We start from the raw sequence: 53,650 nt of genomic DNA, 5'->3' as shown, positions 1-53,650 counted from the left end.
TGCCCCATTCGACCGTCGCCTTGTCGCCTTTCGCCATGTTGCCCCACGGCCCCGCCCGGCACAGCAGGCCATGAAGCGGAAAATTGCCCAGCGCGGCGGCGATGTTGATGCCCCAGACCTTCTCAGGACTCACCGACACCGGGTCTTTGCTGCGCCCGGGGATGTCGAGTTCCTTGTGTACCAAGGGTTTGTTTGGGGTGGACATGGCAACGGCTCCGGTCGGGAAAGTGACGGAGTGATTGAACGGCGAAACGGCAGAATGCGCACCTGTCAGATCTGACAGGTCAAGGCTGTTTTCCGATGATCGGTAGCCTCGTTCACCGCCCGCTCAGGATTTGCGCAGCGTTTTCTGGCGCGCGATATAGACCGTCACCAGCACCGCGCTGGTCAGCATGAAGCCCCGCGCCCACGGCAGCGGCACCAGATAACACGAGAACAGAATGCTGACCCACATCAGCCCGATCGCGTAGATCTTGCCCTTGAGCGGTATGCCGTTGCCATCGAGGTAGTCGCGAATCCATGGCCCGAGTCGTGGATGTTCGACAAGCCATTTATAAAAGCGCGGAGAGCTGCGGGCGAAACATGCCGCCGCGAGCAGGAGGAAAGGGGTGGTGGGCAATACGGGCAGGAAAATCCCGATCACCCCCAATGCCACGCTGAGCCAGCCGATGGCCAGCAGCAAGTAGCGCAACATCAGGGGGCGGTTGCCTATGGGATTGTCCATAGGCTGGGTCTTAGTGATGACGTGGCTTGAGGATCGCCGGTTTTTCGTCTGGCGCCTGGCACAGCAGGTACAGCGCGGTCAGGGCTTCCGGGATCTGTACGATCATGTCGTCCATCAGGTTGGCGTCCTTGGCGATGTCTTCGAACTCTGGCTGTTCGTCGAACAGGCCCGAACCGACCATGATCGGCAGCAACATTTCGCTGACTTCTTCTTCGGCGGTTTCGAACCAGGCCGCTTCACGCAGGAACACGCCTTCCATGAAACCGATGCACCAGCCGCGTAGTTCAGAGTCGTCCGGATCGTCGCCCAGATCCAGTTCGCAAGGCAGTTCGAATTCTTCATCCGAGGCCAGTTGACGGGCGATGTGCGCCTTGAGGCCGATCAAAGTGGCTTCGATCTCTTCGCGTTGCGCTTCACCGCTGTAGTGCGGCTCTTCGGCGAACAGGGCGTCGATCCACTCACGATCCGGCACGACGTCCGAGCAGATCGACAGGGCGGTGAGGTAGCCGTGAGCGGCCACGTAATCCAGCGCCTCGTCATGCAGTTCGTCGGCGTCGAGGAAGACTTGCAGGCGGGTCAGTTGCTCAGCGAAGGACATTACGGGGCTACCTTGGGGGAATAAACAATGCGGGAATTCTAGGCCTTCTTGCGCGCTCAAGCCAGCCGCACGGCAGATTTGCCGCAATAACCGATTGCATCCAAACCCTGTGGGCGCGCTGTGAGCTGATTACAGGGTGTGTCTTATCAGCGGCACCCTGTGCAGGGGAGGGCTCGGGTATACTGCCGCGTTTTGCGCTCCCTGCGCGCATTGCGCCTGTCATGCAATGCGTTCTTACGATTCTGCGGTGCAGCTTTGCCCGTGATGAACCAGCCTTGCAGGGATGTTTTTGTGATTTCTGGAGTTTTTATGCTCGAACAGGCTCAACGCGTCCTCAAGGACATCTTCGGCTACGACAGTTTCCGTGGCCGTCAGGGTGCAATCATTGAGCGCGTGGCCAGCGGCGGTGACGCGCTGGTGCTGATGCCTACCGGTGGCGGTAAATCCCTGTGCTTCCAGGTGCCGGCACTGTTGCGCGATGGCCTGGCGGTGGTGGTGTCGCCGTTGATCGCGTTGATGGACGATCAGGTCGCTACTCTTGAAGAGTTGGGCGTTGCCGCTGCGGCCCTGAACTCGACGCTGAGCGCCGAACAGCAGCGCGACCTCGCGGCGCGGATCAAGCGTGGCGAAGTGAAGATGCTCTATCTGGCGCCCGAGCGTCTGGTGCAGCCGCGCATGCTGTCGTTTCTGCAAGGGCTGAACATCGCGTTGTTCGCCATCGACGAGGCGCACTGCGTATCGCAATGGGGCCACGACTTCCGTCCGGAATACCTGCAACTGGGCCAGTTGGCCGAGATGTTTCCCGACGTCCCGCGCATCGCCCTGACCGCCACCGCCGACAAACGTACCCGCGAAGAAATCGTCACGCGTCTGCATTTGCAGAATGCCGAGCGCTTCCTGTCGAGCTTCGACCGGCCGAACATCTTCTACCGCATCGTGCCCAAGGAACAGCCGCGCAAGCAGTTGCTGGCGTTCCTTGCCGAGCGCCGCAGCGACGCCGGCATCGTTTATTGCCTGTCGCGCAAGAAGGTCGAAGAGGTGGCCGCGTTCCTCAGCGAGCAGGGCTTTCCGGCGCTGCCGTACCATGCCGGCCTGCCCAACGAGTTGCGTGCCTTTAACCAGAAGCGCTTCCTCAACGAAGAGGGTTTGATCATGGTCGCCACCGTGGCGTTCGGCATGGGCATCGACAAGCCCAACGTACGCTTCGTCGCGCACCTTGATTTGCCGAAATCCCTGGAAGCGTATTACCAGGAAACCGGTCGCGGCGGCCGTGACGGTCTGCCGGCGGACGCGTGGATGGCCTACGGTCTGCAAGACGTGGTGATGCTCAAGCAGATGTTGCAGAACTCCGAAGGTGACGAGCGACACAAGCGTCTGGAGCAGCACAAGCTCGACGCCATGCTCTCGCTGTGCGAAGAAACCCGCTGCCGTCGCCAGACCCTGCTGGCGTATTTCGACGAAGACATGCCCGAGCCGTGCGGCCATTGCGACAACTGTGTCGATGGCGTGCAGACCTGGGACGCTACCGAGCCTGCGCGTCAGGCGTTGTCGGCGATTTTCCGCACCGGTCAACGCTATGGCGTTGGCCACCTGGTCGATGTGTTGCTGGGCAAGGACAACGAAAAAGTACGCAGCTTCGGCCATCAGCATTTGTCGGTGTATGGCGTGGGCAAAGCACTGAGCGAAAGCGAATGGCGTTCGTTGTTCCGTCAGTTGGTCGCGCGGGGCCTGGCCGATGTCGATCATGAAGGTTACGGCGGCCTGCGGTTGAACGACAGTTGCCGACCGCTGCTCAAGGGCGAAGTGAGCCTTGAGCTGCGCCGCGACCTGAAGCCGCAAGTCGCCGCCAAGACCAACAGCAAGAGCCCGGCCAGCCAATTGGTGCGCGGCGAAGAGCGCGAACAGTGGGAAGCCTTGCGCGCCTTGCGCCGCAAACTTGCCGAAGAACACGGCGTGCCGCCGTACGTCATCTTCCCCGACTCGACGCTGCTGGAGATGCTGCGCAGTCAACCGACCTCGCTGGCGGAAATGGCCACGGTCAGTGGCGTCGGTGCACGCAAGCTCGAGCGCTACGGCGAGGCGTTCCTCGAAGTGCTCGGCGGCGAAGTCGAGGCACCGAAAGCGGTGGCCGATGTGCGCCACGAGCTGATCACACTGGCCCGCGCCGGCATGACGCCGTTGCAGATCGCCGGTCAGTTGCAGTGCTCGGAAAAGAACGTGTATACGATGCTCGCCGAAGCCATCGGCAAGCAACAGTTGTCGCTGGAGCAGGCGCTGGACTTGCCGGAAGAGCTGATGGGTGAAGTGCAGGACGCGTTCCTCGATGGCGAAGGTGAGTTGCCGTCGGTCGCCGAAATCGCCGAGTTGTTTGCAGGTCGTGTTCCAGAAGGCGTGCTGTATTGCGTGCGGGCTGCGCTGCAGTCGGAATTCGAGATGTAATTTGGCGTACCCCTTACCCCTCACCCCAGCCCTCTCCCAGAGGGAGAGGGGGCCGATCGAGGTGTCTTGCGCCATACATCGACCTGAAACCCCGAGTCGATTATGGATTCAACGCTGATCTGACACGTCGGCGTAAATCCCAAATATCCCCCCATTCAGTCCCCTCTCCCTTTGGGAGAGGGTTAGGGTGAGGGTCTTCCAATACTCGATTCAGCTAAGCCCACTCAGGTCGGCGTAATTCCCCAATATCCCCCATTCAGTCCCCTCTCCCTTTGGGAGAGGGTTAGGGTTAGGGTGAGGGTCTTCCAATTGTGGATTCAGCTAAGCCCACTCAGGTCGGCGTAATTCCCAAATATCCCCCATTCAGTCCCCTCTCCCTCCGGGAGAGGGCTAGGGTGAGGGGCTTTCAAGATGTAACGATTCAGTACAGACCGCCACTTGCCTATAACTGCAGCTCATGCTTAGCTGGCTAATAATTAGAAATTCTTTATTTTTCAGTCTAACCGTGAGTGTTTTATGCCGTTAACCGATCAACACCGCTTTGGCATGCAACTGGCCCAGATGTCCCGTGGCTGGCGTGCCGAACTGGACCGCCGGCTGGCCGGCCTGGGACTGTCCCAGGCGCGCTGGCTGGTGCTGCTGCATCTGGCGCGCTTCGAAGAGGCGCCGACCCAACGTGAGCTGGCGCAAAGCGTCGGTGTCGAAGGTCCGACCCTCGCACGCTTGCTCGATAGTCTGGAAAGCCAGGGACTGGTGCAACGCCAGTCCGTGATGGAAGACCGTCGGGCGAAAAAGATCGTTCTCTGCTCGCCGGCCCTGCCGTTGATCGAACAAATCGAAACCATTGCCACGCAACTGCGCCACGAATTGTTCGAGGGCGTCGACGAGGCGGATTTGAAGGTGTGCATGCGCGTTCACGGGCACATTCTGGGCAACCTGGAAAAATCTTGAGGCATAACCGCGCAGCGGTTTTTTGAGGGATCGCGCTGAGCAGACTATAAGAACTACTGGGCAATATCGTGTTCGTACCGGATGTGCGAACGCATAGAAGTCGGTTTTGCTTATTTAAGGGATGCTCATGCTCGCAAGTCGGCACGTGGTACTGCGCGGTGGCGCCAAATGGCTACTGATCGCTGGCGTATTCAGTTACTCGACCGGGTCGATGGCCTTGGGGCTGGGTGACATCACTGTTCATTCGGCCCTCAATCAACCGCTCAAGGCCGACATCGCTCTAGTGGATGTCGGCGCGCTCACGCAGAACGAACTCTCGGTCAGCCTGGCGACGGCAGATGAGTTCGGCCAGGCCGGCGTCGAGCGGGTGTTCTTCCTCAACGACCTCAAGTTCACACCGATCGTGCATGGCAATCGCCAGATGATCCGGGTGACCTCCAATAAACCGGTCAATGAGCCGTTTCTGAACTTCCTCGTACAGCTCAATCAGCCCAATGGCCGGTTGCTGCGCGAGTACACCGTGCTGATCGATCCGCCGGGTTCGCCCGGGATCGTGCCCGCCACCGATGAGCCGGATCCACGTCCGCAATCCTCTGCATTCCCCACGGTCGAACCTGTCACCGCGGCACCGCAGGCCGCCCAAGGCAAACGCGATACCGCTCCTGTCCCCGCACCTGCACCGGCAACAAGCGCCGCCGCTGATGCCGTGGCCGAGCAATTGGCCGCCAGCGTATTGCTGAATCAGCAATTGCAAAAAACCGTCGATGATCTGAACAGCAAATTGCAATCACAGGATGTGCAGATAGCCGACGGAAAAAAGCAGGTCAGTGATTTGCAAACGCGCTTGGCAGAGCTGCAAAAGCCTGCGCCGCCGCCCGTAGTGGCGCCAACAGCGACCCCGGTCGCTGCACCGGTAGAGCCTGCGGAGGATGGTTTGAACTGGCCGCTGCTCGGCGTTCTGTTGCTCGTACTGGGCGCATTGGGCGGGCTGTTCATTTACCGTCGACGACAACAACAGACACCGAGTGACGAACCGTTGCCGCTGATGCCACTGCGCAATGATCCCGATGTCGATGCGCTCGAAAACAGCGAGCCCGTGAGGGCTCACGCCTCAGCCGAGCATCGTGAGGAGCCGGCGGCGGGCGACGTGCTGGAAGCCGTGGGCATCTATCTGGCTTACGGACGCCTTGGCGAGGCTGTCGGGTTGCTGCGCGATGCCTTGCACAAGGAGCCGCAGCGCGTCGACCTGGGCGTGCAATTGCTGGAGGTGCTGGGGCGTCAGGGCGATAACGCCGCATACGATCAACAGGAAAGCCATTTGCGCGAACTGGGCGTCGATGCCCAGACGTTGCGCGATGTCCGCGCCCGACATCCGAAACTGTCGGGTCTCGCTGCGTTGGCCGCGGTGGCGCCGATCATTGCAGCGGCTCCTGTTGTCGCTGCACAAACGGCGCCTGAAGATGATTTCGAGCTGAACCTGGGCGAGTTGTCGATGGATTCCAGTTGGGATCTGGAAGACAGTCGTTCGGCTCCGGCTGAGCCGCCAGCAGAGACTTCCACCCTCGGTTCCGGTTTACAGGTCTTGCCGCAGGACTTTGATTTGCCGGAAGCGGTCAGCGACGACGCCGAACTTGAGTGGATCCCTGACGCGCAAGCAGCGCCGCTGGATGAAGATTTCCTCAATGAGTTTGCTGATCCCGAGCCGTCACTGGCGTTGCAACCGCTGGACCTGCAGGAGCCGGAGCCGCTGCACGACGCCAATTCCGGCAAACTCGAGCAGGCGCAAACGTGCATTGATGACGGCGATATCGACAGTGCGATTGCATTGCTCAATGAGTTGCTCAAAGAAGGGGATGAGCCTTTGAAGCAAACGGCGCGGACGTTGTTGGCGGGGATTCGCTGAACCCGATGGTTTGTCAGGCAAGCTGATCAGAACGTCTGCCCGAGGTTCAAATACACCGCCTGCTCATTCGCATCATTCAACCCGTAACTGAAATTCAACGGCCCCATCGGTGTATCGAAACCGATGAATACACTGGCGGCGTTGATGTAGCCGCTGTCGAACTCATTGTCATTGTTCCACGCCCGTCCACGCTCCAGCGAAGCACCGGCATACAGCGGGAAGTCCAGCGGCAGGTAAGAGCGCGGTGTCAGTCGGCGGTAATACACCGCACGCATCAGGCTGACGTTTTGCCCGGAAATGGCGTCTTCACGGAAACCCGACAACTGCCGCGCACCGCCCAGCAGAAAGCTTGAGGTGACCACGTTGGCATCGTCGAGGGTGCGTCCATAGCGACCACCGAGGATCAACGTGTCCGGGCCACGGCTCATGGCTTTGTCGAGTTTGAATTCCCACTGTCGGTAGCGCGTGTCCGATCCCAGGCTCGGTTCGAATTGCATGAATGTCAGGCTGATGTCTTTGCCTTCGTGAGGGAAGTAGACGTTATCCAGTGAGTCGTACGAATACTTCAATGCATAAAAGCCTTCGTTGAAGTTTTCACTCGGCAGATCCTGATCGCCGATGCGCACATCGGCCTTGCCCCACGCCTCACCCACACCGAAACGTACTTCGCCGTTGTTGCCGATCTGTCGACCGACGTTGAGGCCAAAACCGTAGCGCTCGACGCGATACTGCGCGATCGGATCGTTGTCGAGCACCGAATCGACGTTCTGCGCTTCGAACGATGCGTAGGGCGCGACGAAGTAGCGCGAACCGACGTCCAGCGGTTGATAGAACTCGCTGTACAGCTCCTGCTTGTCACCAATCTGCGCCCGAGTCAGCCATTCTGCGCCGAGGCGGTTGATGCCGTTGACGCGATAACTGGCGCCGAGGTTGAAAGCACTGTCGCCGCGCATGTCATCGGACAGGTTCAAGCCAACCCGCAGGTAATCGGTGCCGCTGCGTTTACCGCGGGCGCTGATCACCAACGTGTGATTCTCGCCCTTGTGCACCACGCGGTATTGCACCTGCTCGAAGTAATCGAGGCCGTACAAAGTGCCCATGTCCGAGTGCAGTCGCGCCAGGTCCAGCGGCTCGCCGATGTGCTGGCGAATGTAATAGCGGATCACATCGTCATCGACTTTCGAATCATTCTCGACACGGATCGCGGTGATGATCGGCGTGCGCTGGCCCGGTGAGCGCGCGGCATTGAGTTCGGCGTCCTGGGATTCTTTGGGTTTGAGCACGGCGAGGCGCGCATCGAGGATTCGCGTGGCGCGGTAGCCGGCGTCGATCATGTCCTGGGCCTTGCCGAAATCGGTGACGCCGAACGCCGCGAGTGCTGGCTGAATCAGCACATCAGTGGGTTTCAGTGCCGCCAGTTGTTCTTCGGAATTACTGCGCGTCATCAGGGTGATCGACTGGTTCAGCACATCGACTACGGTGGTCAGTTGCTTGCGGTTGCGCAGGGGTGTGCCGATGTCGACGACGATGGCCACGTCGACGCCCATTTCCCGCGCGACATCGAGCGGAATATTGTCGGTCATGCCACCGTCCACCAGCAGTCGACCGTCGAGCTCGACCGGGGCGAACACCGCCGGGATCGACATGCTGGCGCGAATCACCTGAGGCAAATGACCTTTGCGGAACACCACTTTTTCGCCATTGGCGATGTCGGTCGCGACGGCACGGAAGGGGATCGGCAACTTGTCGAAATCCCGTGTATCGCTGGTGTGCGCCAGCAGGCTTTCCAGTAACAGCGCGAGGTTCTGCCCCTGAATCACGCCCAGTGGCAGGCCGAGGCTGCCGTCGTCGCGAAAGCTGAGTTTCTGTTTCACCAGAAAGTCACGGTCATCCTGCTTGCGTCGAAACGGCACGTCTTCACGCGGTGGCGCATCGGACAGTGCGGCTTGCCAGTCGATCTTCAGCGCAAGCTTTTCCAGTTCATCGATCTTGTAACCCGAGGCGTACAGGCCGCCGACCACCGCGCCCATGCTGGTGCCGGCGATCGCATCGATCTTGATGCCTTGCTCTTCGAGCGCCTTGAGCACGCCGATGTGCGCCAGCCCACGCGCAGCACCGCCGGACAGCACCAGACCGACTTTCGGTCGTGTCGCCTCACTGGCGTGAACAAACAGAGGAAGAAAACCAAGCAGCAGGCAGAACAGCAGACGGCGCATTGTGAGTCTCGGGGCAAGCGATAAAGCCGGCTATTATAGCGGCGCCCTCTGTCTCAGGAGTTTCAGCGAACATGACTGTCGCAAAAGCAGAAGTTGTCATCACTTATTGCACCCAATGCCAGTGGCTGCTGCGCGCGGCGTGGCTGGCGCAGGAACTGCTCAGCACCTTCGGCGACGACCTCGGCAAAGTGTCTTTGGTCCCGGGCACCGGTGGGGTGTTTCACATCACCTGTGCCGGTGCGCAGATCTGGGAACGCAAGGCCGACGGTGGTTTTCCGGAGGCCAAGGTGCTCAAACAGCGGGTTCGCGATCAGATCGATCCAGACCGCGACCTCGGACACAACGACCGCACTCAGTGAGACGCGACTTCGGCGGCAACGGTTTTCTTGTCGGCGCTGCCCGACATCCGCGCGGACACGACGATGGCGATGATGATCAGTGCGCCGCCCATCAACATCCGTAGCGTCGGGTTTTCGTTGAACAGCAGCCAGGCGATGGTGATGCCGTAAACCGGCTCCATGGCAAACACCACTGCCGCCGTGCGTGCCTTGATCACCGCCAGACTGGCGACGAACAGACTATGGGCCACGCCGGTGCAGAACACGCCGAGCAAGCCGATCCACAGCCAGTCCAATGCGCGGACCTCGCTGAGCTGCGGCGCCGCAACCGGCAGCAGACACAACGCCACCACCACGTTTTGACACAGCGCTGCCTGCACTGCCGGAATCCGCCCGGAGCTGGCGCGATTGGTCAGCGACAGCAGGGAAAACAGCAGGCCCGACAACACCGCCCAGAGCAGGCCGGTGGTTGCGCCGCTGGCCAGATCGAATGCCGGTGTCACCAGCACCAGACCGACCGTGACCAACACGACGAGGATGATCTCGTTGGCACGGATGCGCTCGCGGAAGATCAACCCTTCAAGGATCACCGTAAACGCCGGGAAACTGGCAAAGCCCAACGTTGCGATCGCCACGCCGGCAATCTTCACTGAAACGAAGAAACTCACCCAGTGCCCGGCCAGTAACACACCGCTGAGGGCGAGGCGGCGCCAATCCACGGCTTGAAGTTTTTGCCAGCCATGCTGGCTCGCAAAGCGCGCAAAAAACGCCAGGGCGAGCACGGCAAAAGCCGCGCGACCGAAAACAATCACGGCGGGGGATGCGGCGGCGAGTTTGCCGAACACCCCGGTCAGGCCGAACATCAAAGCGCCGATATGCAGAGCGCCGAGGGCAGTACGCGGAGTCATTGCAGTCCTTTTTCCAGGTTCAATTTCACCGCTCCATTGAACCGCGTATCGGCCCGCAAGTCTGTCGGCAAACTATCGTCTTTTGTTGTAGGAATCGCGCCGAAGCTGGCCGGGTGATGCCCCGAACTCACGTAGGACTGCGGCTGAAAAAGCACTCTGTGAGCTGTAACCGACGCGGCTGGCCACTTCGCCGATCGGCAGACCTGTGTCGCGCAGCAGTTGCACCGCCAGATGCAGCCGCCGGCTACGGATGTAATCCATCGGTGTCTGCCCGCACTCGGCCATGAACCGTGCATGCAGGCGCGCGCTGGATAAACCGGCGACTCGTGCCAGATCGGCGACTTGCAAAGGGTAAGCGGCGTATTGCTCGATGTGCGCATCCAGCGCGGCATAAGGCAGGCGCCGCGCGGCGAGTTCGGCCGGTTGCGCAAGATTGAGGCTGGCCAGCAGCAACACCGCGCCTTGCTGAGCGATCAACGGATCGCTGACCGGACTGTTCGCCAGCCAATTGACCAGCTGGCTTTGCCCAGAGTCCAGCGAAAGGCGTGCGGGCTGATCAAGCAAGCGGCGACTGGCTTCGGCGTGCTCGCCGAGAGACTCGGTCACCCATTGCCCTTCAGGAATATCGAGCACCAGACAGCGGCTACCGTCGGGACTGCCGCAGGCATGATGCGCGCCGGACGGAATCACCACGAAACTCTGCTGGCGCACCTGACTGCCACAGCCTTCGACCTCGAAATCCAGCGCACCGGACAAGCCGAACACCAGTTGCGCGTGCTCATGGCTGTGCGCGATCAAGTCGCGGGTGTACTGACGCAAGGTGAGGATCGGTCGCATGGCAGGTCGTCTCCGAAGTGATCGTCAGTCTACACCGGTGCATGCCGGATGCGTTGTCACAGGACTGACTCACAGTTGTCATGGTCGATTAACCGGGCACGCGCACAGTGACGAAAACATCGCAGAGGGTTGCCCATGACCAGCGCCGAGCTCGCCAAACCCAGCCGCAAACAACGCGTGCGTACCTTGTGGATTTCCGACGTGCACCTGGGCACAAGGGATTGCCAGGCCGAGCATTTGTCGACGTTCCTCAAGGGCTATCACGCCGACAAGATTTACCTGGTCGGCGACATCATCGACGGCTGGAAACTGCGCGGCGGCATGTACTGGCCGCAGGCGCATACCAACGTGATCCGTCGTTTGCTGACCATGAGCAAGCGCGGCACCGAGGTGATTTATGTCACCGGCAACCACGATGAATTCCTGCGGCGTTATTCGAAGCTGATTCTGGGCAACATCCAGTTGGTCGACGAGGCGGTGCATGTCACGGCCGATGGCCGACATCTGCTGGTGATTCATGGCGATCAGTTTGATGTGATCACCCGTTATCACCGCTGGCTGGCGTTCCTTGGCGACTCGGCCTACGAATTCACCCTGACGCTCAATCGCTGGCTCAACCACTGGCGTGCGCGCTATGGCTACGGTTACTGGTCGCTGTCGGCGTACCTGAAGCACAAGGTGAAAACGGCGGTGAGTTTTATCAGCGATTTTGAAGAAGCCATCGCCCGTGAGTGTGTGAAGCGTGAGTTGCATGGTGTGGTGTGCGGGCATATTCACCATGCCGAGATCCGCAAGGTGGGGGAGGTGGATTACCTCAATTGCGGCGATTGGGTGGAGTCGTGCACGGCGTTGATCGAGCATTGGGATGGCACGATCGAGCTGTATCGGCTGGCGGATGCACAGGCGCGCGAGGCGGAGCTCAAGGCTGCCAAAGTCGCCGAGCTCGCCTGATTCTCGGGTGTTTTAGAGGGCCTCATCGCTGGCAAGCCAGCTCCCACATGTTTTATGAGCGCCACAGAACCCTGTGGGAGCTGGCTTGCCAGCGATGAGGCCAGAACAAACAACATCAAACCGTGCTGTGTTCTTCCATTGCTGCCTTGTAAATCGAGTTCTTCGGCTGCGCAAACAACCGCTCCATCATCGGCTCAAAGAAGCTCAATGGCAGCGTGTCATACGCCGGATCAAACGCCGCCGCATCGTACTTGGCGCAAAACTCGGCGGTTGCCTGAAACTGCGGATGCTCCTTGAACTGCTCGCGCAGGTGCCGATCCATGCCCAAGTGATGAAAGAAGTAGTAGCCCTGAAACACCCCGTGCTTCTCGACCATCCACAGATTCTCGGCGCTGACGAACGGCTTGAGAATCGCCGCGGCAATGTCCGGGTGGTTATACGAGCCGAGCGTGTCACCGATGTCGTGCAGCAACGCGCAGACCACATATTCCTCGTCGCGGCCATCGCGAAAGGCGCGGGTTGCTGTTTGCAGCGAGTGGGTCAGGCGATCCACCGGGAAACCACCGAAATCGCCTTCGAGCAATTTCAGGTGGGTCATGATCCGTGACGGCAACTGCCTGGCGTAGGCGCTGAAGTCCGCAGCGATGATCGCCCAGTCCTCCTGTGTACCGTCCTGCATGTGCGTGAAGCGGGCATTGGCATTCATTGGCTGACCCTCATTCAGAACGCCACGCGACCCAGAATCATGTCGCGGTACATGACGAAGTCGCCGAGCAGGCTGTACAGCGGATGCTGAAAGGTCGCCGGTCGGTTCTTTTCAAAGAAGAAGTGCCCGATCCAGGCGAAGCTGTAACCGGCCAGCGGCACCGCCAATAACAGCAGCCAGGCGCCCTTGGCGATGGTCATCGCGAGAATAAAAATCACCAGGGTCGTGCCGATGAAATGCAGGCGACGACAGGTACTGTTGCTGTGTTCGTTGAGGTAATACGGATAGAACTCAGCGAAGCTGTTGAAATGCTTGATGTTTTCCACGACCGCGATCTCTGTGGTTATTGTTCTGGCGACGAGTTGTTCTGCGGGTAGCTTATTTGAGTCTAGAGTGATCATTGGCGTGGGCCAGTGACAATCGGCGCCACTTTAGTATCCTTCGCAAATCAGGCCGTAGCATGCGGCCCCTCATGTAAAAGAAAAACGCCATGAGCGAACGAACGACTTCTGCAAGCTGGGCGATGGGGATTGTCAAAGCATTGGAGATGGACGGCCTGGATTGCCGGGTTCTGTTCAAGCAACTGGGGCTCGATTACACAGCCCTGGATGATCCGGATGCGCGTTTCCCGCAAGATTCCATGACCCGGCTCTGGCAACGGGCGGTCGAGTTGTCCGGCAACCCGGCGATCGGCCTGAACATGGGCAAAGTGGTGCGACCGGCGTCGTTTCATGTCGCCGGTTATGCGCTGATGTCGAGCAATACCCTGGCCGAAGGCTTTCAACGGCTGGTGCGCTATCAGCGGATCATCGCCGAAAGTGCTGACCTGAGCTTTCGTCTGCTGGAAGAAGGTTACGCGCTGATTCTGACCGTACACGGCGACCATCTGCCGCCGACCCGGCAAAGTGCCGAAGCCTCGCTGGCCTGTGCGCTGGGCCTGTGCGGCTGGTTGAGCGGGCGCACGCTGCACCCGGTCAAAGTGTTGGTGCAGGGCGCCCAACCCGCCGATCTCGAACCGTATAAGCAGGCGTTCCACGCACCGTTGGTGTTCAACGCGCCGTACGATGCGCTGATCTTCGAGCGCGCCGACATGGAAGCGCCGCTGCCCACCGCCAACGAGGCGATGGCGTTGCTGCATGACCGGTTTGCCGGGGAATATCTGGCGCGGTTTTCCGAGAGCCGCGTCACGCACAAGGCGCGACAGGTGCTGTGCCGGTTGCTGCCACAAGGCGAACCGAAGCGCGATACCGTGGCGCAGACCCTGCATCTATCGCAGCGTACCTTGCAGCGCCGCTTGCAGGAGGAGGGCACGAGTTTTCAGCAATTGCTCGACGACACCCGCCGCGAACTGGCCGAACAGTACCTGGCGCAACCGAGCATGACCTTGCTGGAAATCGCTTACCTGTTGGGGTTTGCCGACCCGAGCAACTTCTTTCGCGCGTTCCGCCGCTGGTTCGACACCACGCCCGGCGATTACCGGGCGCGGCTGTTGCAGGCGCCTAGTGCGATCAGTGACGCCAAAAGGCCGGAATACACAGCACAAACACCGTAATGATCTCCAGTCGGCCGAGCAGCATGCCGAACGACAGGATCCACTTGGCCGCATCCGGCAGGGTGGCGAAGTTGCCTGCCGGGCCGATGGTTTCGCCCAGACCCGGGCCGACCCCGGAGACGGTACTGGCGGCGCCGGTCAGCGCGGTCATCCAGTCGACGCCGAGCAGCGACAGCAGCAGGGCGATCACGCAGATGGTGATGGCGAAGAAGAACGAAAAGGTCAGAATCGAGCGCACGATTTCTTCGTCGAGGCGGTGACCGTTGTACTTCTGCTTGATCACCGCGCGCGGGTGAATCAGCTGATTAAGGTTGGCCTTGAGCAGGATATAGGCGACCTGGAAACGGAAGATCTTGATCCCGCCTGCGGTCGAACCGGAACAGCCGCCGACAAACCCCAGATAGAAAAACAGCATCAGCGAGAAGTTGCCCCACAGGCTGTAGTCGCCCAGGGCGAATCCGGTGGTGGTGACCACCGAGGTCACGTTCAGCGCCACATGGCGCAGGGCATCCAGCCAATGCAGGTTGGTCGTCCACCAGTACCAGGTGCCGAGCACCAGCCAGGTCACCAGCAACATGCCGAGCAAACCCTGCACCTGTTGATCCTTGATCAACGCCTTGCGGTTGCCGCGCAACGTCGCCACGTACAGGGTGAACGGCAGGCTGCCGAGAATCATGATGACCACCGCCACCCAGTGCACCGCCGGTTGCGTCCACTTGGCCAGTGACTGGTCGGAGGTCGAGAACCCACCGGTGGAAATCGCCGACATCGCGTGGTTGATCGCGTCGAACGGGCTCATCCCGGCCCACCAGAACGCCAGGCTGCCGAGGATGGTGATGCCGACATACGCGGCGACGATCAGCCGCGCCACCATGTGCGAGCGCGGCATGACCTTTTCCGAACGGTCCGAGGATTCGGTCTGGAACAGGCGCATGCCACCAATGCGCAGCAGCGGCAGAATCGCCACCGCCATACCGATAAAGCCGATGCCGCCGAGCCAGTGCAGCAGCGAGCGCCACATCAGGATCCCCGGTGACATAGTGTCCAGCCCGCTGAGCACGGTCGAGCCGGTCGCGGTGATGCCGGACATGCTTTCGAAAAACGAGTCGGTGTAGCTGATGTGCTGGGTCAGCAGAAACGGCAGCGCGGCAAAAATGCACACCACCAGCCAACTGCTGACGGTCAGTAGATACATGTCGCGCGGGCGCAGGTGAATGTGTTCCGGGCGGCCGGGAATCACCAGTGCGAGGCCGGCGACGAAGGTGATCATGCTTGCCCAGAGGAACGACGGCAGATCGCCGGTGCGCTCGAAAATCACCAGGGTGGCCATGGGCACGACCATGGCGACAGCCAGCGTGATCAGGAAGATGCCGATGATGAAACCAATGATCCGTAAGGTCGGCAACGCCATGAAGTCCGCTCGGGCTGATGTGGGAAGGGCGCCATTCTACCCGTGGGGCAGGGCATGTAAACCGGCATCCTGTTGGCAGATAAAGCTAGAATAGCCGCACATATTTTTCAGGAGGTGGCCGATGCAGGCTCTCGACGCGTTGCTCAACCGTGTTTCCGTTCCACGACTGGTCGAACCGGCCCCCACTGCCGAGCAGCGCGAAGCTCTGTTTGGCGCCGCGTTGCGTGCACCGGATCACGGGCATTTGCAGCCGTATCGCTTCCTGACGGTCGAAGGCGCGGCGCGCGAGCAAATGGGCGAGTTGTTGGCCGAAGCGGCGCAGCAGCAGGCAGGCGAAGTCACCGAAGCGATGATCGACAAGGCCCGCAACGGCCCGCTGCGTGCACCGCTGGTGGTCGTGGTGATCGCCAAATTGCAGGAACACGTTAAATACCCGAAGGCCGAGCAGTTGCTGGCGGCGGGGTGTGCGGCGCACGGGATTTTGCTGGCGGCGTATGCGCAGGGGATTGGTGCGGTGTGGCGTACGGGGGATCTGGCTTATTCGAAACATGTCGCCCAAGGCTTGGGGCTGGCGGAAGGTGAAGAGGTGATTGCGTTTCTCTACCTCGGCACGCCGCAGAAAGAGCCGCGTGTGGCGGAGAAGGTTGATCTGGCTGAGTTTGTCAGTGCCTGGCCCGGTAAAGCCTGAAGATCAAGTGCCCCTCACCCTAGCCCTCCCGAAACGTCGGACCGCCCGTAGGGAGAGGGGACTGATTGGGGGATGCTCAAGAGGTACGCCGACCTGAACGCTCTTCGCTGAATCCAGAATCGACGCGGATTACCGCTCTGTCGAATCCATAGTCGACTCGGATTACGGTTCTGTCGAATCCATAATCAACTCGGTGTTTCAGGTCGATGTCTGACGCAAGACACCTCGGTCGGCCCCCTCTCCCTCCGGGAGAGGGCTGGGGTGAGGGCGGCGTTCAAGGTTGCACCACCGCTCCCGGCACCAACGGCAATTCCAGACTGGCAATAAACCCACCCTGTGGATGATTGGCCAGCGTCAAACTCCCACCATGCCGCTCCGCCGCCCTTCGCGCGATCGCCAGGCCCAAACCGTGTCCCGCCGCCGTCTGCCCCGGCGCCCGATAGAACGGCTCACCTAACTGACTCAAATATTCAGCCTGCACCCCCGGCCCATGGTCACGCACGCTCACCACAATCCGCTCGCCCTGACGTGAGGCCTGCATTTCAATCGCCTGACCTTGCGGGTTGAAGCGCTGGGCATTGCGCAGCAAATTGTCGACGGCGCGCTCGATCATCGTCGGCCAGCCCTTGAGGTTCAGTTGGGGCTCGACATCAAGACGCACAACTTGCTCGGGCGATCCCAGCTTCGCATCCTTCTGCAACGTGCCGAGCAAAGTATTCAAATCCACCTCTTCGGCACTGGCGTTGTCGGCATCGACCCGCGCCAGCACGAGAATTTCGCTGATCAACGCTTCCAGTCGATCACATTCGCGGGTCAGCCGTGGCCAGAGTTTTTCGCGCTCTTCAGGGTTGGCCCGTTCCGCCAGCGCCAGAGCAATGCGCAACCGCGCCAACGGTGAGCGCAATTCGTGTGAGACATCGCGCAACAACTGACGCTGACTGCCGATCAGGCTTTGCAGGCGTGCGCCCATGCGGTTGAAATCGGTAGCCAGTACGCCGAATTCATCGCGACGATTGGCCAGTTTTGCCAGGCTGTTTTGCTGATAAGTGGTCTGCCCCAGATCATGCACCGCGCCGCGTAAACGGCTGAGCGGGCGGGTGATGGAGAAGGTCACCAGCAGACTGAACAGGGTCAGCACTACCAGCGCGATGCCCAGCGCACTCAAAGGCCAGAGCAGGCTTTCGCGGTGCCAGGCGTCGAGTTCCGGGTGCGGGATGCGGTAGATGAACAGGTAGGTGTCACCGCTTCTTTCGCTGGTGAATTCGTCGGTCAGTCGGCGCCATGGCAGACGTCGGTCATCGTTGTTCTGTCGCGCTTCGAAGGCGGCCGCGCGGCGCGGGAAAGTGCCGCGTACCACCGGGTCGCCGCTTTCGTTGAGCACTTGAACGTCGATGTGATATTGGCGTTTGCGTTGTTCGAGGATGTCCTGAGCGGCTTCTTCGCCCTGGGCTTCGTAGGATTGCGTCCACTCGCTGGCAAGGCTGTTGAGGCCCGGATGGCGGCTGAGGATCCAGGCGTCCTGGTTGAGCATGTGCCCGAGCAGAATGGACAACCCGGCTACCAGCGCGATGGCCAGCCAGAAGCTCGCGAGAATACGCCAGAACAATGAACGCACAGAAAATCCTCAAAGCAATGCAGAACCCATGTGGGAGCGAGCTTGCTCGCGAAAGCGGTGTGTCAGTCAACATTTCTGCGTCTGATACACCGTATTCGCGAGCAAGCTCGCTCCCACAGTTCAACGGGTGAAAACAGGCCCGACGGGGTGAGCCGTCAGGCCTGAAGTTAGATCATTATTGCGCCTTTTGCGCCTGCTGCGCTTTCCACGCCTTGAACTCGGCCCATTCGGCGCGACGCTCGGCCTGTTTCTTCTGGATCTCGTCGAATTTCTTCTGTTGATCCGGTTTCAACACGGCGCGGACATCGGTTTCGGCTTTCTTGTGGTTGGCCGCCATCTCGTCTTTCATGGCTTTCTGGTCAGCCGGCGAGAGTTTTTCCAGGTACTTGTCGACCACTTGCTTACGCTCGTGCATCTGCTCGCCCATGATCTTGCGGATCTGTTCACGCTGTTCGCGGGACAGGTCGAGTTGGCTGTACGGGCCTTTGCCGTGCATGCCGTGCATCTGACCGCCGTGGCGAGCGCCGTCCATCGGGCCACCCATCGGGCCGCCATCTTGCGGCATGGCCATGGCGACGGTTGGCAGAGCGGCAGCGAACATCAGAGCGATAAGAGTCTTGCGCATGGTGTATCTCCTTGTCTCGTTCCCGGTACGTTCCGGATGAGTTCAGATTACGGAGATCAAGGTCAGCGGCGGTCAGCACTGCGTAAAGCTTGGGTAAAGACGTTCGAGCGCTGACCTGACACTTTCTACAGGCTGTAGTAGTAACCACGGCTGCGCAGGGCGACGATGCGTGGGCGCCCGTCGGGGTGCGGGCCGATCTTTTTGCGCAGGTTGCTGACGTGCATGTCGAGGCTGCGGTCGTACAGGGTCAGCTTGCGGCCGAGGGCGATCTGCGCCAGTTCCTGTTTGTCCAGCGGCTCGCCGGGCTGCTTGAGCAGGGCTTCGAGCAGACGGCTTTCGGAAACGGTAAGCGTCAGCTCTTTCTCGTCGATGCTGACCACGCCACGCACCGGGCTGAAACTGAGGTCGCCCAGTTCCAGTTGCGTCGATACGGCGGCCGGGTGGCTGCGGCGCAACACCGCACGCAGGCGGGCGGTCAGTTCGCGCGGGTCGCACGGTTTGGCCAGGTAATCGTCGGCGCCCAATTCCAGGCCGAGGATCCGATCCAGCGGCTCGCCACGGGCCGAGAGCATCAGCACCGGCAGATCAGCGTGATCGTTGCGCAGTTGCTTGAGCAGTTCCAGACCGCTGCCGTCGGGCAGCATCACGTCCAGCACCACCGCCGCCGGGGCCGATTCAGCCAACGCCTTGCGGGCGCTCTGGCCATCGTGGCAGGCGCGCACCTGGAAGCCTTCCTGGCTCAGCCAGCTACTCAGGAGTTCGCACAACTCCTGGTCATCATCAATCAGTAACAGCTCGCTCATGACTCACTCAATTTAGCCATTGCCGACGTTTTCGGCTTGCACCACTGGCAAAGATACCGCAGAGCAGCGCCAATAGCGCTACTCCCGCCCCCGTAACGAACCACTGCTGCTGATCGGTCAACAGACGCGGCAAGGGGCTGGCCTGGGCTTCCTTGAGTTGCAGCTTGAGGCGCTGGTTCTCTTGGCGCAACCGGGCGAGCTGAGCGCTTTCGCGGGTGTTGTCGGCATTTTGCAGTTGTTTGTTCAGTTCTTCTCGCTGCTGCTCACTGACCTTGAGGCGCTGTTGCAGCTCGGTGATCTGGCTGCCGGCACTCAACGACAATGGCGTGGAGTTGCCGCCTTCGGTGGATTCCTCACCATGGGCGGGCGCCATGATCGACAACGTGACCAACATCAGACACAACGGACCCTTGCGCATCGCGACACCTGCTTCCAAATGGATATTGGGCAGGTTGTCGGCAGGCAAACGAGAATAATGAGCGATTGAGAACGCGATGAACCGACAAGGTTCATCGCGTGGGAGAGACTTGCGCAGGAAAGTTACGGCAGGACTTGCTTGAACGGCTTCACGACCACATTGGCATACACGCCAGCCGCAATGTACGGATCAGCATCAGCCCACGCTTGTGCAGCGCTCAGCGAATCGAATTCGGCGACGATCAGGCTGCCGGTGAAACCCGCTGCGCCCGGATCATTGCTGTCGACGGCCGGGTGCGGACCGGCCAATACGATGCGGCCTTCGCCCTTGAGCGCTTGCAGGCGTTCCAGATGCGCAGGGCGAGCGGCCAGGCGTGCTTGCAGCGAGTTGGCGACGTCGGTGGCAATGATTGCGTAGAGCATGTCAGTCCTCGGTTTTTGGTGTTGTTGTGGTATCGGCATCGTGCAGGTGACGCGACAGGTAAATGCCCTGTGCGACCAGGAACAGTACGGTCATGCCCAGGCTGCCGAACACCTTGAAGTCCACCCAGTAACTCTGGAAGGTGAAGGCAACGAACAGGTTGGCAGCGCCGCAGAACAGGAAAAAAGCGATCCAGGCGATGTTCAGACGGGTCCAGACCGGGTCCGGCAAGGTCAGCGCGTGGCCCATGATGCGTTTGATCAGCAGGCGGTCACCGATGAAGTGGCTACCGATGAACGCCACGGCGAACAGCCAGTTGACCACCGGCGCTTTCCATTTCAGGAAGGTCTCGCTGTGGAAGGCCAGCGTCAGGCTGCCGAACACCAGGCAGGCAATCAGGGTCAGCCATTGGCTCTTTTCCAGCTTGCGCTGTTTGATGAACAACGCGCCGTAGACCACCAGGGAACTGATGATCAGCATCGCCGTGGCGCTGTAAATACCGCCTACAGTCACTTCATGGCCAGCGATGTCGACGACCCGTGGATCAAGTTTGTAAACGATGAAAAACAGCAGAAGCGGGATGAAATCGATGAATTGTTTCACAGTGAGAGCCAGAAGCTGGATGTGGCGGCATAATAACAAACATATGGGCGCGCGATAGCGCCAGCTGATTTGAGGTTACAACTCTCCGTGAATGTAGATTTGCACTGCCATAGCACGGCCTCCGATGGCGCCCTGGCGCCTGCGGTTCTGGTTGCGCGTGCGTTCGAAAACGGCGTGCGAGTCCTGGCGTTGACCGATCACGACACCCTTGAAGGGCTGGCCGAAGCGCGCACGGCCGCCAATGAATTGGGCATGCAACTGGTCAACGGCGTCGAATTGTCCTGCACCTGGGGCGGCGCGACCATTCATGTGTTGGGCTATGGTTTCGACGTCAACGCCGCGCCGTTGGTCGAAGCCATCGCCAAATTGCACGATGGCCGCTGGCTGCGGTCGGAAGAAATAAGCCGCAAGCTCGCCCTTAAAGGCATGCCCGGTGCCCTCGACGGCGCGCGGAAAATCCAGCAGGAGCTGGGCGACAGCGGCAACGCCCCGGCCCGTCCGCATTTCGCTGACTGGATGGTGCGTGAAGGTTTTGTAAAGGATCGCGCCGAAGCCTTCCGCAAGTGGCTCGGCGCCGGCAAGCTCGGTGACGTCAAATTGCACTGGCCGACGCTGGAAGACACCGTCGCTACGCTGCGCGCCGCCAATGCCTGGGTCAGCCTGGCGCATCCGTGGCACTACGATTTCACCCGCAGCAAGCGCCGAAAGCTGATTGCCGACTATATTCAAGCAGGCGGGCATGCAATCGAGGTGGTCAATGGCCATCAGCCTGCGGAACAGGTGGGCAGCCTGGCAATCCTTGCCCGTGAGTTCGGTCTGCTGGTCAGCGCCGGCAGTGACTTCCATGGCCCTGGCGGCTGGTCCGAGATCGGCCAGTACCGGCCGGTTCCCGAGGACCTTCCACCCCTGTGGTGTCGGTTCAAACATGACACAGTTATTGCCGCCGTCTGAACAGGTAGAGAATGTGAGTCAATTTTTCCAGATTCATCCGGAAAACCCGCAAGCGCGCCTGATAAAACAGGCGGTGGAAATCATCCGCAAGGGTGGGGTGGTGGTTTATCCCACGGACTCTTCCTACGCGATCGGTTGCCAGATCGGCGACAAGAATGCGATCGAGCGCGTGCGCCGTCTGCGTCAGCTCGATGAAAAACACAACTTCGCGCTGATCTGCAGCGACCTGTCGCAACTGGGCAACTACGCCAAGATCGACACCGGCACTTTCCGTATTCTCAAGGCGCATCTGCCGGGGCCGTATACCTTTATTCTCAATGCTACCCGCGAAGTGCCGCGTCTTTTGCTGCATCCGAAAAAACGCACCATCGGCCTGCGGGTGCCGAGCCATCCGATTGCGTTGGCGCTGTTGGCCGAGCTTGGCGAACCGCTGATGAGCGTGACCCTGATCATGCCCGGCGAAGAAGACCCGCTCAGCGATCCGTACGAGATGCGCCAACTGCTCGAACACCAGGTGGACTTGATCATCGACGGCGGTTTTGGCGGCATCAAAGCCTCCACCGTGATCGACCTGACCGGCGACGACCCGGAAGTGGTCCGCGTCGGTTGCGGCGATCCGACGCCGTTCATGGTCGAGGCCTGAATGTCCGCAGTGGAAACCGTTGTCGATCCCCAGGCCGGCGCTCAGCAGGAACTGCCGTTTGCCATGGTCTATGGCCAGGCGGTCATGGAAATGCCGCTGGACCTGTACATCCCGCCGGATGCGCTGGAAGTCTTTCTTGAAGCGTTTGAAGGCCCGCTCGACCTGCTGCTGTACCTGATTCGCAAACAGAACATCAACATCCTCGACATCCCGGTGGCGGAAATCACCCGTCAGTACATGGGCTACGTCGAGTTGATGCAGTCGGTGCGCCTGGAACTCGCCGCCGAGTACCTGGTGATGGCCGCGATGCTCGCCGAGATCAAGTCGCGCATGCTCCTGCCGCGTGCGGAAACCGTCGAAGACGAAGAAGACGACCCGCGCGCCGAACTGATCCGCCGCTTGCAGGAATACGAGCGCTTCAAGGCTGCCGCCGAAGGCATCGACGGCTTGAGCCGCGTTGGCCGCGACGTCATCGTGCCCAAGCTCGATGCCCCGGAAGCCCGGGCGCGCAAGCTGTTGCCGGATGTCGCGCTGGAAGAGATTTTGATGTGCATGGCCGAAGTGCTGCGCCGTGGCGACATGTTTGAAAGCCACCAGGTCAGCCGCGAGGCATTGTCCACCCGTGAGCGCATGAGCGATGTGCTGGAACGGCTCAAGGGCGGCGGTTTTGTGCCGTTCGTCGAGCTGTTCACTGCTGAAGAGGGCAGGTTGGGTGTGGTGGTGACCTTTATGGCGATCCTTGAACTGGTCAAGGAATCCTTGGTCGAGCTGGTGCAGAATGAGCCGTTCGCCGCGATCCACGTGCGAGCCCGAGCCGAATAACGAGTCGAAACATGAACCTGACTGAACCCCGCGAGCTGGCGCCCCTGCTTGAAGCCTTTCTGTTGGCTTCGGGAAAGCCGCAATCGCTTGAACGCCTGTTCGAACTGTTTGAGGAAGGCGAACGGCCGGAGCCGGCGGTCTTCAAGAAAGCCCTGACCCTGTTGGGCAAGTCCTGCGAGGGCCGCGCCTTCGAGCTCAAGGAAGTCTCGTCGGGCTATCGCTTGCAGATCCGCGAGAAATTTTCGCCGTGGGTTGGCCGACTCTGGGAAGAACGCCCGCAACGCTATTCCCGCGCGTTGCTGGAAACCATCGCGTTGATCGCCTACCGCCAGCCGATCACCCGTGGCGAGATCGAAGACGTGCGTGGCGTCGCGGTGAACAGCAACATCGTCAAAACCTTGCTGGAACGGGAGTGGATCCGCGTCGTCGGCTACCGCGACGTGCCGGGCAAACCGGCGATGTTCGCCACCACCAAGATGTTTCTCGATCACTTCAACCTGAAGAACCTCGAAGACCTGCCGCCATTGGCCGAACTGCGCGAGATGGAGACCGACCCGGTCCTCGATTTCGACGACGCGCCGGTGCCGCAAAGCTTGCAGGAGTTGGCCGACGCCAGCGCCGAGCCCGAGGAGGAGAAAGAGGAAACCAGCTTCCACACCTTACTGTTGGAGCTGGACAGCATGGAAGAGGGGATCAAGACCGACTTCGACGATTTGCTGCGCGATGCGGCGGACGGTGACGAGCCGACGACCGAGCCTGAAACCGAAGTCGCCGAACCCACGATCGAAGTTGAACTTGAAGCAGAGCCCGAAGCCGAACCGAAAGAGGACATTCTTGGCGTCGCCGAAGCCCGCGAGAAGCTGTTGGCCGCCGTCGCCGCCCTCGAACAACCGGCGCCAGCCCCCGAGCCGGAGCTGAGCGAAGAAGAAGCCGAAGCCCGCGCCCTGGCCGAAGCCATCGAAGCCGAACGCCGCGAGTTCGAAGACTGACCGAAATCCGGAGAACAATGAGGCCCCTGTGGGAGCGAGCTTTCTCGCGAAAGCGGAGTGTCAGTCAAAGAAGATGTATCTGACATGCCGCCTTCGCGAGCAAGTCGAATCGTCGCACCGTCGCTCCCACAGGGTTTAGCGTAAGCCAGGAGATGCTGATGAGTTCCACCAAAGACCCGTGCATCAGCCTCTGCAAATTCAGCGACGACATCTGCCTCGGCTGCGGCCGCAGCAAGCGTGAAATCAAGGCCTGGAAGAAACTAGACAAGGATGACAAGCGCAGCGTACTGGCCGAAGCCGCGCTGCGCCTGATCAAACTCGGTGGCGCCGGTCGGCGGAAAAACAAATAACTGTCGATCGATCAGCTAGTCTCTGATGCGCGACGGCGCACATCCGCGTATGATTCGCGACCCCTCGCCGATCCCTTCGGCAGAGAACCCAGATTTCAATGCTTCAGGCGTCCAATTCAGAGCGCTTGAACAGACCACACCGGGAGGTGCCCAGATGAGCGACATCATTCAGAAAGACGACCAGGAAATCGGCCCAGCAGGCGAAAAGCTGCAGAAAGTCCTCGCCCGTATCGGCGTCGGCTCGCGCCGTGACGTGGAATCCTGGATCAGCCAGGGCCGGATCAAGGTCAATGGCAAAGACGCCACCCTCGGTCTGCGCGTCGACATGCACGACGCCATCACCATTGATGGCAAGGTGATCAAGCGCGAAGAAGCGGCCGAATCGGTACGCCGCGTGATCATGTACAACAAACCCGATGGCGAGATCTGCACCCGTGACGACCCGGAAGGCCGTCCGACCGTGTTCGACAAGCTGCCGCGTCCGAAAGAAGGTCGCTGGATCAACATCGGTCGTCTCGACATCAACACCACCGGTCTGCTGATGTTCACCACCGACGGTGAGCTGGCCAACCGCCTGATGCACCCGTCCTACGAGATGGACCGTGAGTACGCCGTGCGTGTACGCGGTGAAGTCGACGACGAAATGATCGAGCGTCTGAAGGCCGGCGTCGTGCTGGAAGATGGTCCGGCCAAGTTCACCGACATCAAGCAGGCACCGGGCGGCGAAGGCTTCAACCACTGGTATCACTGCGTGGTGATGGAAGGCCGTAACCGTGAGGTTCGTCGCTTGTGGGAATCCCAAGGTCTGGTGGTCAGCCGTCTGAAGCGCGTGCGTTTCGGCCCGGTGTTCCTCAACTCCGACCTGCCGATGGGCCGCTGGCGCGAAATGAGCCAGTACGAAGTCGACATCCTCAGTGCTGAAGTCGGCCTGACGCCAGTTGCCATGCCGCAACTGAACGCCAAGAGCAAAGACAAGCTTGAGCGCATGCAGCGCAAATCGTCGCGTCCGATGGGCAAGACCGAGCGCGTGCGCACCCTGCGTCCAGCCGCTGGCGCGCCGACCGGCCCACGCCCGAGCCGTGAGCCGCAGATCGAAGGCGAGCGTCCGGGTCGCAAACCAGTCGCCCGTGACGGCGAGCGCGCTCCGCGTCCGGCCAACGGTCGCACTGAGCGTGGCGAACGTGGTGCGCCTGCCGGTCGTGGCACGCCAGTGGCGGATCGTCCAGCAGACACCACCAACAAGCGCCCGGCCAAGCCAGCGCCGAAGCGTCCGGGGATCAAACTGGCCGACGACAAGCCATCGGGCAAGCGTCGCGGCGCGCCGGCCGGTTCCGGCCAGCGTCCGGGTTTCGGTCGCAAGAAACCGGAATAAGGCAGCTGTGAGCTTCTAGCGGCAAGCTTCAAGCTAAAGCAGTAACGCCAACCTCAGGGTTGGCGTTTTTTTTCGTCTGGCGCACACCGATCGTTCCAACGCTCTGCGTGGGAATGCCTCAACGGACGCTCCGCGTTCGGCTCTAAAGGGACGCGGAGCGTCCCGGGCTGCATTCCCACGCGGAGCGTTGGAACGATCAGGTGTCGGCCTTAAAATACAAAGCGCCCGTCAAACACCGGCTTGTCATCCAGCGCCAACACCCCACCCGAAAAGATCAGGTCGAGGTGATGACTGCCCTTGGCGCCACCGCCCAATCCTAGATGCAACCCACAATGCCGTTCCTCAAACCCGGCATTGCGCGCATACAGATCTTTAACGCCTTCGTTGGTGCCAATCCCCAATTCTTCAATCCGCCGGTTCGACGGATTCGCATCCAGGTACTTGTTGAAATCATGCTCCAGCCCCGGCACGTCCGTGGCGATGCGGCTGATGGTCGAGTTCTCGATCCACAATTCCAGCGGCGACTCCAGCACGCCGTACTTGCGCGCAAACGGGATGGTGCTGAGGAACGTGCCCTTGAATTTCACATGGCCATTGATGGCCTCGCTGTGGGTGGCGATTTCGCCGGGGGCCAGGTCGAAGTTGCCGACACCGTTGATGTCGGTCCACTTCTTGATGCTGCTCAGCGGCGTTTCGAACCATGAACCGTCATCGTCCTTGAAACTCAGCGTGGTCGCCTGGGACATGCGCTGGATCAGGTGACTGTTCAGGCCGGCAATGCGCTGCGGGGTGACGCTGAAGGTGTCGTAGAAATAATCGCCGTAATCCTTGAACAGTAGCGACTTCTTCCAGTTTTCCGCCATCACCGCTTGCAGCGCGCGGACGAATTCCGGGCCGTCGGGGCGTGGGTTGGGCAGGGTGGAAGAGTCGTAGAAGAAAATGTACAGATCGCTGTCGGTGATTGCCGAAGTCAGCACTGCGGTACTTTCCAGGTCCAGGCGTCGGGCGCTGAACTGGAAGCGGGGATGATCGCCGGCCTGTTCGGCGATGGCGCCGGTCAGCGCTTCGTAATCAGCCGTGTGGCCGAGCAATACCTTCGCCGAGTCGAGGCCGGCAAGGGCAGGGTGGTGTTCGAGGTAGTAAAGGAAATGCGAGATCGCGCGGGGCTTATCCATGAGTCCTCCCTGACTGACCGTGAAGAAAGCGGCAGGCACGACCGGCCGGATCGTGCCTGCCCGGGGATGTCTTACAGAGGCCACATCGCCGTGCCGAACGGAACTACCGCGTCGGCTTGCATCATTTCCACAGCCGCCTCGTGGGTCGGTGCTTCAAACCATTCGTCCAGTTGCAGTTCGGTATCCAAGTCTTTTTCCAGTGCTTGCATGGTCGATCTCCTAGATGACTTTCACGGTTGTGACTGGCCGGTCGAGGTGGCCGGCAAGACGTGAAAAACCTAGTTCAGGGGCTTTTGTAATGCAAAAAATTATTCATTTAATTTTTAAATAGACTTTTTATTCTGTTTTTTCGTTGAGTTTTTCTCATTTAAAAACAAAAAACTAAGTCGGCGTTTTGATTAGCAAGCCAGCTACCGTCAATTTGCAGACGTCCGACAGATATTTCTGAAATGGAAACTCTACGTTACGCATCGTAAAGAAATGTTTACGAAAAACACGGTAAACCCGAATGAAACCCGGTGTTGGTGAGCGCTGTAAGGAAAAGCTGCCGAAGCCTGCACCGCCGTGGGCTGCGCAAGGCTCTGGCGCGCTTGTTTCAGCGCCGTTTGCAGGGTGAGATGCGCCCCATGCCTGTCGTGCAGGTGCATAACAAGAAGGAGGCGCAATGAACGCCGTGACTGATCTCCACCTCTCTCCGTCGGACGGTTTTTTCCTCGTCCACGCCGATGGCCTGCAAAGGCCTGACTCAATTTTTGCAGCCGCTCGAGTGTCTCGAGGCGGACACACGCAATCCCGGCAACCGACACGCTGATCCAGCGTGGTCTGGCAGCAGGGGGTTAGCGGTGTACAATGCGCCGCGTTTTAACTGTGACCCTCTGCGTAATCGCGCAAATCTCAAGGCTACCCGCCTTGTTCACTCCGTGGCGCCACAAGCGTTTCGGGTTCGATTTCGTCACAGATAAAAACAAACAGGTGACGCATGACCGTTGTAAATAAGCTGAACTCCTGGTGCCTGCGCTGGGGTTTGATCGGGGCTGCTTGAAATCGCAACCTGGCAGCAACGTCTACTGAACATCATCAAACCTTGCGTGAGACCTTTTTCATGAGTGGACAACCCTCGCAATCAGGCGAGCTGAAACGCGGCCTGAAAAATCGCCACATTCAACTGATCGCCCTCGGTGGCGCGATCGGTACCGGATTGTTCCTCGGCTCGGCCGGGGTACTGAAATCCGCTGGCCCGTCGATGATCCTCGGCTACGCCATCTGCGGCTTCATCGCCTTCATGATCATGCGCCAGCTCGGCGAGATGATCGTCGAAGAGCCGGTGGCCGGTTCCTTCAGCCATTTCGCGCACAAGTACTGGGGCGGCTTTGCCGGTTTCCTGTCGGGCTGGAACTGCTGGATTCTGTACATTCTGGTGGGCATGTCGGAGCTGACTGCGGTCGGCAAATACATCCACTACTGGGCGCCGGACATCCCGACCTGGGTCTCTGCGGCAGTCTTCTTCGTGCTGATCAACGCAATCAACCTGGCCAACGTCAAAGTCTTCGGTGAAGCCGAATTCTGGTTCGCGATCATCAAGGTCGTGGCGATCGTCGGCATGATCGCGCTGGGCAGCTACCTGCTGGTCAGCGGCAATGGCGGCCCGCAAGCCTCGGTCAGCAACCTGTGGTCACACGGTGGTTTCTTCCCCAATGGCGTCAGTGGTCTGGTGATGGCCATGGCGATCATCATGTTCTCCTTCGGCGGTCTGGAAATGCTCGGTTTCACCGCCGCTGAAGCCGACAAGCCGAAAACCGTGATCCCGAAAGCAATCAACCAAGTGATCTACCGGATCCTGATTTTCTACATCGGTGCACTGGTGATCCTGCTGTCGCTGACCCCATGGGATAGCCTGCTGGAAACCCTCAACGCGTCCGGCGATTCGTACAGCGGCAGCCCGTTCGTGCAAGTGTTCTCGATGCTCGGCAGCAACACCGCCGCGCACATCCTCAATTTTGTGGTCCTGACCGCCGCGTTGTCGGTGTACAACAGCGGCACCTACTGCAACAGCCGCATGCTGCTGGGCATGGCCGAACAGGGCGATGCGCCGAAAGGTCTGGCGAAAATCGACAAGCGCGGCGTGCCGGTGCGTTCGATTCTGGCTTCGGCGGCGGTGACGCTGGTCGCTGTGCTGCTTAACTACCTGATCCCGCAGCACGCGCTGGAACTGCTGATGTCGCTGGTGGTTGCAACGCTGGTGATCAACTGGGCGATGATCAGCTTCTCGCACTTCAAGTTCCGTCAGCACATGAACAAGACGCAACAGACGCCGCTGTTCAAGGCCCTGTGGTATCCGTACGGTAACTACATCTGTCTGGCGTTCGTCGCGTTTATCCTTGGCGTGATGTTGCTGATCCCGGGCATTCAGATCTCGGTGTATGCGATTCCGGTGTGGGTCGTGTTCATGTGGGTCTGCTACGTGATCAAGAACAAGCGCGGTGCGCAGCAGGCCGTGCACGCGGCAGGTGCTGCCAAGTAAGCGCTGACGCAGAAACACAAAACCCGGCCTGAGTGCCGGGTTTTTTATGGGTGAAAATGTTCGGACGCTATTGATAGTCGGCGAGAGGATAGTCCCTGCACAAGGTTTCGACCTCTGAACGAAACTGCGCAAGAAGCAGGGGTTCCAGGGTGTAATCCTGTTCGCCGAGCGGCGCCACGGTATTCAGAATCCGCACGATCAAATCGACGATCTGGCGGCTGCCGTGGACATCGACCCGGCGTTGCGCCAGAGCGCCGGTGCCGATACGCAGCCCGCTGGTAACCAGTGCCGAACGGGGATCGTCGGGTACGCGATATTTGCTGACGATGATCCCGCAGTGCCCCAGCGCCGCCTCCGCGATGGCGCCGGTAATGCCGCCACGCAAACGAACCAGCACCGTATGGTTTTCACTGCAGCCGCCGACCACTTCATAGTCCTTGGCCTGAAACGCTTTGGCCATTTCATCCGCCGTGCTGCGGATCTGCGCCATGCAAGCGTCGAATGCTGCGGACATTGCGTAACCCAGCGCGGCAGCCTTCGCCGCAATCATATTGGCGGCGGGCGCACCCTGCATTCGCGGGTAAACGGCTTGCTCAAGCAGGCGACTGAAGGTGGTTCGCAAACCGGGAATCTTGGTGTTCGCATCAGCACCGCTGAGGATCAGCCCGCCGCGAGGACCGGCCAGTTGCTTGTGCGTGCACGTGACGGTGACGTGGGCGGCGTCGATCGGACTTGGGTGTCGTCCGGTGGCGACCAGCCCGGCGATCTGCGAAATATCGGCGAGCAGGATAGCGCCGGCTTCATCGGCAATTGCGCGAAAGCGCTTGAAGTCGACCACGCGCGAATAGGCCGTGGCGCCGCAGAGGATGACGCGTGGGCGATGGGCGAGAGCGAGCAGACGTACCTTGTCGTAATCGATGAGGCCGTCGGCTGTCGTGCCGTACTGGATCGCCTTGTAGTAGGCGCCGGAAAACGCGCTGAGGCTGCCATGCGTCAGATGCCCGCCGTGTTCCACCGCCATGCCCAGCAAGGTATCGCCGGGTTCAAGCAACGCCGTGAGCACCTGATAAACAGCGTTCGACGCAGAGTGCGGCTGCACGTTGGCGTATTGAGCAGCAAACAGCTCGCGAGCCCTGCGGATGGCCAGCGATTCGACCCGATCGACGTTCTCGCACCCGGCGCTGTGGCGCTTGCCGGGCATGCCTTCAGCCGTCACGTTGACCAGCACTGAAGCGGATGCCACCAACGTTCGAGGCTGCACTGTGCAGGACGATGAGATCAATGAAAGGGTGTGTTGTTGACGCGTGACTTCCGCCTCAAGAATTTCCGCCAGTTCGGCATCTTCTGCGCGAAGATCCGCGAGGCCACGACGCAACAAGTCAGCCTGGTGCTTGAGCGGTTCAGTAATGACTGCCATTGCTTGATTCCTTCCCTGGTTTTGCGTGATTTGCACACGTCCATGCTTGCCAGTTCTGTACAGGCGAATCCGTGTTTTGACCGCTGTGCGCGCAAAACTAAACCCTGTACAGGCCTCCCGTTTTTTCGCCCTCTCACTCTCGAGGATGGGACGCCGGATTGACGCATCATAAATTTTTCAGTGAGGAACGCCACAGAATTAATCAAAAAAATGAACATTCTTCAAAGAAAATGATTCTTTTTGTAGTCGTTGCGGGTGTAAAACAGGCACTGCCCGGTGCCAGTTTTCAGGCTCCGGGTGAAAGTCATCAGGAACTGACGAGGCAGTACAGAGGCTGAAAGGATCCTGCAAGTGGGTGGGATACAGCCCGTGAAAGCTGACTTTTTATACCGAACCCAAGGAGGGACAGTGCTATGATCTCGCGCGGCACTGACAGGGATAAAACTGCAATTTCCTACCTCACTTGTGTATGTCCGGAATGATCATTCGGGGCGTGACATTGATTGCAGTTAACAACGGACGGTAAGCATTTGATACATAGAAGAGAAAGATCGGAGAATCTGAAAAACAACATCAAATACCTGATCAAGAGTCGCGGGGAAACTCAGTTGTCCCTGTGCCACTCCAGTGGTTTGACCCGTACGACCATCTATAACATTCTTGAAGGCAAGGTGGTCAATGTACAACAGTCCACTGTGCGCAAGATTTCTGATTTCTTCGGCGTGTCTTACGAAGAAATAGAGACGATTGATTTTGAAGAAAAAGAAATCATCGAAAGCAGTATTTCGCCACAGGGGAATATGAATCCGGCCGCTGTTCCGGTGATTAAAGAAAGTATGCTGCTGCAAAGTCTGGATAAAAGAATTGGTGAGTTGGCCACTATTTTTCCATTGACTTACTACTTTGGCGCGTCCTTCAACCTGGTTGGCGTGCTTCTGGAAAACGAAATCAGCGGGATGAATGAACCTGGCGATCTGCTGATCGTGCAAAAAGGAGCATCGACCAGCGACAGGGAAAAGCTGGTGTATGACAAAATCACAGCGAAGTTATCTATAAGCCATGAAGGCAACTTTGATACGGATCGTGTATGCGTAATCGGAGATGTAATCGAGGAACGATTTAATGGACTGCAGTGTTGAGTTGGAAAACAGCAAGTACAAGTTGCTGGGATTCGAAAATGGAAAAAGCCTGGCCGTCATCATGGTCATCGCGACAGGCAAAATAATTAAAATAAAGCTAAGTGAAGTGTTGAATAGTGAGATTATGGATAATCTGAATAAAATCGAAGTGAAAAACCTCTACAAGAAGTTTTACTCCCAGGGCGGCGCACTCACCGCTTACGAAATCAATGACCGGCATGAGAGTTCCTGGATGATCTACATCATCCTGAACCTGATGCTGTTTACGCTGTATATCTTCACCAGTATTGCCGCGACAAAACCTATTTACCTGGATTATTTCGACATTGTCGTCACTCCGGGAACGTTCCTGTATCCGCTGACCTTTCTGATCGTTGACTTGTTGAACGAAACCTTCGGGCTCAGGCTTGCACGCCGAGCGATACTCTTCGCGTTTATCAGCAATGCGGCGATTATCATTCTATTGGCGATTACCACCCATCTTCCGGGGCTGCCGGGGTGGAAGCTTGATGGGCCTTACAATGACGTGATCAGTCAGCTGTCTTCCGTTCTGGTGGCATCTTCCATTTCTTTTCTGGTGTCCGAGAATATAAATTCGTATCTATTGTGCAAAATCAAGGAGCTGACCAACTCCAGATTCCTGTTCTTGCGCGTGTTCTTGAGTACATTGTTTGCGGTGATCATCGACAGCTTTCTGTTTTGCTACATTGCCTTTTACGGAACGATGGAAAACAGCGCGATCCTGAGCATGATCTATGTGCAGATCGCGATTAAAGTGGGCTTTGCTTTCTTTAATATCATGCCGGCGTATGGCGCGCGGTCACTGTTCAAGAAATACCTGACGGGGAGTCAGGCTTGATCAAATAAAAAATAACGCTCGCCTGGGTTGTCTAGGCGAGCGTTATTTTGTGCCTTAATTCAACTTGAGTTTCGTTTTCAAGCTATTGGTAACCTGCTCTTTATTTTCCAGGAACTCGTTGAGTCCTTTCGCGCGAAGATTGCAGGCATCACAGTCAGCGCATCCGCTTCCGGCGATACCGTTATAGCAAGTCAGTGTCTGATGGCGCATCAGATCCAGCTGGTTGTGATAGTCAGCCAAGGCCCAGGTTTCTGCCTTGTTCAACCACATCAGGGGTGTTTCGAGGCGTAACTTGTAATCCATGCCTAACTCAAGAGCGTTGTTCAGTGCTTTGACAAACTCGTCTCGGCAATCCGGATAACCGGAGAAATCGGTTTCGCATACGCCGGTAATGACCGTTCTGGCTTGTACTTGATAGGCATAAATGGAAGCAAGGGTCAAAAACAGAATGTTTCTTCCCGGGACAAAAGTGCTGGGCAGGCTTTCTCCGGAACTGTTGACGGTCGGCACCGGAATGTTGTCGCGTGTCAGGCTGCTGATGGCGAGTTCATTAAGCAGCGAGACATCCATGACTTTGTGCACGGTGACGCCGAGTTTTTTGCAAAGTTGCTGTGCAACTTCAATTTCGGCGTGGTGGCGTTGACCATAGTCAAAGGTGATGCAGTGGACTTCGTCATAGCGGGTCAGCGCATGAATCAGACAGGTCGTAGAGTCCTGCCCACCACTAAACACGATAACTGCCTTGTTGCTCATAAGTCTGCTTCCTGCATTGATCGGGTAAGTTAAAAGGCGGCAATGGTAACTCGAAATGACGCTCGACATAAGTGCGCAGGAAGTTGTGCCAGCGGGCAGCCGGTCACTCTGCGGCTAATCGCGGTATCCTGTGCGTTCTGATTAAGGGCGTTTTTCCATGCTGGTGATTTCCAACAACGTGCATCTGCCGGATGCCGAGATCGAGCTGACGGCCATCCGCGCGCAAGGCGCCGGTGGGCAGAACGTCAACAAGGTCTCCAGCGCCATGCACTTGCGCTTCGACATTCCGGCCTCGTCCTTGCCCGAGTTCTACAAGGAGCGGCTGCTGGCGCTGCGCGACAGTCGCATCACCAGCGATGGCGTGTTGATCCTCAAGGCCCAGCAATACCGCACGCAGGAAGCCAATCGCGCGGATGCGCTGGAGCGTCTGGTCGAACTGATCCTCAGCGCGACCAAAGTCGAAAAGAAACGCCGCCCGACCAAGCCGACCCTCGGTTCAAAGAAACGCCGGCTCGAATCGAAAACCAAGCGCGGCAGCATCAAGGCCGGGCGCGGCAAGGTGGATTTCTAGTCTTCGCGGTACTTCGCCGTGTGCTTGTAGAGATACACGCTCAGCGCCAATCCGCTTAGCGAGGCGAGGGCGGCGAAGAGGAAGATCGAGGCGAAACCGAATCCCGCTGCAATCGCCCCGGCCAATGGCCCGGTGATCCCCAGCGACAAGTCGATGAACAGTGAGTAAGCGCCAACGGCTGCGCCACGGCTTGAAGCGGGCACCAGATTCACCGCTTCCACGCCCAGCGCCGGGAATACCAGCGAGAAACCAAACCCGCTCAACGCCGCACCAGCCAACGCCCAATGCGCGTCCGGCGCCAGCCACAACAGCAGCAGGCCCAGGGTTTCCACCGACAGACAGGCAATCGCCACGCGAAAGCCACCGAGGCGGTTGATCAGGTTGCCGAACAGCAGTCGCGCACCGATGAAGCTGGCGCCGAACAGGCTCAGGCACAGTACCGCGTTGTCCCAATGCTGGGTCGCGTAATACAGGGTGATGAAGGTGGCAATGGTGCCAAAGCCGATCGAGCCCAGCGCCAGACCGCAACCGTGGGGAAACACTTTGCCGAGCACATGCATGAACGGCAGACGCTCGCCGGTGACAATCGGTGCCGGCGTTTTTGGCCAGGCGAGCAACAGGCCCAGCGCGGCCAGCAGGATGATGCTGACGCCCATGCTCCACAACCCCAACTGGCCGACCAGCCACACGCCGAACGGTGCGCCGACCGCCAGTGCGCCATAACTGGCGATGCCGTTCCAGGAAATCACCTTGGCGGTGTTGGCGGCGCCGACCCGGCCAATGCCCCAGCCAATCGAGCCGGAGCCGACCAGACTTTCTGCGCTACCGAGTACCAGACGGCCGATCAACAGACTGATCAAACTTAGCATCGGCATGCTCGGTGTCCACGCCGAAATCAGCATGAACACACCGCTCAAGCCGCACCCGGCCAGGCCAATCATCACCGCCCGTTTGCTGCCCTGGTTGTCGATGATCTTGCCGGCGTACGGACGGCTGAGCAGGGTCGCGAGGTATTGCACGCTGATCACCAGGCCCGCGATCACTGCGCCAAAGCCCAGATCGCTGTGGACATAGCCCGGCAGCACCGCGAGCGGAATGCCGATGTTCAGATAGCCGATAAAGGTGAAGAGGACGATGGAGACAACTTGCAGCGTGACCGCCAGGGGGCGCTGGGGTTCTGGCATAGACGACATGGGTAACGATCCACGGGAACGGCAGATTAGATAGGCTGCTTATGATACCGGCGCGAACGGCTCTGGGGCGGGAAAAGTAAAACTATTTGCTCGGCGGCGGCTTCAAGGTTTGTCCGGCGCAACCAACTGCGTGGTAACCAGCGCGGCGAGAGCATTTTCCTCTGTGCCGAAACGGGCGAGCAGGGCGGCTTGTTTCTCGGGCGAGAGACGGTTCCAGATCTCGATCATTTTCTCGGTCGCGCCGATCAGGACGGCAGCTTGGCTTTCGGAGAATTCGTCGGTCATGGCGGGCTCGGGGTTCAGGCAGTGTGGAAAGCGCATGTTAGCGCTTTCCACACGGTCTGTACGACGGGTCTTACTCTTCGTTGTCGGCCGGGCGGCTCTCAACGGCTTCTTTCGGCTCGGGCTGCCCCGCGCCGGCTTGTTGCGTGGTCGTCTGCTCAGGTACGTGCAGGCTTGGGAAGGGGAGATTAGGAATCTCGTGCATGGTTGCGCTCCTCGCTAAGTCTGTTGATAGATCTGGTAGATCCGCGCTTTTAGAAAGCCTGCGCAGGATACAGCAGGAAAAATGACAATCAGACTTTTAATTCAAATTAATGCGACAGATGGCCGCAGGGGAGGCCCAGACGAGAGATTGATCGTTCCAACGCTCTGCGTGGGAATGCCTCAATGGACGCTCTGCGTCCGCTGTTGGGACGCAGAGCGTCCCGGGCTGCATTCCCACGCGGAGCGTGGGAATGAGCGTGGGAGGGATTACTTGCAGACGCTGGCGATGGCTTCGGCCAGCAGCGCGAGGCGCGTTGCGTCGATGCCGGCGACGTTTGCCCGGCCCGAGCTGACCATGTACACGCTGTGATGCTCACGCAGTTGTTTTACTTGCTCCGGCGACAGCCCGGTGTAAGAGAACATCCCGCGTTGCACGCCAATGTGTGCAAAACGCTCGCGCAAGCCGTGTGGCTCCAGCGCTTCAACCAGACCGCTGCGCAGTTGCGCAATTCGCAGGCGCATGGCTTCCACTTCATCGGCCCAGCGCGCTTTCAGCTCCGGGTCGGCGAGGATGGTCGCGACCACCGCAGCACCGTGATCCGGCGGCGTCGACCACAGGTTGCGGGCGATGTTGGCCAGTTGGCTGCGGATGTCGATGAGCTTGTCAGCGCTTTTCGCGCAGACGATCAGCGCACCGGTACGGTCGCGATACAGACCGAAGTTCTTCGAGCAGGAACTGGTGATCAGCAATTCTGGCACTTGCGCCGCGAACAACCGTGTCGACCAGGCATCCTGCTCCAGTCCATCGCCAAAGCCCTGGTAGGCAAAGTCGATCAGTGGCAGCAGATTGCGCTTGCGCACCACGTCGAGCACGCGCTGCCAGTCGTCATGGCTCAAGTCAAAACCGGTCGGGTTGTGGCAGCACGCGTGCAGCAGCACCACATCACCGTTCGGCACTTCGTTGAGCACGGCGAGCATGGCTTCAACGTCGAGGCGGTTGTCACTGCCCACGTAAGGGTAGTGACTGACCTTGACCCCGGCTGCGGCGAAAATGGTTTCGTGGATCGGCCAGGTCGGGTTGCTCAACCACACGCCTTTGCCCGGCAGGCACTGAGCGATGAAGTCGGCGGCCAGACGCAGCGCACCGGTACCGCCCGGGCTCTGGGTGGCGCCGGCCCGTTGTTCGCTGATCAGCTTTGAGTCGGCGCCCAGCACCAGCTCATTGATGACTTTGCCGAACAGCGGGTTGCCGTGGCCACCGATGTAGGTCTTGGTGTCCTGGCTTTCGACCAGCCGCGCTTCGGCGATTTTCACCGCTTCCGGGATCGGCGTCAGGCCCTGGGCGTCCTTGTAGACGCCAACGCCCAGGTCGAATTTGCGCGGATTGCTGTCCTGCGCATACGCCTCCATCAAGCCGAGGATCGGGTCGCCGGGTACCCGGCCGATGGCGTCGAAGTGCATTACTTGCGTCCTTCTGCAGTCTTGGCCACTTCGTCAGTGCGCGCGGCCATGATGAAGTCGTTGCGATGCAGGCCTTTGATCGAGTGGCTCCACCAGGTCACGGTGACTTTGCCCCACTCGGTCAGCAGGCCCGGGTGATGACCTTCGGCCTCGGAGATCTCGCCGACAGCGTTGGTGAAGGCCAGCGCGTGCTTGAAGTTCTTGAACAGGAAAACTTTCTCCAGCTGCATGATGCTGTCGCGTACTTCGATGTTCCAGTCAGGGATCTGCTTGATCAGGATCGGCAGTTCTTCGTCGCTGACTTGTGGCGCATCGGCGCGGCAGGCTTCGCAGTGGGCTTGGTTCAAAGTGGACATGGTGTATTCCTGAAATCGAGTGTGTTTTTTTTATTTAAGCTTGTGAGCCATCAGTGCCGTCACGCTAAACCAAAGCGGCGGCGACTGACAGGCTCAATTGTCAGCAAAAGTCGCGGTTCACGCGGCTTTCGGTTTCGGCGGAAATTTCGGCGCGTGCAGACCTAGCTGCATGCCTTGGCGAACCATGGCCATGATGTCTTCATGAGCCACGTCGAACAGACGCTTGAGGTTCGGCAGGACAAAGTACAGCGGTTGCAGGATGTCGATGCGATACGGCGTGCGCATGGCTTCCAGCGGATCGAAGGCCTGATGCTCCGGCTCGTCCGACAGCGAGTAAACGGTTTCTTTCGGTGAAGACAGAATGCCGCCGCCGTAGATGCGTTTGCCTTGCGGGGTGTCGACCAGGCCGAACTCGATGGTCATCCAGTACAGACGCGCCAGGTACACGCGTTCTTCCTTGGTCGCCTGCAAGCCGAGCTTGCCGTAGGTGTGGGTGAATTCGGCGAAATACGGATTGGTCAGCAGCGGGCAGTGACCAAAGATCTCATGGAAAATGTCCGGCTCTTGCAGGTAATCCAGCTCTTCGCGGGTACGAATAAACGTAGCCACCGGAAATTGCTTGCTGGCCAGCAGTTCGAAAAAGGTCTGGAAGGGGATCAGTGCCGGCACGCGGGCGACCTGCCAACCGGTGGTCTCGCCGAGCACCTTGTTGATCTCGCCCAGTTGCGGGATGCGGTCGTGGGGCAGACCGAGTTTTTCGATACCGTCCAGGTACTCCTGGCAGGCACGCCCTTCGATCACTTTCAACTGGCGAGTGATCAGCGTGTTCCACACCGCATGTTCTTCGGCGGGGTAGTCGATAAAACCTTGCGCATCGGGCTCGCGGGCCACGTATTGCGTCTGCTTCATGCTGCTCTCCTGCTAGGGGGAATTCGTTCTTGTTATGTCCAGCGATGGATTCAGAATTACCCGAGAGCGATGAGGTTTGCAGCAGGTTGATCGCGATGCGTGTAGGAAATTTCTCCGTAAATCGTAAAATAATCGTTACGCTTTGACGGATATATCGCGTTTGCGGTGATTGGCGGGTTTGAAAAGGCCGGTGACTGTCACATAATCTTGACAACTATCTGCGTGCCTCGACAGAAAAATGAGCTTCGGGCGCACCGCAATACCTGTGGGAGCGAGCTTGTTCGCGAAAGCGCTGGGTCTGACACATCAATGCTGGATGTGCTGACGCCTTCGCGAGCAAGCTCGCTCCCACAGGGTCAGTATCAGCTCCCAATCTTGTCGGGTCTTATATATGCGCATCAAAGTCCACTGCCAGAACCGCATCGGCATCCTGCGCGACATCCTCAACCTGTTGGTGGCGTACGGCATCAACGTCGCGCGCGGTGAGGTCGGCGGTGAGCATGGCAACGCGATCTATCTGCATTGCCCGAACCTGATCAACATTCAGTTCCAGGCGTTGCGTCCGAAATTCGAGGCGATCGCCGGGGTATTCGGCGTCAAGCGGGTCGGGCTGATGCCCAGCGAACGCCGGCACATGGAGTTGAACGCGCTGCTTGGCGCACTGGAGTTTCCGGTGCTGTCGATCGATATGGGCGGCTCGATCGTGGCGGCCAACCGCGCGGCGGCGCAGTTGCTCGGTGTGCGGGTCGATGAGGTGCCGGGGATTCCGCTGTCGCGCTACGCCGAAGATTTCGACTTGCCGGAGCTGGTACGCGCCAACAAATCGCGAATCAACGGCATGCGGGTCAAGGTCAAGGGCGACATCTTTCTGGCTGACATCGCGCCGCTGCAATCGGAGCACGACGACAGCGAGGCCATGGCCGGTGCGGTGCTGACGCTGCATCGCGCAGACCGTGTCGGTGAGCGTATCTATAACGTGCGCAAGCAAGAGTTGCGCGGCTTCGACAGTATCTTCCAGAGCTCGAAAGTGATGGCCGCCGTCGTGCGTGAAGCACGCCGTATGGCGCCGCTGGATGCGCCGCTATTGATTGAAGGCGAAACCGGCACCGGCAAGGAATTGCTCGCGCGCGCCTGTCACCTCGCCAGTCCACGCGGGCAGTCGCCGCTGATGGCGCTCAACTGTGCCGGCCTGCCTGAGTCGATGGCCGAGACTGAGCTGTTCGGCTACGGCCCGGGTGCCTTCGAAGGTGCGCGCGCCGAAGGCAAACTCGGGCTGCTGGAATTGACCGCGGGCGGCACGCTGTTTCTTGACGGTGTCGGCGAAATGAGCCCGCGCCTTCAGGTGAAGCTGCTGCGCTTTTTACAGGACGGTTGCTTCCGTCGGGTCGGCAGTGATGAAGAGGTTTATCTGGATGTGCGGGTGATCTGCGCCACCCAGGTCGACTTGTCGGAACTGTGCGCACGCGGTGAGTTTCGCCAGGATCTGTATCACCGTTTAAATGTGCTTTCGTTGCACATTCCGCCGCTGCGCGAATGCCTCGATGGCTTGACGCCACTGGTCGAACACTTCCTCGATCAGGCCAGTCGGCAGATCGGCTGTTCGCTGCCGAAACTGGCGCCGGCGGCGATGGATCGACTCAGTCATTACCATTGGCCGGGCAACGTGCGGCAACTGGAGAACGTGTTGTTCCAGGCGGTTTCGCTGTGTGATGGCGGCACGGTGAAAGCGGAGCATATTCGTCTGCCGGATTACGGTGTGCGTCAGCCGCTTGGCGACTTCTCGCTGGAAGGTGGATTGGACGAGATTGTCGGGCGCTTCGAGAAAGCGGTGCTGGAACGGTTGTATTCCGAGCATCCGAGCAGTCGGCAGTTGGGCAAGCGGTTGGGGGTTTCACACACGACGATTGCCAACAAACTGCGTGAATATGAAGTCGGCAAAGATCCCGGCAGCAGCGAATGATCGTTCCCACGCTCTGCGTGGGAATGCAGCCCGGGACGCTCCGCGTCCCAAAGCGGACGCAGAGCGTCCATTGAGGCATTCCCACGCGGAGCGTGGGAACGATCAACCTCAGCGCCAGGCTTTGCCACCTACCGGCACAACACCGCCGGTTTTTCGACTTCGATACATTTCAAATTTCCCCTCGCCATCCCTCAAGTCCTTTGTTTACCGGACCTTTGGCCGTCAGAAAAAAGTTGGTCTGCAAATTGCTTATGGCTCAGCAGTACAGCAGTGGGCGGCAAACGTCCGGCATGCAGAGGAAAGAGTGTGGACAAGTACCTTTATGTGGCAATGACCGGCGCCAGCCAGAATGCACTGGCGCAAAAGGCGCATGCCAACAACCTGGCGAACATCTCCACCAACGGTTTTCAGCGCGACCTGGAGCAGGCGCGTTCGATGCCGGTGTTCGGTGACAGCTTTCCGGCGCGTGCGTTTGCCATGAGCGAACGGCCAGCCACCGATTTCACGCCGGGCTCGCTGGTGCAGACCGGTCGTGACCTCGACGTCGCGGTGACCGGCAACGGTTTTATTGCCGTGCAAAACCCCAACGGTGGCGAAAGCTACGTGCGCACCGGCAGCCTCAACGTCGACGCCCTCGGCGTGCTGCGGGCCGGCAACGGCATGCCGGTGATGGGCAATGGCGGTCCGATCGCCGTGCCGCCCGAGCAGCAGATCGAAGTCGGTGAAGACGGCACCATCAGTATTCGCGCGATGGGCGAAGGCCCGCGTGTCATGGCCGAAGTCGACCGCATCAAGCTGGTCAATCCGGACATCAAGAACATGAACAAGGGCCTCGACGGCTCGATCTACACCAAGGACGGCAAGCCTGCGCCGGCCGATGCCAACGTCAAACTGGTGTCGGGCTTCCTTGAATCGAGCAACGTCAACGCCGTCGAAGAGATGACCTCGGTGCTGGCGCTGGCCAAGCAATTCGAGTTGCACGTCAAGATGATGAACACCGCCAAAGACGACGACCAGGCCATGGCTCGGGTCTTGCAGATCAGCTAATTATCAGAACGTCGCGCCGTAAAACAGGCGCACGAGGAGAATCGAATGCTTCCGGCTCTATGGGTTGCCAAAACCGGTCTGTCCGCCCAGGACACCAACCTGACTACCATTTCCAACAACCTGGCGAACGTGTCGACCACGGGTTTCAAACGTGATCGCGCCGAGTTCCAGGACCTGCTGTATCAGATCAAACGCCAGCCAGGCGCCCAGTCGACCCAAGACAGCGAACTGCCGTCGGGTCTGCAAGTAGGTACCGGTGTGCGCATCGTCGGTACACAGAAAAACTTCACCGCCGGCAGCCTGCAAACCACCGAGCAGCCGCTGGACATGGCCATCGACGGTCGCGGTTTCTTCCAGATCCTGCAGCCGGACGGCACCACGTCCTACACCCGTGACGGTACATTCCACCTCGACTCCAATGGCCAGGTCGTCAACGCCAGCGGCTTCGCTCTGGAGCCGGCCATCGTCATTCCGAACGATGCCCAGACCTTCACCGTCGGCCGCGACGGCACTGTGTCGATCACCATTGCCGGCAACCCGGCGTCGCAAGTGATCGGTAACCTGCAAACCGCCGACTTCATCAACCCGGCCGGTCTGCAGGCAGTGGGCAACAACCTGTTCCTGGAAACCGCTGCTTCCGGTGCTCCGCAAGTCGGCACGCCGGGCCTGAACGGTTTCGGTACCACGCTGCAGAACACCCTGGAAACCTCGAACGTCAGCACCGTTGAAGAGATGGTCAACATGATCACCACTCAGCGCGCTTACGAGATGAACTCCAAGGTGATCTCCACCGCCGACCAGATGCTCTCGTTCGTAACGCAGAATCTGTAATCAAGTCTATGAGGCGGCCATGAGGTCGCCTGCAACACCGTGAGGTAGGGTCATGAATCGCTTCGTATCTGTTTTGGCATTGAGTGGAGTCGTCTCGCTCGCGGGCTGCGTCGCCCCGACGCCCAAGCCCAATGACCCTTACTACGCCCCGGTGTTGCCGCGCACGCCGCTGCCGGCTGCCGCCAATAATGGCTCGATCTATCAGGCCGGTTTCGAGCAGAACCTGTACAGCGACCGCAAGGCGTTCCGGGTCGGTGACATCATCACCATCACCTTGAACGAGAAAACGCAGGCGAGCAAAAACGCCAACTCGCAAGTGGCCAAGAACAGCAAGACCGGCATCGGCCTGACGTCGTTGTTCGGCGGCAGTGCCACCACCAACAACCCGTTGGGCGGCAACGACCTGAGCCTGGACGTTGGCTACAGCGGCGACCGCGCCACCAAGGGTGACAGCAAGGCCGCGCAGGGCAACACCCTGACCGGCTCGATCACCGTGACCGTCGCTGACGTCTTGCCCAACGGCATCATCGCCGTGCGCGGCGAGAAGTGGATGACGCTCAACACCGGCGACGAGCTGGTGCGCATTGCCGGTCTGGTGCGTGCCGATGACATCGCTACCGATAACACCGTGTCGTCGACCCGCGTCGCCGATGCGCGCATCACCTATTCGGGCACCGGTTCGTTCGCCGATGCGAGTCAGCCAGGCTGGTTCGACCGTTTCTTCCTCAGCCCGCTGTTCCCTTTCTAGGTGGCGACTTTGAATTTCAAGAGCCTCATGCTGGCTGCGGCGCTGATGTCCGCAGCCTTTGCTGCCCACGCCGAGCGGCTGAAAGATATCGCCAGTATTTCCGGCGTGCGCTCCAACCAGTTGATCGGTTATGGCCTGGTGGTCGGGCTTAACGGCACCGGTGACCAGACGACGCAAACCCCGTTCACCCTGCAGACCTTCAACAACATGCTCTCGCAGTTCGGCATCAAGGTGCCGCCGGGATCGGGCAACGTGCAGCTGAAGAACGTCGCGGCGGTGTCGATCAGTGCGGATCTGCCGGCGTTTGCCAAACCGGGTCAGCAGGTCGATATCACGGTGTCTTCGATTGGTAACTCCAAGAGCCTGCGTGGCGGCACCCTGTTGCTGACCCCGCTCAAGGGTATCGACGGCAACGTCTATGCCATCGCTCAGGGCAACCTGGTGGTCGGCGGTTTCGATGCTGAAGGTCGTGACGGTTCGAAGATCACCGTCAACGTTCCGTCGGCCGGTCGCATCCCTGGCGGTGCCTCGGTGGAGCGTTCGGTGCCGAGTGGTTTCAACCAGGGCAATAGCCTGACGCTGAACCTCAACCGCTCCGACTTCACCACCGCCAAGCGCATCGTCGACAAGGTCAACGACATGCTCGGCCCTGGCGTGGCGCAAGCCATCGACGGCGGTTCGGTACGTGTCACCGCGCCGCTCGATCCGAGCCAGCGCGTTGACTATCTGTCGATTTTGGAAAATCTCGAAATCGATCCGGGTCAGGCGGTGGCGAAAGTCATCATCAACTCGCGTACCGGCACCATCGTCATCGGCCAGAACGTCAAGGTTTCGCCAGCCGCCGTGACCCACGGCAGCCTGACCGTGACCATCACCGAAGACCCGATTGTCAGCCAGCCGGGACCACTGTCCAACGGCCAGACGGCAGTCGTGCCGCGCTCGCGGGTCAATGCCGAGCAGGAAGCCAAGCCGATGTTCAAATTCGGCCCGGGCACCACCCTCGACGAGATCGTGCGGGCGGTGAACCAGGTCGGCGCGGCACCGGGTGACTTGATGGCCATCCTTGAAGCCTTGAAGCAGGCCGGCGCGTTGCAAGCCGACCTGATCGTGATCTGAGGCCGACCATCATGGATATGCGCAAGAGCGGTCTGGTCAGCAGCAGCGATTCGGGTTCCTACTCTGACCTCAATCGTCTGAATCAGCTCAAGGTCGGTGACAAGGACAGCGATGCGAACATGCGCAAAGTGGCGCAGGAGTTCGAATCGCTGTTCCTCGGTGAAATGCTCAAGTCGATGCGCTCGGCCACCGAAGCGCTGGGGCAGGACAACCCGCTCAACACGCCGGCGGCCAAGCAGTACCAGGAAATGTACGACCAGCAGTTGGCCGTTTCCATGTCCCGTGAGGGTGGTGGTATTGGCCTCGCCGACGTGCTGATGCGGCAAATGTCGAAGAACAAACCGATGGCGCCGGGCGAGGCTGCGGCCGCCTCCGCCGCCAAGCAGGAAGAAGCCAAGGCCAAGGCCGCTGCCGTGGTGACGCCGGTTGCCGCCGGCACCGTCGCTACCAACGGCCCGTTGTCGCGACTCAATGGCGAGCGTCCGCTGTGGGCATCGCGTTCGGTGAATGCACCGAATACACAACTGGCCCATCGCAACGACATGGAACTGATCAATCAGCGTCGTCTGGCTCTGCCACCGAAACTGGCCGATCGTTTGCTCGCAGGTCTGGTGCCGTCGGCGACGCCGGCGGCCGCCGCCAATCAATTGCCGCAGCGCGCCACGACCGCCGCCGCCACCGGTGCCGGTCCGCTGTACAACGGCGACTGGCTGGCCCGCGCCGAGAGCGAAAAAGCTTCTGGCGGGCAGATGCAGGTTTATGGTCGTGCGATGGCGCAGATTCCTTTGGCGCCAGCGAAAAAAGCCTTCAGTTCCGCCGACGAATTCGTCAACACCATGCTGCCAATGGCCAAGGAAGCGGCCGACCGCATCGGCGTCGATCCGCGTTATCTGGTGGCACAGGCTGCGCTGGAAACCGGTTGGGGCAAATCGGTCATGCGTGCGCAGGATGGCAGCAGCAGCCACAACCTGTTCGGCATCAAGGCGAGCAGCAACTGGAAGGGCGATTCGGCCCGGGCGATCACCAGCGAGTTCCGCAATGGCGCGATGGTCAAGGAGACGGCCGAGTTCCGTTCCTATGCCTCGTACAAGGACAGCTTCCACGATCTGGTGACTTTGCTGCAGACCAATAATCGCTATCAAGATGTCGTGAAGTCTGCCGATAACCCAGAACAGTTTGTACGCGAGTTGCAAAAGGCCGGTTACGCCACCGACCCGAACTACGCGACAAAGATTTCGCAGATAGCCAAGCAGATGAACAGTTTCCAAAACTACGCTGCGGCGGGTGTATCCACCACGCCTTTATAAGGCACAAGGTATAAGGTCTGAACCATGAGTTTGCTCAATATCGGGATGTCGGGACTGTCGGCCAGCCAGTCCTCTTTGGCTACGACAGGCAACAACATTGCCAACGTCGACACCGCCGGTTATTCGCGCCAGCAAACCGTGCAGGGCACCAAATCCTCGCAGCAATTCGGTACCGTTTTCATCGGTACGGGCACCACCCTGGCTGACGTGCGCCGGGTGTACAACTCGTATCTGGAAAGCCAGCTGCACACGGCAACCTCGCTGGACAGCGAATCGGCCGCGTTTCTGGCGCAGGCCACGCCGCTGGATTCCATGCTGTCGGACACCAACACCGGCCTGACCGGCGTATTGCAGAAATTCTTCACCACGATGCAGGGCGTCTCGACGTCGGCGACCGATGACACCTCCCGTCAATCGGTGCTGACCGGTGCGCAAGCGCTGACCAGCCGCTTCAACACCATCGCCAAACAGCTCAACGATCAGAACACCACCATCAATGGCAGCCTTGGCGACATGACGTCCCAGGTGAACAAACTGGCCACCTCGATTGCCAATTTGAACCAGAAGATCGGCGAGATCTCCACCAGCGGCGGGGCGCCGAACGATCTGCTCGACAGCCGTAACGAGGCGGTACGTCAGCTCTCTGAACTGACGGGCGCACAGGTCGTCGAGCGTGGCACCAGTTTCGACGTCTACATCGGCAGCGGTCAGCCGCTGGTGATCGGCAACACCACCAACTCTCTGAGCATGGTCGCGAGCAAAGACGATCCGTCGCGCATGGCCATCCAGATGGATCGCGGTTCGAGCACCCTCGACATCACTTCGGCGATGACCGGCGGTGAAATCGGCGGCCTGCTGACTTACCGCAAAGAAGTCCTCGACCCGTCGCTCAACGAGCTGGGCCGAGTGGCACTGGTGATCGCTGATCAGGTCAACAGCCAGCAAGCCCAGGGCATCGACAAGAACGGTGACTTCGGCGCGGCAATTTTCAACAACATCAACAGTGCCGCGCTGATCAGTTCGCGCAGCATCGCGCAGTCGGGCAACAGCACCGGTTCGGGCAACCTCGATGTCACCATCAAGGACACCGGCAAGCTGACCACCAGCGATTATCAGGTGACGTTCACCAGCGCCACTGACTACACCGTCAAGCGTTCCGACGGCACTGACCTGGGCGCCTTCAGCACCACCACCAATCTGCCGCCAGTGATCGACGGCTTCACCCTTGCTCTGAAGGGTGGTGCGCTGAGCGCCGGTGACAGCTTCAAAATCACCCCGACCCGTAATGCGGCGGCGAGCATCCAGACAGTGCTCACCGATCCGAAGAAAATCGCTGCGGCCGGTCCGTTGACCGGTGTCGCCAGCGCGGCCGGTCTGGGCACTTACACTCAGCCGACACTCAGCAGCAAGATCGATATCTACAACCCGACGGCCCAGGCTGACATGCAGGCGGCGCTGAAGAACTCGACGCCGGTCAAACTGGTGTTCGGTGCGGTCAGCGGCGGCAGCCAGTCTTACTCTTTTGTGGATGCCAAGGGCGGCGTGATCAGCAGCGGCACAGTCGTTCCCGGTCAATCGAACACGCTGGACCTGAAGGTCGGCATCGTCGATGCCAGCGGCAACCCGGTGCTGGACACCAGCGTTACGCCGAACGTACAGAAAACCTTCTCCATGCAGACCACCATTGGCGGCACGCCGAAGCCAGGCGAAACCTTCACCATGAACCTGACCGGTGCGGCGTCTTCGGACAACCGCAACGCGCAATCATTGGTCGCCCTGCAAACCGCGCAATCTGTTGACACCGGTTCGGCCAGCAAAGGCATCAGCCTGACTGACGCCTACAACAAGCTGGTGACCAACGTCGGCACCAAGACCGCCCAAGGCAAGTCCGACAGCGCCGCGACCACGGCGATCCTGGATAACGCCAAAGGTGCGCGCGATTCGCTGTCCGGCGTGAACCTGGATGAAGAAACCGGCAACCTGGTCAAATATCAGCAGTACTACACAGCGTCTTCGCAGATCATCAAAGCTGCGCAGGAAACTTTCGCCACGCTGATCAACAGCCTTTAAGGAGTCGTAATTCATGCGCATTTCCACCGCCCAGTATTACGGCACGCAAGCGTCGGACTATCAGCGTAACTTCAACAAGGCAGTCGCCACCGCCAGCGAGGCGAGCAGCCTGCAACGCATCACCAATGCGTCCGATGATCCGATCGGTGCCGGGCGTTTGCTGCAACTGGGCCAGCAGGCCGCGATGCTGGATCAGTACAAGACCAACGTCGACACCACCAAAAGTGCGTTGAACGTGCAGGAGACCACGCTGGACTCCATCACCACGGCATTGGCCCGCGCCAAGGAAATTTCCCTGGCGGCCAACAACGGCACGATCACCGACAAAGACCGCCAGGCTTACGCCTCGGAACTGGGCGAGATCCAGAAACAAGTGCTGGGCCTGATGAACTCCAAGGATGCCAACGGCAACTACCTGTTCTCCGGTTCGAAAACCGACACAGCCCCGTACTCGCAAAACGGCGACGGCACTTACACTTACAACGGTGACCAGACCACCATCAATCTGGGCATCGGCGACGGCCTCACGGTTGGCACCAACACCACCGGTTGGGACGCTTTCCAGCAGACTATCAACACCGCCCGCACCAACGTCACCCGCACGGCTCCGGCGGTAGATGATGGCCGTGTGGTGCTGTCCAACGGTACGATCGGCACTGAAGCCACCTATAACGCCAAGTTCACCGCCGGGCAGCCGTACACCGTCAGTTTCGTCAGCAGCACACAGATGCAAATCACTGACGCACTGGGTAACGACGTGACCGCTGAAGCCAGCAAGAACGGCGTGATCAGCAACACCAGTGGTTCCAATCAGAGCTTCAGCTTCCGTGGCGTCGACATGCAGCTGAACATCAACCTGAAGGCCGGTGATACCAACCCGGACGCGGTCATTGCCGGGCACAGCTTTCAGTTGGCGGTCACACCGGACACGTTCACCACTGCGCGTAGCCCGGGCAACCCTTCGACGGCGGTGATCACCGGTTCCACTATCACCGACCAGGCCGCCTACACCGCAGCATTCCCGCAGGGTGGCGCGGTGCTCAAATTCACCAGCGCCACAGCGTTCGACCTGTACGCGGCGCCGGTCACGGCGGACAGCAAGCCTGTTTCTTCGGGCACCGTGGCCGGTGGTAATGCAACGGCGGCCGGCGTGACATTCGCTTTGGGCAACACCCCTGCGGCCGGCGATCAGTTTTCGATTCAGCCGAATAACCACCAGACCCAGAACGTGCTCGACACTTTGGGTCAGATGATTACGGCGCTGAACACATCCATCGATGGTGATCCGGTCGCCAAGCAGAAACTGCAGGGCGCCATGGAAGCTGGTATCGGTAACATCGACGCTGCGGCCAATCAGATTGGCACCGCAGTCACGTCGATCGGTGCCCGTGGTCAGTCACTGGATATGCAGGCTGTTACCAACGACAGCCTGAGTACCGCCAACACCACGACGCAAGGTTCGATCCGCGATTCCGATCCGGCCGAAGTCATGACTCGTCTGACCCTGCAGCAAACCATGTTGCAAGCCGCGCAACTGGCGTTCAGCAAGATCAGCCAGTTGGGTCTGTTCAACAAGATCTGACGGTAACGGGCGCGTAAGCGCCCGAAACTTCGGCTCCTGAGTTTTCAATGTCTTTTTTCGCGGTTTCAGAGGGCTCGCAATTCCGGGCGGGTTCCCGCCGCTTGCGAGTCCACCGTGAAGTCACTTCCCCTTGTCAGCCTTGTCAGCCTTGTCATTCCTGCCTTCAATCCGCGCTTTTTCGAGCGGGCATTGCGCAGCGCCGTCAGCCAGGGTTATGGCAATCTTGAAATCATTGTGTGCGATGACAGTCGCGGCGATGAAATCGAAGCCATTGTCACAGGCTTGATCGAGCAGAGCGGGGTGGCGGTGCGTTACGTGCGCAATCCGCACACCTTGGGAATGGTCGGCAACCTGCAGGCGTGCCTGGATCAGGCGCAGGGCGAATTCATCAAGTTTCTGTGCGATGACGATCAACTGTTCAGCAGTTGCATCGAGCGTCAGGCCGACGTGCTTGCTCATCGTGACGAAGTCAATCTGGTGCTGGCCCAGCGGTTGTTCTGGGACGCCGACGACATGGTGCTGCCGTCACGGCTGGAAAACACACCACTGTCACCGATCAGTGGCTTGTTCAAGGGGGAGGACCTGCTGGCGCTCTTCGAGACGTTCCCGTCGAACCTCCTCGGTGGTTTCAGTAATGCCCTGTTCCGTCGCGCCGACATTGTCGAATTACTGCCGGCGCTGACTCAGCCAGACCACTGTTTTGTCGCGAGCCTCGATTTCGCGTTGTTCGTGTGTTTGCTGCGACGCGGCAACGTAGTGATTTCCAATCATGTGTTGAGTGTCGAACGCCTGTATCCGGATCGTTTGAGCGGCCAGCAAGCCATGAAGGACGCGATGGGCGTCGAGCAGAAATGGCTGCTGCAAATGCTCGAGGCGCGCAGCGGAGAGTCGGCGCCAGCCAAGGGGTGGGCGCGTTATGTGCCAATGCCCAAAGCGGATGAGTCGCCTCGGGTCTGGACAGAGCTGCCGCTGAGCCGAACGCTCGGTACCAAACAGAGCGCCCAGATCTGGCAGGTTGGCGCTGACAGCCAGAGTTTTTCCGAACTCTACTCGCAATGGCTGGCGTGCCGCAGGCTCAGTGACGTCCAGAGCAGATTGCTGCCCGACACCCTGGCAGGCTGGCCGTCCACACCGCGTATCGTGCCGATCGTGGTGGATGAGCAGGGCAGCCCTGCGGCGCTGGAGCGCACGCTGGAAAGTCTCGCCGCGCAGGTCTATCCGCCCGAGCTGACGCTGGTGTTGTCCAGCCATTGCGCTGAACCGGTACTGGATGGGCGGGTGTTCCATTTGCCGTTACAGGACGACTACCTGCAACAGATCAATCAGTTGCTGCCGCAACTGGAAGGCGCTGACTGGTTCTATCTGCTGCGCGGCGGTGATCGTCTGGTGGCCCCGGCCTTGCTGATGATGGCCGAGCGCATCGCCTTCAACAACGCTTTGCACTGTCTGTACAGCGATGAAGGCAGTTTGCGTGCGGGCGAATCGGCGGAACCGGCATTCAAGCCTGACTTCAACCTGGATCTGATGCGCTCCTACCCCTATGTCGGCCGCGCCCTGGCGTTCCGGCGCGAGACCTTCCTGGCACTTGGCGGCTTCGATTCGACGTTTGCCGAACTCGCGCCTCACGACATCCTCTGGCGCATGGTTGAGGATCAAGGCACTCAGGTGGTGGGGCATCTGGCCGAGATTGCCATCGAGTCGTCTTTCGACCTGGCCCAGTGGTTGTCGCTGCCCGCTGTAACGGATAACAACGCGCGATTGCTGTCGGCACATCTTGATCGGCTGGGAATCGCCCACGATCTGCGTCGTGGCAGTGTCGAGTTGCTCAATCGAGTTGATTACCGGCATGCCCGTCGGCCGTTGGTCTCGATCATCATTTCTACTCGCGACCAGATTGCTGCCCTGCAACGCTGTGTCGAAAGCCTGCTGGAAAAAACCGCGTACAGCGAGTACGAGCTGTTGCTGGTCGACAATGCCAGCGAGACCGCCGAGGCCCGCGCCTGGCTGGACGGTATGGCGCAACTGGGCAGCGAGCGCGTACGCGTGCTGACTTACCCGCAGCAGGGTAACGTCGCCGCGTTGCGCAACTTTGCCGTGGCTCAGGCGAGGGGCGAGTATGTCCTGCTGCTCAACCCTTACACCGTGATCACTCAGGCTGACTGGCTCGACGAGTTGCTCAATCACGCTCAGCGCCCGGAAGTCGGCATCGTCGGTGCCAAGCTTTTCAATCCCGATGGCTATGTGTTGCATGCGGGGCTGGTGCTCGGTCTGCAGGGGCCGGCCGGCCTGCCGTTTTATGGTCAGGCGATGCAGTCATCCGGCTACATGTTCCGCTTGCAAGTGGTTCAGGATCTGAGTGCCGTCGGCGCCGATTGCCTGATGGTGCGCAAGTCAGTGTTCGATGCGGTTGACGGTCTGGATGAGCAGAGTCTGCCGCGTATGCTGCATGAAGTGGACCTGGCACTGCGCGTAGCCCAGCAGGGTTATCTCGTGGTGTGGACACCTTATGCGGTGCTGGCGCTGGGCGCGCAGCCAGTCGACGCAGTCATCAATGAAGAAGCGGTCTCGCACACTCAGCAGGAAGAAACGTTTTTCAAGCGCTGGCTGCCGGTCATTGCCCGCGACCCTGCCTACAATCCCAATCTGTCGTTGCACAAGCACACGGGTTCGAGCTTCACGCTCGAGCCGGGCCTGCGCACAGGGTGGAGTCCTTTCAGCAACAGCACGCTGCCGAAGATTCTCGGGTTGCCGCTCAACGCCTCCGCGATCGGTCACTATCGTGTCACGCAACCGCTGATCGAACTCGAAGCGGCCGGGCGGGTACAGGGGCAGATTCGCTATAGCGTGAACCTGCCGCCGATTGTTGAAATCGAGCGTATGTCGCCTGATGTCATCGTTCTGCAAGGGCGTTACACGGCGGCGTCGGTCAACGAAATGCCGGTGCTGCGCAACTACTTCAATGCTCGCAGCATCTATGAGCTTGACGACTACGTCATTGATGTTCCTCATCGCAATGCGCATATCCGCAACATGCCGGACAAGTATGAAATGGAGCGTATTGTTCGCCGTGCGATCGGCATGTGCGACCGCGTCGTGGTTTCGACTCAGCCATTGGCCAACGCCTTGTCGGACATGCATCACGACATCCGTGTCGTGCCGAACATGTTGGCGAAAGAGTTCTGGAGCAACCTGCGCGGCCAGCGCCGGACCTCGAAAAAACCGCGAGTCGGTTGGGGCGGCGGCACCAGTCACCATGGTGACCTCGCGGTGATCGCTGATGTCGTGCGCGAACTGGCGGATGAAGTCGACTGGGTATTTTTCGGCATGTGCCCGGATGATCTGCGCCCGTACATGCATGAGTTCCACGGCGTCATTGCCCTCGACGCTTACCCGGCCAAACTGGCCAGTCTCAATCTGGATCTGGCTTTGGCACCGCTGGAGTTCCATATTTTCAACGACTGCAAAAGCAACCTGCGTCTGCTGGAGTACGGTGCCTGCGGTTACCCGGTGATCTGCACCGACACCGAAGCCTACCGCGGCTATCTGCCGTGCACGCGGATCAAGACCAACACTACGGATGAATGGCTGCAGGCTATCCGCATGCACCTGGCCGATCCGGACGCCAGCTACCGCATGGGCGACGAGTTGCGTGAAGTCGTGCTGCGCGACTACGTGTTGCGCGGCGATAACCTGCGTTACTGGGAGCAGGGCTGGCTGGCGGATTGATCGATCAGCTCCGGCTACCTAAAAAACAGGCGACTTTTTCAGTCGCCTGTTTTTTTTTGCGTCGTGTATTCGTCTTTGTATCAATCCCAATACATTTTTCGCAGCGGCTCAAGTTGCGATCCTTTCCTGTCGATATCAACACATTCGTAGTTTTTTATTGTTCGCCGCGATGACGTGATCGCCACGCGAACCGGTACCGGTTCACAACAAGGCAAGGAAGAAACAATGGCTGTTATTAACGGGACAAGCGGCGCGGATACGCTGACGGGTACCAGTGGTGATGACGAGATCAACGCCTTGGGTGGCAATGATGTGATCAAGGGCAGCGGCGGTGCGGACAAGATCGATGGTGGCTCTGGTGTTGATACGGTTGATTATTCGAACTCGAACGCCGGCGTAAATGTTGAGGTTCGCTTCGGTACGGGAGCAGTTGGCAAGGGTGGGGATGCCGAAGGTGATCTTCTGACCGGCATCGAGAACGTGATCGGCTCGGCGTTCAACGACGTCCTGACTTCTGGCCCTGATCACACCGCCACGGCCATTCGCCTGGAAGGCGGGGCGGGCGATGATATCTACTACATCAACACCGG

At 59.5% G+C, this 53,650-nt stretch carries 52 protein-coding genes; 27 read left to right on the top strand and 25 right to left on the bottom strand.

The window, feature by feature from the left end; translation table 11 throughout:
• The 3 genes from WA225_RS19635 to WA225_RS19625 all read right to left on the bottom strand — a co-directional run.
• On the bottom strand, positions 1-205 hold a 205-nt coding region (locus tag WA225_RS19635; protein WP_422609222.1), incomplete at its 3' end, for a hypothetical protein.
• 123 nt (positions 206-328) lie between these two features.
• Positions 329-724 carry a YbaN family protein gene (locus WA225_RS19630; protein WP_422609221.1) on the bottom strand — a complete coding sequence of 132 codons (396 nt, stop codon included), beginning with the start codon at positions 722-724 and terminating at the stop codon, positions 329-331.
• Positions 725-734: 10 nt separating this feature from the next.
• A complete protein-coding gene (locus WA225_RS19625) occupies positions 735-1,322 on the bottom strand; it encodes a UPF0149 family protein (protein WP_422609220.1) in 588 nt (195 codons plus the stop codon).
• 309 nt (positions 1,323-1,631) lie between these two features.
• Here WA225_RS19625 and recQ point away from each other — a divergent pair, with 309 nt between their 5' ends.
• The 3 genes from recQ (at position 1,632) to WA225_RS19610 (ending at position 6,615) form a co-directional block, all read left to right on the top strand.
• Positions 1,632-3,761, top strand: a complete 2,130-nt coding sequence (recQ, locus tag WA225_RS19620; RefSeq protein ID WP_422609219.1) for a DNA helicase RecQ — start codon at positions 1,632-1,634, stop codon at positions 3,759-3,761.
• A 516-nt stretch (positions 3,762-4,277) separates the two neighbouring features.
• Positions 4,278-4,712: a MarR family transcriptional regulator gene (locus WA225_RS19615; RefSeq protein ID WP_422609218.1), complete on the top strand. Its 435-nt coding sequence runs from the start codon at positions 4,278-4,280 to the stop codon at positions 4,710-4,712.
• A 127-nt stretch (positions 4,713-4,839) separates the two neighbouring features.
• Entirely contained in the window at positions 4,840-6,615 is a 1,776-nt protein-coding gene (locus tag WA225_RS19610; protein WP_422609217.1) for a FimV/HubP family polar landmark protein, read from the top strand.
• Positions 6,616-6,641: 26 nt separating this feature from the next.
• Here WA225_RS19610 and WA225_RS19605 read toward each other — a convergent pair whose 3' ends face one another.
• Positions 6,642-8,831: a patatin-like phospholipase family protein gene (locus WA225_RS19605; RefSeq protein ID WP_422609216.1), complete on the bottom strand. Its 2,190-nt coding sequence runs from the start codon at positions 8,829-8,831 to the stop codon at positions 6,642-6,644.
• Positions 8,832-8,902: 71 nt separating this feature from the next.
• Between WA225_RS19605 and WA225_RS19600 the strand changes: the two genes are divergently transcribed.
• The gene (locus WA225_RS19600; protein ID WP_422609215.1) at positions 8,903-9,190 is read left to right on the top strand and encodes a SelT/SelW/SelH family protein; all 288 of its coding nucleotides are present in this window, start codon (positions 8,903-8,905) and stop codon (positions 9,188-9,190) included.
• Here WA225_RS19600 and WA225_RS19595 read toward each other — a convergent pair.
• Both WA225_RS19595 and WA225_RS19590 read right to left on the bottom strand, forming a co-directional pair.
• Positions 9,184-10,077, bottom strand: coding sequence for a DMT family transporter (locus tag WA225_RS19595; protein ID WP_422609214.1), 894 nt, complete (start codon positions 10,075-10,077; stop codon positions 9,184-9,186). The two genes, WA225_RS19600 and WA225_RS19595, sit on opposite strands and share 7 nt — an antisense overlap.
• A gap of 72 nt (positions 10,078-10,149) precedes the next feature.
• The gene (locus WA225_RS19590) at positions 10,150-10,914 is read right to left on the bottom strand and encodes an AraC family transcriptional regulator (protein WP_422609213.1); all 765 of its coding nucleotides are present in this window, start codon (positions 10,912-10,914) and stop codon (positions 10,150-10,152) included.
• A gap of 135 nt (positions 10,915-11,049) precedes the next feature.
• Between WA225_RS19590 and WA225_RS19585 the strand changes: the two genes are divergently transcribed.
• Entirely contained in the window at positions 11,050-11,865 is an 816-nt protein-coding gene (locus WA225_RS19585) for a UDP-2,3-diacylglucosamine diphosphatase (protein WP_422609212.1), read from the top strand.
• Positions 11,866-11,980: 115 nt separating this feature from the next.
• Here the strand turns inward: WA225_RS19585 and WA225_RS19580 are convergent, their stop codons facing one another.
• Together WA225_RS19580 and WA225_RS19575 are read right to left on the bottom strand one after the other, a co-directional pair.
• On the bottom strand, positions 11,981-12,571 hold the full coding sequence (locus tag WA225_RS19580; RefSeq protein WP_422609211.1) for an HD domain-containing protein: 591 nt from the start codon (positions 12,569-12,571) through the stop codon (positions 11,981-11,983).
• 14 nt (positions 12,572-12,585) lie between these two features.
• Positions 12,586-12,897, bottom strand: coding sequence for an Mpo1-like protein (locus WA225_RS19575; protein WP_422609210.1), 312 nt, complete (start codon positions 12,895-12,897; stop codon positions 12,586-12,588).
• A 164-nt stretch (positions 12,898-13,061) separates the two neighbouring features.
• Here WA225_RS19575 and WA225_RS19570 point away from each other — a divergent pair, with 164 nt between their 5' ends.
• Positions 13,062-14,123 (top strand): AraC family transcriptional regulator, encoded by a 1,062-nt coding sequence (locus WA225_RS19570; RefSeq protein ID WP_422609209.1) that lies wholly within the window; start codon positions 13,062-13,064, stop codon positions 14,121-14,123.
• Here the strand turns inward: WA225_RS19570 and WA225_RS19565 are convergent.
• Complete coding sequence (locus WA225_RS19565; protein ID WP_422609208.1) at positions 14,080-15,534, bottom strand: TrkH family potassium uptake protein; 1,455 nt, start codon at positions 15,532-15,534, stop codon at positions 14,080-14,082. The genes WA225_RS19570 and WA225_RS19565 overlap by 44 nt on opposite strands.
• Before the next feature lie 121 nt (positions 15,535-15,655).
• On the opposite strand from WA225_RS19565, the gene WA225_RS19560 reads away from it, so the two are divergent.
• Positions 15,656-16,222, top strand: a complete 567-nt coding sequence (locus tag WA225_RS19560) for a nitroreductase family protein (protein WP_422609207.1) — start codon at positions 15,656-15,658, stop codon at positions 16,220-16,222.
• 274 nt (positions 16,223-16,496) lie between these two features.
• Here WA225_RS19560 and WA225_RS19555 read toward each other — a convergent pair whose 3' ends face one another.
• From WA225_RS19555 to WA225_RS19530, 6 genes are all read right to left on the bottom strand, one after another.
• Positions 16,497-17,837: an ATP-binding protein gene (locus WA225_RS19555; RefSeq protein WP_422609206.1), complete on the bottom strand. Its 1,341-nt coding sequence runs from the start codon at positions 17,835-17,837 to the stop codon at positions 16,497-16,499.
• A gap of 175 nt (positions 17,838-18,012) precedes the next feature.
• Positions 18,013-18,462 (bottom strand): LTXXQ domain protein, encoded by a 450-nt coding sequence (locus tag WA225_RS19550; protein WP_242204379.1) that lies wholly within the window; start codon positions 18,460-18,462, stop codon positions 18,013-18,015.
• A gap of 125 nt (positions 18,463-18,587) precedes the next feature.
• Positions 18,588-19,265, bottom strand: coding sequence for a response regulator transcription factor (locus WA225_RS19545; protein ID WP_129390778.1), 678 nt, complete (start codon positions 19,263-19,265; stop codon positions 18,588-18,590).
• A gap of 7 nt (positions 19,266-19,272) precedes the next feature.
• Positions 19,273-19,683: a translation initiation factor 2 gene (locus WA225_RS19540; RefSeq protein WP_422609205.1), complete on the bottom strand. Its 411-nt coding sequence runs from the start codon at positions 19,681-19,683 to the stop codon at positions 19,273-19,275.
• Between the two features lie 122 nt (positions 19,684-19,805).
• Positions 19,806-20,105 carry a YciI family protein gene (locus tag WA225_RS19535; RefSeq protein ID WP_201227487.1) on the bottom strand — a complete coding sequence of 100 codons (300 nt, stop codon included), beginning with the start codon at positions 20,103-20,105 and terminating at the stop codon, positions 19,806-19,808.
• Between the two features lies 1 nt (position 20,106).
• Positions 20,107-20,706 carry a septation protein A gene (locus WA225_RS19530; RefSeq protein WP_422609204.1) on the bottom strand — a complete coding sequence of 200 codons (600 nt, stop codon included), beginning with the start codon at positions 20,704-20,706 and terminating at the stop codon, positions 20,107-20,109.
• Positions 20,707-20,793: 87 nt separating this feature from the next.
• On the opposite strand from WA225_RS19530, the gene WA225_RS19525 reads away from it, so the two are divergent.
• The 6 genes from WA225_RS19525 (at position 20,794) to rluB (ending at position 25,833) form a co-directional block, all read left to right on the top strand.
• Positions 20,794-21,657, top strand: coding sequence for a PHP domain-containing protein (locus WA225_RS19525; RefSeq protein ID WP_422609203.1), 864 nt, complete (start codon positions 20,794-20,796; stop codon positions 21,655-21,657).
• A 13-nt stretch (positions 21,658-21,670) separates the two neighbouring features.
• Entirely contained in the window at positions 21,671-22,300 is a 630-nt protein-coding gene (locus WA225_RS19520; RefSeq protein ID WP_422609202.1) for an L-threonylcarbamoyladenylate synthase, read from the top strand.
• 123 nt (positions 22,301-22,423) lie between these two features.
• Positions 22,424-23,122 carry a segregation and condensation protein A gene (locus WA225_RS19515; RefSeq protein WP_172828192.1) on the top strand — a complete coding sequence of 233 codons (699 nt, stop codon included), beginning with the start codon at positions 22,424-22,426 and terminating at the stop codon, positions 23,120-23,122.
• 11 nt (positions 23,123-23,133) lie between these two features.
• Positions 23,134-24,111, top strand: coding sequence for an SMC-Scp complex subunit ScpB (scpB, locus tag WA225_RS19510; RefSeq protein WP_422609201.1), 978 nt, complete (start codon positions 23,134-23,136; stop codon positions 24,109-24,111).
• 158 nt (positions 24,112-24,269) lie between these two features.
• On the top strand, positions 24,270-24,461 hold the full coding sequence (locus tag WA225_RS19505) for a DUF1289 domain-containing protein (protein WP_422609200.1): 192 nt from the start codon (positions 24,270-24,272) through the stop codon (positions 24,459-24,461).
• Between the two features lie 154 nt (positions 24,462-24,615).
• On the top strand, positions 24,616-25,833 hold the full coding sequence (rluB, locus tag WA225_RS19500; protein ID WP_077571613.1) for a 23S rRNA pseudouridine(2605) synthase RluB: 1,218 nt from the start codon (positions 24,616-24,618) through the stop codon (positions 25,831-25,833).
• Positions 25,834-26,042: 209 nt separating this feature from the next.
• Here the strand turns inward: rluB and WA225_RS19495 are convergent, their stop codons facing one another.
• Together WA225_RS19495 and WA225_RS19490 are read right to left on the bottom strand one after the other, a co-directional pair.
• Positions 26,043-27,008, bottom strand: a complete 966-nt coding sequence (locus tag WA225_RS19495) for a leucyl aminopeptidase (protein WP_422609199.1) — start codon at positions 27,006-27,008, stop codon at positions 26,043-26,045.
• 71 nt (positions 27,009-27,079) lie between these two features.
• Positions 27,080-27,217: a hypothetical protein gene (locus WA225_RS19490; protein WP_003222780.1), complete on the bottom strand. Its 138-nt coding sequence runs from the start codon at positions 27,215-27,217 to the stop codon at positions 27,080-27,082.
• A gap of 893 nt (positions 27,218-28,110) precedes the next feature.
• Between WA225_RS19490 and WA225_RS19485 the strand changes: the two genes are divergently transcribed.
• Complete coding sequence (locus WA225_RS19485; RefSeq protein ID WP_422609198.1) at positions 28,111-29,529, top strand: amino acid permease; 1,419 nt, start codon at positions 28,111-28,113, stop codon at positions 29,527-29,529.
• 67 nt (positions 29,530-29,596) lie between these two features.
• Here the strand turns inward: WA225_RS19485 and glyA are convergent, their stop codons facing one another.
• Positions 29,597-30,946, bottom strand: a complete 1,350-nt coding sequence (glyA, locus tag WA225_RS19480) for a serine hydroxymethyltransferase (RefSeq protein ID WP_422609197.1) — start codon at positions 30,944-30,946, stop codon at positions 29,597-29,599.
• Between the two features lie 533 nt (positions 30,947-31,479).
• Between glyA and WA225_RS19475 the strand changes: the two genes are divergently transcribed.
• On the top strand, positions 31,480-32,085 hold the full coding sequence (locus WA225_RS19475) for a helix-turn-helix transcriptional regulator (RefSeq protein WP_422609225.1): 606 nt from the start codon (positions 31,480-31,482) through the stop codon (positions 32,083-32,085).
• Complete coding sequence (locus WA225_RS19470; RefSeq protein ID WP_422609196.1) at positions 32,069-32,944, top strand: queuosine precursor transporter; 876 nt, start codon at positions 32,069-32,071, stop codon at positions 32,942-32,944. Before WA225_RS19475 ends, WA225_RS19470 begins: the two co-directional genes overlap by 17 nt.
• Before the next feature lie 54 nt (positions 32,945-32,998).
• Here the strand turns inward: WA225_RS19470 and queC are convergent, their stop codons facing one another.
• Entirely contained in the window at positions 32,999-33,697 is a 699-nt protein-coding gene (queC, locus tag WA225_RS19465) for a 7-cyano-7-deazaguanine synthase QueC (RefSeq protein ID WP_422609195.1), read from the bottom strand.
• 157 nt (positions 33,698-33,854) lie between these two features.
• Between queC and arfB the strand changes: the two genes are divergently transcribed.
• On the top strand, positions 33,855-34,268 hold the full coding sequence (gene arfB / locus WA225_RS19460; RefSeq protein ID WP_422609194.1) for an alternative ribosome rescue aminoacyl-tRNA hydrolase ArfB: 414 nt from the start codon (positions 33,855-33,857) through the stop codon (positions 34,266-34,268).
• Here arfB and WA225_RS19455 read toward each other — a convergent pair.
• From WA225_RS19455 to phhA, 6 genes are all read right to left on the bottom strand, one after another.
• The gene (locus WA225_RS19455) at positions 34,265-35,452 is read right to left on the bottom strand and encodes an MFS transporter (protein ID WP_422609224.1); all 1,188 of its coding nucleotides are present in this window, start codon (positions 35,450-35,452) and stop codon (positions 34,265-34,267) included. The two genes, arfB and WA225_RS19455, sit on opposite strands and share 4 nt — an antisense overlap.
• Positions 35,453-35,563: 111 nt before the next feature.
• Positions 35,564-35,746, bottom strand: coding sequence for a hypothetical protein (locus WA225_RS19450; protein WP_242204356.1), 183 nt, complete (start codon positions 35,744-35,746; stop codon positions 35,564-35,566).
• Positions 35,747-35,816: 70 nt separating this feature from the next.
• A complete protein-coding gene (locus tag WA225_RS19445; RefSeq protein WP_016987951.1) occupies positions 35,817-35,948 on the bottom strand; it encodes a hypothetical protein in 132 nt (43 codons plus the stop codon).
• Between the two features lie 266 nt (positions 35,949-36,214).
• Positions 36,215-37,408 (bottom strand): amino acid aminotransferase, encoded by a 1,194-nt coding sequence (locus tag WA225_RS19440; protein ID WP_422609193.1) that lies wholly within the window; start codon positions 37,406-37,408, stop codon positions 36,215-36,217.
• Entirely contained in the window at positions 37,408-37,764 is a 357-nt protein-coding gene (locus tag WA225_RS19435; protein WP_003222798.1) for a 4a-hydroxytetrahydrobiopterin dehydratase, read from the bottom strand. The genes WA225_RS19440 and WA225_RS19435 overlap by 1 nt, the downstream gene beginning before the upstream one ends.
• 117 nt (positions 37,765-37,881) lie before the next feature.
• A complete protein-coding gene (gene phhA / locus WA225_RS19430) occupies positions 37,882-38,673 on the bottom strand; it encodes a phenylalanine 4-monooxygenase (RefSeq protein ID WP_007920123.1) in 792 nt (263 codons plus the stop codon).
• Positions 38,674-39,064: 391 nt separating this feature from the next.
• On the opposite strand from phhA, the gene WA225_RS19425 reads away from it, so the two are divergent.
• From WA225_RS19425 to WA225_RS19380, 10 genes are all read left to right on the top strand, one after another.
• Positions 39,065-40,633, top strand: coding sequence for a sigma-54-dependent transcriptional regulator (locus WA225_RS19425; protein ID WP_108225913.1), 1,569 nt, complete (start codon positions 39,065-39,067; stop codon positions 40,631-40,633).
• A 306-nt stretch (positions 40,634-40,939) separates the two neighbouring features.
• Positions 40,940-41,680: a flagellar basal body rod protein FlgF gene (locus tag WA225_RS19420; protein ID WP_242204350.1), complete on the top strand. Its 741-nt coding sequence runs from the start codon at positions 40,940-40,942 to the stop codon at positions 41,678-41,680.
• Positions 41,681-41,725: 45 nt separating this feature from the next.
• Positions 41,726-42,511, top strand: a complete 786-nt coding sequence (gene flgG, locus WA225_RS19415) for a flagellar basal-body rod protein FlgG (RefSeq protein ID WP_166222483.1) — start codon at positions 41,726-41,728, stop codon at positions 42,509-42,511.
• Between the two features lie 52 nt (positions 42,512-42,563).
• The gene (gene flgH / locus WA225_RS19410; protein ID WP_103305339.1) at positions 42,564-43,259 is read left to right on the top strand and encodes a flagellar basal body L-ring protein FlgH; all 696 of its coding nucleotides are present in this window, start codon (positions 42,564-42,566) and stop codon (positions 43,257-43,259) included.
• Between the two features lie 27 nt (positions 43,260-43,286).
• The gene (locus tag WA225_RS19405; RefSeq protein WP_422609223.1) at positions 43,287-44,375 is read left to right on the top strand and encodes a flagellar basal body P-ring protein FlgI; all 1,089 of its coding nucleotides are present in this window, start codon (positions 43,287-43,289) and stop codon (positions 44,373-44,375) included.
• Between the two features lie 11 nt (positions 44,376-44,386).
• Positions 44,387-45,682 (top strand): flagellar assembly peptidoglycan hydrolase FlgJ, encoded by a 1,296-nt coding sequence (flgJ, locus tag WA225_RS19400; protein ID WP_422609192.1) that lies wholly within the window; start codon positions 44,387-44,389, stop codon positions 45,680-45,682.
• Between the two features lie 24 nt (positions 45,683-45,706).
• A complete protein-coding gene (gene flgK, locus WA225_RS19395) occupies positions 45,707-47,752 on the top strand; it encodes a flagellar hook-associated protein FlgK (RefSeq protein ID WP_422609191.1) in 2,046 nt (681 codons plus the stop codon).
• Between the two features lie 13 nt (positions 47,753-47,765).
• Positions 47,766-49,334, top strand: a complete 1,569-nt coding sequence (locus tag WA225_RS19390) for a flagellar hook-associated protein 3 (protein ID WP_422609190.1) — start codon at positions 47,766-47,768, stop codon at positions 49,332-49,334.
• Positions 49,335-49,448: 114 nt separating this feature from the next.
• Positions 49,449-53,060: a glycosyltransferase gene (locus WA225_RS19385; RefSeq protein WP_422609189.1), complete on the top strand. Its 3,612-nt coding sequence runs from the start codon at positions 49,449-49,451 to the stop codon at positions 53,058-53,060.
• Between the two features lie 225 nt (positions 53,061-53,285).
• Positions 53,286-53,650: calcium-binding protein (locus WA225_RS19380; protein WP_422609188.1), on the top strand; the 365-nt coding region annotated here is incomplete at its 3' end.

Origin of the sequence: Pseudomonas sp., from assembly GCF_049300855.1 — a bacterium.
Lineage (GTDB): Bacteria > Pseudomonadota > Gammaproteobacteria > Pseudomonadales > Pseudomonadaceae > Aquipseudomonas.
This window is presented reverse-complemented; position numbering and strand designations above follow the sequence as displayed.

What these genes read in the sequence shown, in the direction of transcription:
- WA225_RS19490 (WP_003222780.1), bottom strand. Translation starts at nt 27,217, where the DNA reads ATGCAAGCACTGGAAAAAGACTTGGATACCGAACTGCAACTGGACGAA.
- WA225_RS19455 (WP_422609224.1), bottom strand. Translation starts at nt 35,452, where the DNA reads ATGCCAGAACCCCAGCGCCCCCTGGCGGTCACGCTGCAAGTTGTCTCC.
- WA225_RS19585 (WP_422609212.1), top strand. Translation starts at nt 11,050, where the DNA reads ATGACCAGCGCCGAGCTCGCCAAACCCAGCCGCAAACAACGCGTGCGT.
- WA225_RS19600 (WP_422609215.1), top strand. Translation starts at nt 8,903, where the DNA reads ATGACTGTCGCAAAAGCAGAAGTTGTCATCACTTATTGCACCCAATGC.
- WA225_RS19545 (WP_129390778.1), bottom strand. Translation starts at nt 19,265, where the DNA reads ATGAGCGAGCTGTTACTGATTGATGATGACCAGGAGTTGTGCGAACTC.
- flgK (WP_422609191.1), top strand. Translation starts at nt 45,707, where the DNA reads ATGAGTTTGCTCAATATCGGGATGTCGGGACTGTCGGCCAGCCAGTCC.
- WA225_RS19535 (WP_201227487.1), bottom strand. Translation starts at nt 20,105, where the DNA reads ATGCTCTACGCAATCATTGCCACCGACGTCGCCAACTCGCTGCAAGCA.
- WA225_RS19485 (WP_422609198.1), top strand. Translation starts at nt 28,111, where the DNA reads ATGAGTGGACAACCCTCGCAATCAGGCGAGCTGAAACGCGGCCTGAAA.
- WA225_RS19560 (WP_422609207.1), top strand. Translation starts at nt 15,656, where the DNA reads ATGCAGGCTCTCGACGCGTTGCTCAACCGTGTTTCCGTTCCACGACTG.
- WA225_RS19615 (WP_422609218.1), top strand. Translation starts at nt 4,278, where the DNA reads ATGCCGTTAACCGATCAACACCGCTTTGGCATGCAACTGGCCCAGATG.
- arfB (WP_422609194.1), top strand. Translation starts at nt 33,855, where the DNA reads ATGCTGGTGATTTCCAACAACGTGCATCTGCCGGATGCCGAGATCGAG.
- WA225_RS19570 (WP_422609209.1), top strand. Translation starts at nt 13,062, where the DNA reads ATGAGCGAACGAACGACTTCTGCAAGCTGGGCGATGGGGATTGTCAAA.
- WA225_RS19470 (WP_422609196.1), top strand. Translation starts at nt 32,069, where the DNA reads ATGGACTGCAGTGTTGAGTTGGAAAACAGCAAGTACAAGTTGCTGGGA.
- WA225_RS19590 (WP_422609213.1), bottom strand. Translation starts at nt 10,914, where the DNA reads ATGCGACCGATCCTCACCTTGCGTCAGTACACCCGCGACTTGATCGCG.
- WA225_RS19495 (WP_422609199.1), bottom strand. Translation starts at nt 27,008, where the DNA reads ATGGATAAGCCCCGCGCGATCTCGCATTTCCTTTACTACCTCGAACAC.
- queC (WP_422609195.1), bottom strand. Translation starts at nt 33,697, where the DNA reads ATGAGCAACAAGGCAGTTATCGTGTTTAGTGGTGGGCAGGACTCTACG.
- flgG (WP_166222483.1), top strand. Translation starts at nt 41,726, where the DNA reads ATGCTTCCGGCTCTATGGGTTGCCAAAACCGGTCTGTCCGCCCAGGAC.
- WA225_RS19630 (WP_422609221.1), bottom strand. Translation starts at nt 724, where the DNA reads ATGGACAATCCCATAGGCAACCGCCCCCTGATGTTGCGCTACTTGCTG.
- WA225_RS19445 (WP_016987951.1), bottom strand. Translation starts at nt 35,948, where the DNA reads ATGCACGAGATTCCTAATCTCCCCTTCCCAAGCCTGCACGTACCTGAG.
- WA225_RS19595 (WP_422609214.1), bottom strand. Translation starts at nt 10,077, where the DNA reads ATGACTCCGCGTACTGCCCTCGGCGCTCTGCATATCGGCGCTTTGATG.
- phhA (WP_007920123.1), bottom strand. Translation starts at nt 38,673, where the DNA reads ATGAAGCAGACGCAATACGTGGCCCGCGAGCCCGATGCGCAAGGTTTT.
- WA225_RS19605 (WP_422609216.1), bottom strand. Translation starts at nt 8,831, where the DNA reads ATGCGCCGTCTGCTGTTCTGCCTGCTGCTTGGTTTTCTTCCTCTGTTT.
- scpB (WP_422609201.1), top strand. Translation starts at nt 23,134, where the DNA reads ATGAACCTGACTGAACCCCGCGAGCTGGCGCCCCTGCTTGAAGCCTTT.
- WA225_RS19550 (WP_242204379.1), bottom strand. Translation starts at nt 18,462, where the DNA reads ATGCGCAAGACTCTTATCGCTCTGATGTTCGCTGCCGCTCTGCCAACC.
- WA225_RS19435 (WP_003222798.1), bottom strand. Translation starts at nt 37,764, where the DNA reads ATGTCCACTTTGAACCAAGCCCACTGCGAAGCCTGCCGCGCCGATGCG.
- WA225_RS19390 (WP_422609190.1), top strand. Translation starts at nt 47,766, where the DNA reads ATGCGCATTTCCACCGCCCAGTATTACGGCACGCAAGCGTCGGACTAT.
- glyA (WP_422609197.1), bottom strand. Translation starts at nt 30,946, where the DNA reads ATGGCAGTCATTACTGAACCGCTCAAGCACCAGGCTGACTTGTTGCGT.
- WA225_RS19610 (WP_422609217.1), top strand. Translation starts at nt 4,840, where the DNA reads ATGCTCGCAAGTCGGCACGTGGTACTGCGCGGTGGCGCCAAATGGCTA.
- WA225_RS19440 (WP_422609193.1), bottom strand. Translation starts at nt 37,408, where the DNA reads ATGCACTTCGACGCCATCGGCCGGGTACCCGGCGACCCGATCCTCGGC.
- flgH (WP_103305339.1), top strand. Translation starts at nt 42,564, where the DNA reads ATGAATCGCTTCGTATCTGTTTTGGCATTGAGTGGAGTCGTCTCGCTC.
- WA225_RS19405 (WP_422609223.1), top strand. Translation starts at nt 43,287, where the DNA reads ATGCTGGCTGCGGCGCTGATGTCCGCAGCCTTTGCTGCCCACGCCGAG.
- WA225_RS19565 (WP_422609208.1), bottom strand. Translation starts at nt 15,534, where the DNA reads ATGGCGTTGCCGACCTTACGGATCATTGGTTTCATCATCGGCATCTTC.
- flgJ (WP_422609192.1), top strand. Translation starts at nt 44,387, where the DNA reads ATGGATATGCGCAAGAGCGGTCTGGTCAGCAGCAGCGATTCGGGTTCC.
- WA225_RS19425 (WP_108225913.1), top strand. Translation starts at nt 39,065, where the DNA reads ATGCGCATCAAAGTCCACTGCCAGAACCGCATCGGCATCCTGCGCGAC.
- recQ (WP_422609219.1), top strand. Translation starts at nt 1,632, where the DNA reads ATGCTCGAACAGGCTCAACGCGTCCTCAAGGACATCTTCGGCTACGAC.
- rluB (WP_077571613.1), top strand. Translation starts at nt 24,616, where the DNA reads ATGAGCGACATCATTCAGAAAGACGACCAGGAAATCGGCCCAGCAGGC.
- WA225_RS19580 (WP_422609211.1), bottom strand. Translation starts at nt 12,571, where the DNA reads ATGAATGCCAATGCCCGCTTCACGCACATGCAGGACGGTACACAGGAG.
- WA225_RS19540 (WP_422609205.1), bottom strand. Translation starts at nt 19,683, where the DNA reads ATGCGCAAGGGTCCGTTGTGTCTGATGTTGGTCACGTTGTCGATCATG.
- WA225_RS19450 (WP_242204356.1), bottom strand. Translation starts at nt 35,746, where the DNA reads ATGACCGACGAATTCTCCGAAAGCCAAGCTGCCGTCCTGATCGGCGCG.
- WA225_RS19625 (WP_422609220.1), bottom strand. Translation starts at nt 1,322, where the DNA reads ATGTCCTTCGCTGAGCAACTGACCCGCCTGCAAGTCTTCCTCGACGCC.
- WA225_RS19505 (WP_422609200.1), top strand. Translation starts at nt 24,270, where the DNA reads ATGAGTTCCACCAAAGACCCGTGCATCAGCCTCTGCAAATTCAGCGAC.